The organism is Aestuariivirga litoralis (genome assembly GCF_003234965.1).
Lineage (GTDB): Bacteria > Pseudomonadota > Alphaproteobacteria > Rhizobiales > Aestuariivirgaceae > Aestuariivirga > Aestuariivirga litoralis.
In genome coordinates this window covers 1-55,581 of the sequence record NZ_QKVK01000003.1, presented here as the reverse complement: position 1 = coordinate 55,581, position 55,581 = coordinate 1, and the positions used below count along the sequence as shown (strand labels likewise).

Below are 55,581 nucleotides of genomic sequence, written 5' to 3'. Positions count from 1 at the left end.
CCGAGCCGAGGAAGCTCGCCGGCACGCTCGACAGCGAACCATTGAAGGACCCTACGGGCGTACGCGCCGCAGAGACGATGACAATCCCATTTCCAGACCCGGCCATGATGCCTCCTGTTGCTGATTTTGGCTTGAGCTTATGCGTTCTTTATCACCCTATGTGCAATGCGACATAGGTCTTGAATGTGGCGCTGCCGAAGTTTTTTTGCGCTTGCAATTGTGCAGTGCGGAGAGCAAGCTTTTGTGACGGGAGAGGCCCCAAAAGTCCGGTTCAATCGGCATGGGCCACGTCGAGTAGGAGGACGCCGGTGAGTGAAGAGAAGGCAGCGCCGCAGAGCGCCGTGGTCATCAAGAAATACGCCAACCGGCGGCTCTACAACACGTCCACAAGCACCTATGTGACCCTCGACGACCTGTCGGCCATGGTCAAGTCGGGCACCGATTTCCTGGTCTATGACGCCAAGACGGGCGAGGACATCACCCGCTCGGTGCTGACCCAGATCATCTTCGAGGAAGAGAACAAGGGCACCAACCTGCTGCCCATCAACTTCCTGCGCCAGCTCATTCGATTCTATGGCGATTCGATGCAGGCCTTCGTGCCGGGCTATCTCGAGTTCTCGCTCGAGAATCTCGGCAAGGAGCAGGAAAAGTTCCGCTCGCAGCTGCTGGAAGCCTGGGGCGGCGACGCCCTGAAGGCGATGCAGGACACCGCCCAGCGCAACATGGCCATGTTCGGCGACGCGATGAAGGTGTTCAACCCCTTCGCCGCCGCCATGGGCGGAGCCGTTCCGGGCGCCCCGGCACCGGGCAAGCCGGCCCAGCAGGGTTCTGCCAGCGGGTCGAGGGACGACCTGCAGGCGCTGAAGGACCAGCTTGCTGCGATGCAGCAGAAGCTCGACACCCTCACCAACAAGTAGTTGCGGCTCAGCGCGCCCTGCGCTGTGCCGCGGTATCGCTGACGAGGTCGGCGAAGCTCGGTTCCGCCGGGCGCAGCGGCTCCTCACGGCCGGGGAAGGCGCGGTCGAGCAGCGAGATGGCGCGTCTGAGCTTGGCGAGCTCGCCCTCGAGGTCCTTTTCGAAGCCGGCGATGGTGAGGCGGGCGGGGGGCACGTCCTCGTTCCAGGGCGGGCTCAGCTCCGCCATGCCGAAGAGCCGGCCCTGCATCAGGTCCACGCCCCACTGGCGCAGCAGCATCGCATCCGCCTCGGTTTCCACCCATTCCGCCACCGTCCTGATGCCGAAGGTGCGGGCGAGGTCGATGAGGGCGCGCACATAATACTGGTTCTCGTCATTGAGCGAGAGTTCGCGGCAGAAGGAGCCGTCGAGCTTGAGGTATTCGACGGGCAGGGCGCGCAGGCTGCGGAAGCTGGTGAAGCCCGCGCCGAAATCATCGATCGCCACGCTGCAGCCGAGGAAGCGCAGCTCCTCGACGAAGCGGATGACATGGGTCAGGTCGCCCAGCGCCACCGTCTCGGTGATCTCGATGATCATGCGGCCGGCGAGCTCGCGGTTCTTCGCGATGATGGAGAGGATCTCGGGGTACCAGCGCGGGTCGGTCGCGGTGGTGCCGGACATGTTGAGCGAGATCACCGCCGCCGGGTGGCGGGCGAGCACGTCCACCGCCATCTCCGCCACGGCCTTGTCGATCAGGCGGACGATGCCCAGCGTCTCGGCCACGGGGATCAGGTGGCCAGCAGGCACAATGCGGCCGTCGTCGCTGGTCATGCGCAGCAGCGCCTCGTGGAAGGCGGGCTCGCCGCTGGCGGCATCGACCACCGGCTGGAAGGCGAGCTGGAAGCGGTTCTCCTTCAGGCAGCGCACGATCTCGGCGGCATGCCTTGCATTGTCGCTGCGCTCGCAGCGGCGCTGTTCCGAGGGCTCGTAGATCACCACGTCGCCGGCCGGCTGCTTGCGCGCCTGGGTCAGGGCCTCCTCGGCGCGCGCGATCGCCATGGCGGGGTCGGCGGCATGCTGGGGCGTGACGACGGCGCCGATGGAGAGCAGTGCCCAGATGGGGCCGCGTTCGGTCTCGATCACGCTCTCGCGCGCGGTGCCGAGGAAGCGCTCGGCAGCGAAGGCCAGGTCCTCGCGGCTGCAGTTGTTGAGGACGATGCCGAACTTGGAGCCGGAATAGCGCGCCACCGCGTCGCCCGCACGGGCCACGCGGGCGAGCCTGTTGCCCACCGCGAGGATCACCTCGTCCGCCACCTCGAAGCCATAGGCCTCGTTGACGGTGGCGAGATTGGTGACGGCGATGATGAGGAAGGAACAGGCGGAACTCTCGCGCTCGGCCGCCGCCATGGCGCCGCCGAGGGATTCCATCATGCGGCCGCGGTTCATCAGGCCGGTCAGGGCATCGCAATGGCCGAGATAGCTCAGCTGCTGGTCCTGCCGGTGGCGCTCGTCGATGCGGCGGAGCGTGCCGAACACATGCGCGGGGCGGCCATCGAGGCCCGCATGCCAGCGGCCCTGGTCCTCGAGCCACTGGCTGGCCCGTCCGGTGCGCCCCTGCGGCATGAAGCGGTACTCGATGCGGAAGGGAACGCCGCCGCCCACGTCATGTTCGCCGCCGCGCATCACCGTGTCATAGCGGCTGGTGAGGTTGTCGGGGTCGAGGAGTGCGGCGAACTGGCGGCCGGTCGCCACCGTCTCGGGATCGCAGCCCAATACCTTCGAGGCCCAGGGCGACCAGGAGATCACGTCCTGCGCCACGTCCCAGTGATAGGCCGCCAGCCCCGAATCTGCCGCCGCACGGTCCGTCAACCCGGATAGTTCGCCCACGATGGTCTTCCTTCAGAGAATCGAGCCTCGGAGTCTAAAGCGAGAGGCTGAAAGCAATTCTTAACGACGACGATGAATTGCCGCGCCGCACCCCGCACCCCCTCTTCGCCGTCATGCCAGCGAAAGCTGGCACCCAGCTTTCTCACCGCATTTGCTGACGCAAAGCTGGGGCCCAGCTTCCGCTGGGGTGGCGGAGCATTGGGTGGGTTGCAGCACAGATTTCCCTCCCCACAAGGGGGAGGGGAAACCCTTCTGCCTTTAACTCTAATACCCCAGCGCGAAGCCGTCCTTGCGCGGGTCGGACCCGCCGACGAGCACGCCGTTCTCGCGGTCGATGGCGATGGCCTGGCCGCCGCCAAGGGGCCAGGGCGGGGCGACCAGGGCATGGCCCTTGGCCATCAGGCCGTCCTTCACGTGCTCCGGCACGGTGCTCTCGACCTGCACCTTGCCCGCCTTCGGGAAATAGCGCGCCCAGTCGATCGCCTCCTGCGGGTCCATGCCGTAGACATAGCGGTTCACGGCCACCGTCAGGTGGCCCATGGGCTGGTAGTCGCCGCCCATCACGCCATAGCTCATGTCGACGAGGCCATCCTTCTTCACCATGGCGGGGATGATGGTGTGGAGCGGGCGCTTGCGCGGCCCGATGCAGTTGGGGTGACCGGGGTCGGTCACGAAGCAGGCGCCGCGGTTCTGCAGCGCGATCCCCGTCTTCGGCGTGACGACGCAGGAGCCGAAGCCGTCATAGACCGAGTTGATGAAGGAGACGGCGAGGCGCTTCTCGTCGACGACCGAGAGATAGATGGTGTCGGAGTTGCGCATCGCCGTGTCGATGTCGAGCGCGCGGTTCATGTCGATCATCGCGGCGAGCCTCTGGGCGGTCTTGGCCGACAGCAGTTCGTCCACCGGCACCTCGTGGAAGTCCGGGTCGGCGATGTGGCGGTTCCTGAGTTCCCAGGCGATCTTCATCGCCTCGATCTCGATGTGGTGGCGCTCGACCGAGTCGGGCGCATGGCGGCGGAGCCCGATCTGCGAAACGATGTTCATGGCAATGAGCGCGGTGAGGCCCTGGCCCGATGGCGGAATTTCCAGCACCTCGTGGCCCATGAACTCCGTCGAGATCGGCTTCACCCAGGTCGATTGATGGGCGGCGAAATCATCCATGGTGAGGAGCGAGCCCTTGGCGCGCACCGTCGCCACGATGTCCTCGGCAATCGCCCCCTTGTAGAAGGCATCCCGGCCTTCCTTCCCGATCAGGCGCATGCTCCGGGCCAATGCAGGATAGTGCATGATCTCGCCGACCTTGGGCGTGCGGCCGTCCTTCAGGCAATGCACGCGGCCGCCCGCGTCCGCTTCGAGGAAGGGCGTGTCCTCCGGCCAGTCCCAGGCGACGCGCGGCGTGACGGGCACTCCTTCCTCGGCCATGCGGATCGCGGGCTTCAGCGCCTCGGCGAGGTCCATGGTGCCGAATTTCCTCAGGAGTTCCGCCCAGCCGTCGATGGCGCCCGGCACGGTGATGGCATGGATCGAACGGATGGCGATCTCGGCGAGGCCCGAGGCCTTGAGCCATTCGGAATCTGCCGCCAGGCCCGACCGGCCGGAGGCATTCAGCCCCGAAACCTTGCCGTCCGGCGTGCCGACGAGCGCGAAGCAGTCACCGCCCACCCCGGTCATGGCAGGCTCCACCACGCAGAGCACGGCGGAGGCGACCACTGCCGCGTCCGCCGCATTGCCGCCCGCGCGAAGGGTGTCGATGGCGGCGAGCGTGGCCAGCGGGGCCGATGTGGCGGCCATGCCGCGGGTGCCGTAGGCGGCCGAGCGGCCGGGGCGTTCAAAGTTGCGCATGCGTCATCATCCTGAAAACAAAGGGCGCTGGAAGAAAACTCCGAGAAGCGTCGCAAAAGGCATCGCATGCGGGAAAGCCCTGTAGCAAGACACACCCCGTCATGACTGCCGCGCCTTCGGATCAGGGTTCCGCGCCGGACCCTGCCCGCTTCGCGGGGCCGCCAAAAAGGTAATCGACATTTCCCACCAGTAATGTAATTTTACTGCTGGGAAATCTCATCCACACAAGGGAAACGGACGAATGGCCACGGTGAAGAGCGATATCGAAATTGCCCGCGAGGCGAAAATGAAGCCGATCATGGAGATCGGCAAGGGCCTCGGCATCCCCGAGAAGGACCTGATCCCCTATGGCCACACCAAGGCCAAGGTGGCGCTCTCCTACATCGACAGCCTGAAGTCGAAGAAGAACGGCAAGCTCATCCTCGTCACCGCCATCAACCCGACCCCTGCCGGCGAAGGCAAGACCACCACCACCGTGGGTCTCGGCGACGGCCTCAACCGCATCGGCAAGAAGGCCATGGTGGCGCTGCGCGAGCCTTCGCTCGGCCCCTGCTTCGGCATGAAGGGCGGTGCGGCCGGCGGCGGCTATGCCCAGATCGTGCCGATGGAAGACATCAACCTGCACTTCACCGGTGACTTCCACGCCATCACCTCGGCGCACAACCTGCTCAGCGCCATGATCGACAACCACATCTACTGGGGCAACGAGCTCGGCATCGACACCCGCCGCGTCGCCTGGCGCCGCGTCATGGACATGAATGACCGCGCGCTGCGCGAGATCGTCTGCTCGCTCGGCGGTGTTGCCAACGGCTATCCGCGCGAAGCGGGCTTCGACATCACGGTCGCTTCCGAGATCATGGCCATCCTCTGCCTCTCGACCTCGATCGAGGATCTCGAGCGCCGCATCGGCCAGATCGTCATCGGCTACAAGAAGGACAAGTCGCCGGTGCTGGCCAAGGACATCAAGGCGCCCGGCGCCATGGTGGTGCTCCTCAAGGACGCACTGCAGCCGAACCTCGTGCAGACGCTCGAGAACAACCCGGCCTTCGTGCATGGCGGCCCCTTCGCCAACATCGCGCATGGCTGCAACTCGGTGATGGCCACCCAGTCGGCGCTGAAGCTCGCCGACTACGTCGTCACCGAAGCGGGCTTCGGCGCTGACCTCGGTGCCGAGAAGTTCTTCGACATCAAGTGCCGCAAGGCCGGCCTCTCGCCCTCGGCCACCGTCATCGTCGCCACCGTCCGCGCGCTGAAGATGCATGGCGGTGCGGCCAAGGACGAGCTCAAGACCGAGAACGTCGAAGTGCTCAAGAAGGGCCTCGCCAACCTCGGCCGCCACATTGAGAACGTGAAGAAGTTCGGCGTGCCGATCGCGGTCGCCATCAACCACTTCATCTCGGACACCGATGCCGAAGTGCAGGCCGTGATCGACTACTGCAAGACGCATGGCGTCGAGGCCTTCCGCTGCACCCACTGGGCCGAAGGCGGCAAGGGCACCGAGGCGCTGGCCAAGCATGTCGCCGAACTCGCCGACAAGGGCTCGGCCCAGTTCAAGCCGATCTACGACGAGAATGTCTCGCTCTTCGACAAGGTCAAGACCATCGCCCGCGAGATCTACCGTGCGGACGACGTGGTGGCCGACAAGTCGGTGCGCGACCAGCTCAAGGCCTGGGAAGCGGCGGGCTACGGCAAGTTCCCGATCTGCATGGCCAAGACCCAGTACTCGTTCTCGACCGACCCGAACCTCAAGGGCGCGCCGACCAACCACGTGCTGCCGGTGCGCGAAGTCCGCCTGTCGGCGGGTGCCGAATTCATCGTGGTCATCTGCGGTGACATCATGACAATGCCCGGCCTGCCCAAGGTGCCGTCAGCGGAAGTCATCGGGCTCGACGACAAGGGCCAGATCGTCGGCTTGTTCTAAGCCGGAGCGTTCGTTCGATTGCCGAAGGCCCGGGGATTTCCCCGGGCCTTTTGCTTTGTTGACTCGGCAAACGATTTAAGTTTGTTTCTTCACCGGGATCCGAGCGTGCTTTTCCACTCACACCATGTGAAGGAGGCAACCAACATGGCTGACGTCGTTTTCCGCTTTCCCGCCCCTGGCCCCGAGCCCATCACCGGCGATCTCGACGGCTGGAAGAAGGTCGAGGGCAACCCAACCATGAAGACCTGGGTGCAGCACACCTCGGCCGACGGCAGCGTGATCAGCGGCACCTGGGAGGCAACGCCGGGCACCTGGCACGCCACCTATGGCGCCTATGAATTCGTGCACCTGATCGACGGCCAGATCACCATCACGCCGGACGGCGGCCAGCCGGTGACCATGCAGCCGGGCGACGCCTTCACGGTGGAGCCGGGCTTCGCCGGCACCTGGAAGATCGAGAAGCCGGTCAGGAAGCACTTCTGCATCAAGCTGAAGTGACCTTCAGCGGGTTGTCCGCCGGCGGCTGGTTGCGCAGCGCCGTCGCCACCCGCGTGAAGGTCTGCATGAGCACGCGGCGGGTGTCCTCATCCGCCGTGGTCTCAAGGGCTTTCTCCATGCACTGAAGCCAGGACTGCGCCTCCACCTCGCCGATGGCCAGGTGGTTGTGCATCTGGCGCACGTTGGAATGCCGATACTGCTCGACATAGAGCTGCGGGCCGCCGAGGAAGCCCGACAGGAACATGAACTGGGCCTCCCGCGCATGCGCCAGGCCATTGCCCTGGTTGTGCATGACGCGCAGCGGCGCGCCCTCGGGTTCGGTCTCGACCAGGTCGTAAAACACCTTCACCAGGCGCCGCACGCCCTCCTCGCCACCGATCCGGTCATAGGGGGTCTGGTAGGGGGCTGCGGTCATGACGGGTCCTCCGGGCTGCACGGTATCGCGGCAGCATAAACCCGCCGCGGGGGTGCGCGGTTTGTCCAATCGCAAGGATCTGCATGATTATTCGGCATGATTGCCGGTTGCCTGAGCGGCGGCAGGCTCATTTTTGCGGCAATGCAGCAGGAATGTGGCAATGTGAACGTGTGATTAAGATGCTGTTTTAGCTATTGTAAAGCGAGGCATGCAGAATTTGCAATTCTCATTTTGTTGCACCGCACCTAAATTTCCTCTCGTTGAAAGCAACCAAAGGCCCATCATCTCAAGGGGGATGACACATGTTCGAAGTTCTCAAGTCCCGCTACTCCACCTGGAAGCGCTATTCCCGCACCGTCCAGGAGCTCGAGCAGCTCACGTCGCGTGAGCTCGCCGATCTCGGCATCTCGCGCTCCGACATTCCGCGGCTTGCCCGGGAAGCGGCCCGCCAATGACATTCTTCCCGGCCTCCCTGCTCGAACGCCTGGGCCGCAGCCGGAAACTGAAGGCCTACCGCAAGGCCCGCGCCGAAGCCGAAGCGCTGTCGGACGAGGACCTGGCCGACATGGGCCTGAAACGATACCAGCTGGGCCACGTGGCCCGCGTCAGGGCCTTCAGGACCTGACCCACGAAGAACCCGCCGGTCCTCCCCCGGCGGGTTTTTTGTTTGGCTCACACCACCCTCACAAGCCGTCACCCCAGCGAAAGCTGGGGCCTAGCTTTTTTTGGATGCAGGGTTCGGTGTATGACGTAACGTCATGCAGGTCGAGAAACACCCCGCGGTCTACATGCTTCCAACCGTTACCGCGGCACCATCTACATCGGCGTGACCAGCGATCTGTGGACCCGTGTCTGCGCCCACAAGAATGGGACCACGCCGGGGTTCACCTCCACCTATGGCACCAACCGGCTGGTCTGGTACGAGCATCGCCTGCTGATGGAAGTGGCTATCCGCCGAGAAAAGCAGCTCAAGGCGTGGAAGCGGGACTGGAAGATCGAGATCATAGAGAAAATGAACCCCGATTGGCGCGATCTGCACGATGAGATTGATGTGCTGGCGACGCTGGTTTCCGAGTGAAATTCCCCGCCCGCGGCCGCCAAAGCTGGGCCCCAGCTTTCGCTGGGGTGACGAGCTGAGGGAGTAGTGCTTGGTGACAACACGCCGCCCGGATTGCACCCACCAAAGTCGCGGCAATCCGTCGCGTGAACGTGGTTGCGAGTCCATTCCCCATGTGATAGCCAACGCGCGCGGCGGGGCGGGGGCCTCGGACCGTGGGTGTGCAGCCTTGCATGCCGGCCTCCCAGACATTCCAGCGGCACGGCGCCAAGTCATTGATGCGCAGGCCCAAAAGCGAGTGAAAGACGGATCGTGGCGACCACAGATCAGACAGTTTCCGGGGTTCCGGGCCGCTATGCCAGCGCGCTCTTCGAACTCGCATCCGAGGAGAAGGCCACCGAAGAGGTGAGCCGCCAGCTCCACGCCTTCCAGTCCGCCATCGACCAGTCGGAAGACCTGGCCCGCCTGGTGCGCTCGCCGGTGTTTTCCTCCGAGGACCAGATCGCGGCGCTCGGCGCCGTCGCCGGCCAGCTCGGCATCACCGGTGCGACCCTCAATTTCCTGAAGCTGGCGGCCAAGAACCGCCGCCTCAGCGCCGTTCCCGACATGATCAAGGCCTATGCCACGCTGCTCGCCTCCTCCAAGGGCGAGATCGCGGGCGAGGTCACCTCGGCCGAGCCGCTCTCGGGCCAGCAACTCGAAGACCTCAAGGCCGCGCTCAAGTCATCGCTCGGCCGTGACGTCGCCCTCTCAACCCGCGTCGACAGCTCGATCCTCGGCGGCCTCATCGTGAAGGTGGGCTCCCGCATGATGGACAACTCGCTGAAGACCAAGCTCCAGACACTCAAGATCGCCATGAAGGGAACCGCCTGATGGACATTCGCGCCGCCGAAATTTCCGCCATTCTCAAGAAGCAGATCAAGGACTTCGGCAAGGAAGCCCAGGTCTCCGAAATCGGCCAGGTGCTGTCCGTCGGTGACGGCATCGCCCGCGTCTACGGCCTCGACAACGTGCAGGCCGGCGAAATGGTCGAGTTCGCCAATGGCATGAAGGGCATGGCCCTCAACCTCGAAACCGACAACGTCGGCATCGTGATCTTCGGTTCGGACCGCGAGATCCGCGAAGGCGACACGGTGAAGCGCACCGGCGCCATCGTCGAAGTCCCCGTCGGCAAGGAGCTCCTCGGCCGCGTCGTCGACGCGCTGGGCAACCCGATCGACGGCAAGGGCCCGATCAACGCCAAGCAGTTCAAGCGCGTCGACGTGAAGGCGCCCGGCATCATCCCGAGGAAGTCGGTGCATGAGCCGATGTCCACCGGCCTCAAGGCCGTCGACGCCCTGATCCCGATCGGCCGCGGCCAGCGCGAGCTGGTCATCGGCGACCGCCAGACCGGCAAGACCGCCATCATCCTCGACACCATCCTGAACCAGAAGCCGATCCACATCGCAGGCCCGGAGAAGGACAAGCTCTACTGCGTCTATGTCGCCTGCGGCCAGAAGCGCTCGACGGTGGCGCAGTTCGTGAAGGTGCTGGAAGACAACGGCGCGCTCGAATATTCGATCGTCATCGCCGCCACGGCGTCGGACCCGGCTCCGCTGCAGTATCTCGCCCCCTTCACCGGCTGCACCATGGGCGAGTTCTTCCGCGACAACGGCATGCATGCGCTGATCGCCTATGACGATCTCTCCAAGCAGGCCGTCGCCTATCGCCAGATGTCGCTGCTGCTGCGCCGCCCGCCGGGCCGCGAAGCCTATCCGGGCGACGTGTTCTATCTCCACTCCCGCCTGCTCGAGCGTGCGGCCAAGCTCAACGACTCGATGGGTGCCGGTTCGCTCACCGCACTCCCGGTCATCGAGACCCAGGCCAACGACGTGTCGGCCTACATTCCCACCAACGTGATCTCGATCACCGACGGCCAGATCTTCCTCGAGACCGACCTGTTCTACCAGGGCATCCGCCCGGCGGTGAACGTCGGCCTCTCGGTGTCGCGCGTCGGCTCCGCCGCCCAGACCAAGGCGATGAAGCAGGTGGCCGGCAAGATCAAGGGCGAGCTGGCGCAGTACCGCGAAATGGCGGCCTTCGCGCAGTTCGGTTCTGACCTCGACGCCTCCACCCAGAAGCTCCTCAACCGCGGCGCGCGCCTGACCGAGCTCCTGAAGCAGTCGCAGTTCGCGCCGATGAAGACGGAAGAGCAGGTCGTGGTGATCTATGCCGGCGTCAACGGCTATCTCGATCCGCTGCCGGTCAACAAGGTCAAGGCCTTCGAGGACGGCCTGCTGCGCTTCGTGCGCGACAAGCATGCCGACATCCTCGATGCGATCCGCACCGAGAAGGCGATTTCGGATGCGACCATGCCGAAGCTCAAGGCCGCCGTCGAAGCCTTCGCCAAGTCCTTCGCCTAAGGGTCCCCGATGGCAAGTCTCAAGGACTTACGCAATCGCATCGCCTCGGTGAAGGCGACGCGCAAGATCACCAAGGCCATGCAGATGGTGGCCGCGGCGAAACTGCGCCGCGCCCAGGAAGCAGCCGTCGCCGCGCGCCCCTATTCGGAGCGCATGTCGGCGGTGATCGGCAACCTCGCCTCCGCCATGAGCGGCAAGGCGGGCGCGCCCACACTTCTCACCGGCACGGGTTTCGATGAAACGCACCTGCTGATCGTGGCGACCGCCGAGCGCGGCCTCTGCGGCGGCTTCAATTCATCGATCGCAAAGCTTGCCCGCGAGCATGCCGATCGCCTCATCGCCCAGGGCAAGACGGTGAAGATCTTCACCGTCGGCAAGAAGGGCAATGACGCGCTGAAGCGTGTCTATGGCAAGTACATCGTCGAGCACGTCGACTTCCGCTCCGTGAAGCAGATGTCGTTCGCCGAGGCCCAGGCCGTTGCGCACAAGGTGCTCAACATGTTCCACAACGGCGAGTTCGATGTGGCAACCCTGTTCTTCTCCGAGTTCAAGTCGGTCATTTCGCAGAAGCCCACGGCCCTGCGTCTGATCCCGGCCGATGTCTCGGGTGCGAAGCCCGCCGATCTTGGCGGCGCTGTCTACGAAGCCGAGCCCGAAGAGGGCGAAATCCTGGCCGATCTCCTGCCGCGCAACATCGCGGTGCAGATTTTCCGTGGCCTTCTCGAAAATGCGGCCTCCGAGCAGGGTGCCCGCATGAGCGCCATGGACAACGCCACCCGCAACGCCGGTGACATGATCAACAAGCTGTCGATCAAGTACAACCGCCAGCGCCAGGCGCAGATCACCAAGGAACTCATCGAAATCATTTCGGGCGCCGAAGCGCTCTAAGAGAACGGAAGGACGAGACACATGGCAAACAGCGAGGCCGCAGTCGGCCGCATCACCCAGGTCACCGGCGCCGTCGTCGACGTCGCCTTCGATGGTGGTCTTCCCGAGATCCTCAACGCGCTCGAGACCGAGAATGGCGGCAACCGCCTCGTCCTCGAAGTGGCCCAGCACCTCGGTGAGAACACCGTGCGCTGCATCGCCATGGACTCGACCGAAGGTCTGGTCCGCGGCCAGAAGGTCACCAACACCGGCGCCCCCATCACCGTTCCGGTCGGCAACGAGACGCTGGGCCGCATCATGAACGTCATCGGCGAGCCCGTCGACGAGGCCGGCCCCATCGGCGCCACCGCCCGCCGCGCCATCCACCAGGCAGCGCCTGAATTCGTCGAGCAGTCGACCGCCGCCGAAATCCTCGTCACCGGCATCAAGGTCGTCGACCTCCTCGCTCCCTATGCGAAGGGCGGCAAGATCGGCCTGTTCGGCGGCGCCGGCGTGGGCAAGACCGTGCTGATCATGGAGCTCATCAACAACATCGCCAAGACGCACGGCGGCTACTCGGTGTTCGCCGGCGTGGGCGAGCGTACGCGTGAAGGCAACGACCTCTATCACGAGATGATGGAGTCGGGCGTGAACAAGAACCCGAAGGAAGGCTCCGTCGCCGGTTCCAAGGCCGCGCTGGTCTATGGCCAGATGAACGAGCCGCCGGGTGCCCGCGCCCGCGTCGCGCTGACCGGCCTCACCGTCGCCGAGCACTTCCGCGACCAGGGCCAGGACGTGCTGTTCTTCGTCGACAACATCTTCCGCTTCACCCAGGCCGGTTCCGAAGTGTCCGCTCTCCTTGGCCGTATTCCTTCGGCCGTGGGCTATCAGCCGACGCTGGCCACCGACATGGGCGCCATGCAGGAGCGCATCACCACGACGACCAAGGGTTCGATCACCTCGGTGCAGGCCATTTACGTGCCGGCCGACGACTTGACCGACCCCGCACCCGCCACCTCCTTCGCCCACTTGGACGCCACCACCGTGCTGTCGCGTTCGATCGCCGAAAAGGGCATCTACCCGGCGGTGGATCCGCTCGACTCGACCTCGCGCATGCTCGACCCGCGCGTCATCGGCGAGGAGCACTACCATGTGGCCCGCCAGGTGCAGCAGATCCTCCAGCGCTACAAGGCGCTGCAGGACATCATCGCCATTCTCGGCATGGACGAGCTCTCGGAAGAAGACAAGCTGACGGTGGCCCGCGCCCGCAAGATCGAGCGCTTCCTGTCGCAGCCCTTCGACGTCGCGGCCGTCTTCACCGGCTCCTCGGGCGTGCAGGTCAAGCTCGAAGACACCATCAAGGGCTTCAAGGGCCTCTGCGAAGGCGCCTATGACCACCTGCCTGAACCGGCCTTCTACATGGTCGGCACCATCGATGAAGCCATCGAGAAGGCCAAGCGTCTCGCCGCCGAGGCAGCGTAATCCAGATGGCTGGTCTTCATTTCGAACTCGTGAGCCCCGCGCGGCTTCTGTTCTCGGGCGACGTGGCCTCGGTCACGCTCCCGGGCACCGAGGGCGAGATGGGCATCTATCCGGGCCACTCGCCCGTCCTCACCACGCTGCGCCCCGGCGTCGTCACCGTCACCCGTGACGGCGGCGCGGCCGAGCGCATCTTCGTCAAGGGCGGCATGGCGGAAGTGAACCCTCAGGGCCTCACGCTCCTGGCCGAGGTCGCGATCCCGGTGGCCGAAGTCACGGCGGATGTGATGGCCCGCCAGATCAAGGACGCCGAACAGGACCTCGCCGACGCCAAGCCCGGCGAAGCCCAGCGCAAGGCAACGGAAGTGCTGAACCAGCTGAAGGCGCTGCAGTCGGCGCTGTGATCTGCAGGTCAGGGCAGGATTTGAAATCGCCGGGGCAATGCTCCGGCGATTTTGTTTTGTGGGAGATGCATCCGCGCGTCCTCACGCTCGCTAACTCTTTCTCAGCTCATCATCGCCGGGCTCGTCCCGGCGATCCTTATCCCGGCGCCCGAAAAGGATGCGCGGGTCGAGCCCGCGCATGATGAGAAGGAGAGGGAGACCGTGAAAAACAAAAAGCCCGCCATCGCTGGCGGGCTCTTCATCGGTATTGGTCCCGAGACGGTGCTTAACCCTGGCGCTTGCCGAGTTCGGTCATCCAGCTGCCGCCGCCGGTGCGCTTGGGGGCCTGCTGGCCGCCGCCATTGTTGCCGCCATCGCGCTTCGGCGCGTGGGCCTTCTGGCCCTGCGGCTTCTGGCCCTGCGGTTTGCCCTGGCGGGGCTGGCCGTTGGCGTTGCCGCCACCGTGGTTGCGGTTGGGCTTCTGGCCGCGGTGGTGGGGCTTGCCGGTCTGCGGCTTGTCCTTCACCGGCTGCCAGCCGAAGGTCGGGGCGAGCTGCTGCACACCCTTCAGCCCAAGCTCATGCTCGACCACCGGCACCTGGGCGCGGATGGTCTTCTCGATGTCACGCAGCAGGCCTCGGTCTTCCGGCGTGCAGAAGGCGATGGCCGAACCATCGGCCCCGGCGCGCGCCGTGCGGCCGATGCGGTGGACGTAAGACTCCGGCACATGCGGCAGGTCGTAGTTGACGACGTGGCTCACGCCATCGACGTCGATGCCGCGGGCCGCGATGTCGGTCGCGACGAGGACGAGGATCTTGCCCGCCTTGAAGCCGGCGAGTGCGCGCTCGCGGTTGTTCTGGCTCTTGTTGCCGTGGATCGCCGCGGCGGTGAAGCCCGCGTTGGAGAGGTGCTTCATCACCTTGTCGGCGCCGTGCTTGGTGCGGGTGAAGACCAGCGTGCGCGTCATGTTGTTGTCGGCCAGCAATGCTGCGAGCAGCTTTGCCTTGTTGGCCGGGTCGACATGGATCACGGACTGGTTCACGCGCTCCGCGGTGGTGGCGACCGGGGTCACTTCCACGCGCACCGGATCGGTGAGGAGGTTGTTGGCGAGGCCCGAGATCTCCTTCGGCATGGTGGCCGAGAAGAACAGGTTCTGGCGCTGGGCCGGCAGCATCCCTGTGATCTTGCGGATCGCGTGGATGAAGCCCAGGTCGAGCATCTGGTCGACTTCGTCGAGGACGAAGATCTCGACCTTCGACAGGGTCAGCGCCTTGCGCTCGATCAGGTCCACGAGGCGGCCGGGGGTGGCCACCACGACGTCGACGCCGCCGCGCAGGATGTCGACCTGCTTGTTCAGCGACACGCCGCCGAAGACGACGGCGCGCGTCACCTTCAGGAACTTGCCATAGACGCGGAAGCTCTCGCCGATCTGGGCGGCAAGCTCACGCGTGGGCGACAGGATCAGCGCACGGCAGGTGCCGCGTTGGGCGCGCTCGGGGTGGGCGGCCAGCTTCTGCAGGATGGGCAGCGCGAAGGCGGCCGTCTTGCCGGTGCCGGTCTGGGCGATGCCCAGCAGGTCACGGCCGGCGAGCAGGCTGGGGATCGACTGCGCCTGGATGGGGGTGGGCTTCTCGTAGCCCTCGGCGGTCAACGCACGGAGCAGGGGTTCGGAGAGGTTGAGGTCGGTAAAATTGGTCACGTCTAATCTTCTTTCGGTCTTCGGAGCATGAGTGGGCAGCGCAAGCCATGTCCGAAGCGCCGGAATCAGGGAATCTGATCCAGGCCGGGCGGGCGCTGAAACCTACCCACGTGAAAGGTATGTTCGGGAGTGTCGCGTCTCTTGGTGGCCGGAACGGCTGCAGCCTGGCTGCGCCTCACGTATTCCTGTCGGCCTCGTGCGACAGGCCCCATATGGGCGTGTTGCAGTGCAATGTCAAAGTATTCTTTCGGACAGGATTTCCGGCAGGTCGCTCATCCTCGCGAAAGTGATGCGGGCACCCGCCGCGACGAGCTTCGGCGCCTGCTCCTCGGGGTGCGGGTGGGTGCCGGTGAAGCCCAGCACCCTGCAGCCCGCGCGGTGCGCCGCCGTGACGCCGGTAACCGAATCCTCGACCACGATGCAGTCTTCCGGCTTGTAGCCTGCCCGGCGGGCCGCCTCGATGAACACGTCGGGCTCTGGCTTGCCGCGCGCCACATGCTCGAAGGTGGTGATGCGGTTGCCGAAGAAGCGGGTAAGGCCCGTGATGCGCAGCGCGGTTTCGACCCGCTCATAGGGAGAGTTCGAGGCGACACTGAAATGCTGCGGGCCCAGCGCCTCGAGTGCCGACTCGACACCATCGACCGCGCGCAGGTCCGTTTCGTAAAGCTTCAGCAGGCGCAGGTCCTTTTGCGCCGAGGCATCGGCCGGGAAGGTCACGCCGAATTCCTGCTGCATCTCATCCAGCATGGCAGCGAAGGTGCGGCCGACGAAGCGCCGGTGTGCGTCTTCCTCGCTCATGACGACGCCGTTCTCGGCGAGGATGGCGACGTCCACCCGCATCGACAGCGGCTCGGAATCGACCAGCACGCCGTCGCAGTCGAAGATGAAGTGCGGCACGTCCTCAGCCCTTCTTCGCCAGCCGGGCATAGGCGATCGCCGCCGCCATGCCCGCCAGCACGAAGATCACGAAGGCGATGATCCCGTTCACCAGCATGTCATAGGGCCCGAACAGGAAGACGATCACCGCAAGCGCGATGCCGAACAGGGTGATGAGGATCTGGACGATCTGGGCTCTGGACATGGCATGCGATTTAGATGGCTTTGCCGCGCGGGGCAACCTCACGCCCCGAGGTGCCGGAACTCCGCCAGCACCTGCGCATAGACCTGGCGCTTGAAGGGCACGATCAGGTCCATCAGCTCGTCCATGCGGGCCCAGCGCCACTGGTCGAATTCCTGCTTGTGGCCGGGCGGGGCAAGATCGATTTCGGAATCGTCGCCGGTAAAGCGGAGCGCGAGCCATTTCTGGGTCTGGCCGCGATACTTGCCGTTCCACGACTTGCCGATCAGGTGTTCGGGCAGGTCATAATTGTACCAGCGGCTGGACTCCGCGATGATCTCGGCCGAGGTGACGGCAGTTTCCTCGGCCAGTTCACGCAGCGCTGCAGCGCGCACGTCCTCGCCCTTGTCGATGCCGCCCTGCGGCATCTGCCACCAGTGGCCCTTGCCCTCGTCATTCTGCTTGTCGAAGCGCCGGCCGATCCATACGAGGCCCGCCTTGTTGATCAGCATCACGCCGACGCAGGGGCGATAGGCGGTGATCTCGTCATGCTTGCTCATCAGGTGGCTCTTCCCTTGTAGGCGGCGCTCACGGGCACCAGCAGAATGCCCTTCTCCTGCAGGGTTTTGGCCCATTCCGCAACGGTTTCGATGGTGATGTCGAGGCCCGAACCGGTGGCGATGGCAGAGCCGTGCTTCCGGGCTTCCTTCTCCAGCTGCGCGAGGGCGGCGGAGATGGCCGCGGCGCTGGGGTCGGCATCGATCACCATGGTGGCGTGCTGCACCGGCAGGCGCAGTTCCCGCGCCAGCCGGGAGGTCCGCGTTTTTTTCACGCTGGCATCCTCGAGATAGGCGAGGCCGCGGGACTTGAGCTCCGCCAGCACCGGCCGCAGCGCCTCCTCGCTCGTCAGCAGGCGTCCACCCATGTAGTTGGTGATGCCGGAATAGCCGGCGAAGCGGCTCATCAGCCATTTCAGGGCGGAAAGGTTCTGCTCCGGTGTCGCATCGCTCAGCAGGGTGCGGGGCCCGGGGTTGGTGGCGGGGTAGCCCACAGGTTCCATCGGCACCTGCAGCAGGATCTCGTGGCCATCGCCGCGCGCCTGGTTCACCTGGGCCTGCAGATTGTCGCCATAGGGGGCGAAGCCCAGCGTCACGTCACCCGGCAGCAGGTCAAGCGCCTTCTTGGTCAGCCGCTCGTTGAGGCCCATGCCGCCCAGCACCAGCGTGATCTTCGGCCGGCCGGACTGGACAATCGCCATGGGCGTCACCTGGGAATAGGTGTCGAAGGGCTTCTGCCCGCCATCGCCGATGCGCGGCAGCGGGCCGTCTGCCGACTTTTCCGTCACCTCCACGATGGGCGCCGCCCGCATCGCCCTGTGCGGCGCGACGATGATCATCGCCTCCTCGTGCTTTTCGGGGGCCATGGCATCCTCGGGCGCAAGGTCCTGCACCGCGCCGCTGCCGTCCATCTCCTCGCCGCCGCTGATCTCGATGGCGTTCGGGTCGATCATGCCGTCCGCAGTGTCGTCCGCCACGTCCTCCGTGGGGGCGCCGTCCTCGGCAGGCGTGGTGGAGGAGGTGATGATTTCCGCCTGTTCCGGAATGGCGGCGACGACCACCGGCTGCCCGGCCAGGGGGGCGGGCTGGCGCATCAGCCACGCGGTCCCGGCCGTGAAGGCAAGCACGAGGGACAGGGCAGCCACCGGCAGCGCGCCGGGGCGGCGGCGCCACAGGCGTTGCGCCAGGCTCATCCGCTTCAGTGGTCGGAGCATTTCGTCACGGGGCATGGATCGGGCCGTCGGGCATGATTCGGATGCCCCGAGTTTCGGGCGGCGACCGTTAACGGCCTGTTAATCCTCACGGAAAGGTTGATGATTCTTCCGGGAGGGGAAATGAAAATGCCCGGCACGGGGCCGGGCATTTCGGGTCTTGCTATGGCGCGGAAGATCAGTTGGCCGTGGTGTCCGGCGCGGCGCCTTCCTTCGGCTTCTCTTCCTTGGGCTTGACGTTGGAGACGACCTTGACGCCGTTCAGGAAGTCGATCGCCGCCTTGAGCTGCAGGTCCTTGGTCTTGTCTTCCGGCACATAGGCCGAGGAGCCGCCACCCTCGTCGCCGCCGCCCTCATTGGTGAGGTGGCCCTTGAGGCCGGCCTCGCCCTCGGTCGAGACGTTCTTGCCCTTGAGTTCCGGCGGCAGTTCTTCCTCGATCACGATGTCGGCGTCGATGCCCTTGGCCTGGATGGAGCGGCCGGCCGGCGTGTAGTAGCGCGCGGTGGTCAGGCGCAGCGCACCCTCGCCGCCGAGCGGGATGATGGTCTGCACCGAGCCCTTGCCGAAGCTGCGCGTGCCGATGAGTGTCGCGCGCTTGTGGTCCTGCAGCGCGCCCGACACGATTTCGGAGGCAGACGCCGAGCCGCCGTTGATCAGCACCACGATGGGCTTGCCATTGGCAAGGTCGCCTTTCGTCGCGTTGAAGCGCTGGGTTTCATCCGCATGGCGGCCGCGGGTCGACACGATCTCGCCCTTGTCGAGGAAGGTGTCTGAGACCGAGATCGCCATGTCGAGCAGGCCGCCCGGGTCGTTGCGCAGGTCGATGATGTAGCCCTTCACCTTGTCGCCCAAGGTGGTGCGGAAGTGCTCCATCGCCTTCTCGAGGCCTTCCTGCGTCTGCTCCGTGAAGGAGGAGATGCGGATATAGCCGATGTCGTTGTTCTCGATCGAGTACTTCACCGACTGCACGCGGATCTTGTCACGCGTCAGCTTCTGCTCGAAGGGCTCCTTCTTGTCGCGCACCACGGTGAGGGTGATGTCGGTGCCGATCTTGCCGCGCATCTTGTCGACCGCGTCGTTGAGCGTCATGCCCTGCACGTCGGTGCCGTCGATCTTGATGATCAGGTCATTGGCCATCAGGCCGGCGCGCGAGGCGGGCGTGTCATCGATGGGGGACACCACCTTGATGACGCCGTTCTCCATCGTCACCTCGATGCCGAGGCCGCCGAACTCGCCGCGCGTCTGCACGCTCATGTCGGCGAACTGCTTCTTGTTCATGTAGCTCGAATGCGGGTCGAGCGAGGCGAGCATGCCGTTGATGGCGGCCTCGATCATCTGCTGCTCGTCGGGCTCCTCGACATAGTCGGCGCGCACCCGGTCGAACACGTCGCCGAACAGGTTCAACTGCTTGTAGGTGTCGGCATTGGAGGCAGCACCGGCCACGCCGAAGGCGTGCCACAGGAGCGAGGCGGAGACCGCACCCGCCAGCACCAGGCCGAAATTCTGCAACCGCGTATTCTTCTTCATCCACTCGCCTCTTTCAAACCGCCGATCCACCAGGGACCTGAGTCAATGGCCTCCGTGCCATCCCGGAATTCGATATATAGCACCGGCCTTCCGTCTGGCACCACATCACCGAAAAGTGTGACGGAAGCAGGGCCGGAACCCATCTCGCCGACGGGTTCCCCCGCGCGCAGGAACTCTCCCACGCCTGCCGTAACCTTGTCCATGCCCGCCAGCAGCACCCGGTAGCCGCCGCCGGGGTTCAGGATGACAACTTGTCCATAGGACCGGAAGGGGCCGGCGAATTCCACCTTGCCGTCGGCCGGCGTCGTCACCTGGGCGTTGGCCCGGGTGGCGATCATCAGCCCCTGCGTGTCGCGGCCCAGCCCGTCCGGCTCGCCGAAGCGGCGCACGATCTGGCCCTGAGCCGGGAAGGGCAGCTTGCCGCGGGCGTCGGGGAAGGGAAGCTTGGGCTGTCGCAGCAGGGCCTCGCGCTGTTCGCGCTGGCGCTGCTCCTCGGCCTTGGCGGCCTCCTGCTGCTGGCGCTGGGTCTCGAGGTTGGACAGGAGCTGCTTCAGTGACTTGGCCTTTTCCGCCAGCTCGGCGGTGCGCTGGCGCTCGGCCTCCAGGTCGGCCGTGCCGCGGCTCACCAGCGCCTGCTTCTGCGTCACCAGGTCCTTCAGCGCGGTGCGCTCGTCGTTGAGGCGGGTGATCTCGCGGGCCACGTCGTCCTTGCGCGCGGTGATGGTGGCCTCGAGGTGCTTCAGCTGGTCGAGCTTGGCGGCCAGGGCCCGGGCCTCCTCCTGCAGCTCCGGCGCAATGGTGCCGAGCAGCATGGCGCCGCGCAGCGCGGCCAGGATGTCTCCCGGCTCGACCACCAGGGCGGGGGGCGGGTTCTGTTCCAGCCGCTGCAGCCCGGCGAGCAGTTCGGACAGCACGTCCTGCTTCTCGCCCAGCGCGGCCAGCAGTTCGGCCCGGTCGCGGCGCAGCTTGCCCAGCTCCTTCTCGCTCTGGGCGACCACCGCCTCCTGCGACTGGATCGACTGGGCGATGGCGGCCAGCTTCGCGGCAATGGCATCCTGTGCTGCCACGGCGGCGGCGATTTCGCCCGCCAGCCTCGCTTCGTTGGTCTTGCCGCTTTCGATCTGCTGTTTCAGGGTCTCGAGTTGCTGCTGCTGCTCCTGGGCATGGGCGGGCATGCCGGGCAGCAAGAGCGCCAGCGCCGCGAAGGCCGTCGAAACTGCAAGGTGCCGCATGGGTCCGGGTTGCTATCAGGAGATCAGCTCTGCTTCCCACAGCATTGCGCGGCGGTCGATTTACAATCCGTTAATCATGCCGCTGCGGCGGATCTGCAATTTCTGATTTGACTCGATTGTGCCCTGCCGGGCACTAACGGCGCATGTCCAGTCCGCCATATCCGGCCCTGCAGCGCGTCGGCCCGCTTGCCCTGCTTCCGGGCCTGCTCGCCAGCCACGGCGTCAGCGTGGACCAGGTGCTGGACGGGCTTTCGATCTCTGCCGCAGAGCTGCGGCCGGATACGCAGCTGCCGATCTCCACCATCTCCACCATGCTCGACCGCGCGTCCGGCCACCCGGGGCTGGAGCACATCGGCCTCATGCTCGCCGAGGCGCAGAACCACACGGCGCTGGGCCCCGTCGGCCAGCTGATGATGAGCTGCGAGACGCTGGGCAGCGCGCTGGGCACCTTCGTGGCGCTGCAGATGGCCAATTCCACCGCGGCGGCCGCCTACCTCCTTCCGGTGGGAGAGGATTATGCGCTGGGCTTCGGCATCTATGCCCCGGACCTTCCCTCGAGCCACATCTACGATGCATCGGCGGGGGTGGGTTGCAACATGGTGCGCGACCTGACGGGCGGCGCCGTCCGCCCCGCCGAGGTGCTGCTCAGCCGCCCCGCGCCCCGCAACCCGGAGCCCTACCGCCGGTTCTTCGGCTGCCCCGTGCGCTTCAACGAGGGCCAGAACTGCCTGATCCTGCCGGGCCACAGCCTCGGCTTCAGGCTGCCCAGCGCGGATGCCCAGCTGCGCGAGCGCCTGTTCACCGCGCTGCAGCAGCAGATCGCCCAGACGCAGGGCTTCGCGGCCCGGGTGCGGCATGCCATCCGGCCACTGCTGCTCGCCGGCGATGCCTCGCACCGCCGCGTGGCGGCGCACCTGAACCTCCACCCCCGCACCATGGGGCGCAGGCTGGAGGAGGAGGGCGTCACCTTCGAGCAGCTGAAGGACGAGGTGCGGCTCGCCGTCTCGCGCGAGTTGCTGGCGCGCACCGAACTGCCGGTTTCGGATGTGGCCGCCGCCCTCGGCTACGCCACGCCCAGTGCCTTCGTCAGGGCATTCCGGCGTTGGACGGGCAGGTCGCCCACCGTCTGGCGGCGCGAGGAGCGCAAGCAGGACGCCTAGGATCCCACAACGGGGTGCAACCTGTCCGGAAAAGGCAAACATCCGGGCGCCGTCTGTCGTATCTTCGTCGTCCGGTTGCATTAAGGGGAATGGCATGAAGCCTCGTTTCGTTACGCTCGCGGTCATCGGTCTCGCAGCTTTCCTGTGCGCGGGTGCATCGGCGCAGCAGGTCACCGGCACGCCGGGTTCGCCCAGCGCCACCACCACCATCAGCGGCGAGCAGCTTCCGGCCCCGGCCCCGCCCTTCGGCGGCGTGATCAAGGACAATGCGCTGCAGTCCACGCCATGGTGGGCGCCGCGCATCGTGCCGCCAAAGGAAGCGCCCAACGTGCTCCTCATCATGACCGATGATTCCGGCTATGGCGTGCCCTCCACCTTCGGCGGCGTCATTCCCACCCCGGCATTGGACCGGGTGGCGGCGGCGGGCCTGCGCTATACCCAGATGCACTCGACAGCCCTTTGCTCGCCCACCCGCGCGGCCCTCATCACCGGCCGCAACCATCACTCGGCGGGCTTCGGCGTGATCTCGGAACAGTCGACGGGCTTCCCCGGCTACAACTCGATCATCGGCAAGAACATGGCCACCATCGGCCGCATCCTGAAGGACAATGGCTATGCCACCTCGTGGTTCGGCAAGGACCATAACGTGCCGGCCTTCCAGGCCAGCCAGGCCGGCCCCTTCGACCAGTGGCCGATCGGCATGGGCTTTGAATACTTCTATGGCTTCGTGGGCGGCGACACCAACCAGTGGCAGCCCAACCTGTTCCGCAACACCACCCAGATCTACCCCTTCGAGGGCAAGCCCGGCTGGAACCTGACGACCGGCATGGCGGATGACGCCATCGACTATCTCAACCGCATGAACCAGACGGCGCCGTCCAAGCCCTTCTTCCTTTACTATGTGCCGGGCGGCACCCATGCGCCGCATCACCCCACACAGGAGTGGGTGGACAAGATCCACGCCATGCACCTGTTCGACGACGGCTATGAAAAGCTCCGTGAACGGATCTTCGCCAACCAGAAGAAGCTGGGCGTCATCCCGCAGGATGCGCAGCTCTCGCCATGGCCCACCGACATCCTGAAGCCGTGGGACCAGACCACGGATGACGAGAAGAAGCTGTTCATCCGCCAGGTCGAGGTCTTCGCCGCCTATGCGGCCTATACCGACCATGAGATCGGCCGCGTCATCCAGGCGGTGGACGACATGGGCAAGCTCGACAACACGCTGGTCATCTACATCAACGGCGACAACGGCACCTCGGCCGAGGGCGGCCCGCTGGGCACGCCCAACGAGGTGGCCTTCTTCAACGGCCTCAACATGCTGCCGGTCGACGTGCAGATGCAGTTCTATGACGTGTGGGGCACCGACAAGACCTACAATCACATGTCCGCCGCCTGGTCCTGGGCCTTCGACACGCCCTTCAGCTGGTTCAAGCAGATTGCCTCGCATCTGGGCGGCGTGCGCCAGGGCATGGCCGTTTCTTGGCCCGGCCACATCGATGACGTGGGCGGCATCCGCCCGCAATTCGCGCATGTGATCGACGTGGTGCCGACCATCCTCGAGGCGGCGGGCATCGCCGCACCCAAAGTGGTCGACGGCATCGAACAGGCCCCCATCGAGGGCACCTCCTTCGCCTATACGTTCAAGAAGGAGAACGCCACCGTCCCGTCGCGCCATTCGGTGCAGTATTTCGAGATGTTCGGAGACCACGCCATCTACAAGGATGGCTGGATCCTCTCGACCAAGGTGAAGCGCGCGCCGTGGGAGGCCTTCGGGCCCGCCAATCCGGACCCGCTCAACAATGTCGAGTGGGAGCTCTACGACCTCACCAAGGATTACTCGCAGGTGACGGACATCGCCGCGCAGAATCCGGACAAGGTCGCGGAGCTGAAGCAGGTCTTCTACGAGGAAGCGAAGAAGTACAACGTGCTGCCGCTCGATGCCTCGGTCGCGGCGCGCATCGTGGCGCCGCGCCCCAACATCACCGCGGGGCGCACGGAATTCGTCTACACCACGCCGATGGTGGGCCTGCCGCAGGGCGACTCGCCGGTGCTGCTCAACACCTCCTACACCGTGACGGCCGAGATCGAGGTGCCGGAAGGTGGTGCCGAGGGCGTGATCCTCACTTCCGGCGGGCGCTTCGGCGGCTATGGCTTCTATCTCCTCGAGGGCAAGCCGGTGTGGACCTGGAACATGGTGGACCTGAAGCGCATCAAGTGGCAGGGCCCCGACGTGCTCGCGCCCGGCAAGCACACGCTGGTCTTCGACTTCAAGTATGATGGCCTGGGCGCGGGCACGCTTGCCTTCAACGACTTCAGCGGCGTCGGCCGCCCCGGCACCGGCACGCTGTCGGTCGACGGCAAGGTGGTCGACACCCAGACCATGGAGCGCACGCTGCCGATGATCCTGCAGTGGGACGAGAGCTTCGACATCGGCTCCGACACGCTCACCAGCATCGATGACGCCGACTACCAGTCGCCCTTCCCGCTCACGGCGAAGCTCGACAAGCTGACGGTGAAGCTCGACCGGCCGGTGTTGAGTGCGGCCGACGAGGAGGCGCTCCGCAACAAGATGATGCAGAAGGATTGAGCGAATGGACAGTGAAGCAAACATGCCGGGCAAGAAGCTCGGCCGCCGTGATGTGATGGGGCTGTCGGTTGCCGCTGCCGCAGCAGCCCTGGCAGCGGCACGGCCCGCGCAGGCGGAAGACGCCAAGCCGATGCTGATGTTCGTCCAGCTGGCGAGCAGCGTGAAGGTGGACGAGGCGGCCAAGACCGTGCGGCTCATCAATGTCACGCCGCACACCCTCTATTTTGCCGACCGGCCGGAGCGGCTTGCGGGCCATATCAAGATGGCGGCCTATCTCGAGGAGTGGACGTCGAAGGCCGGCAAGGACAATTTCGCCGCCGACCCACCTAATGCAGCCCTGTCGGTCTATGAGGCTGGGCAGAGCAACAATACCCTTGCCATCATCGAAATTCTCGATCCGCGGATGGACGGCCAGGATCTCGTCTACAGCTACAAGCTGGTCAATGGAAAGCCGCCCGCCACGGGCGGTGAAACCGCCCTGTTCATCGACTGGATCGGCGTCGGCGGCGGCGTGGGCGTCGGCTTCCACGGCGTGGGCGTGGGTGTCAGGGGGCCTGGCTACTATTGATTGTGCAACCGGCACCGGGGGTCCCGCCCCACTTGCGCCCGTCAACGGGCGGGCTCGACGGCCCCGCCCGGCAATTGTAAAGACCAACACGCAATCCGGGCGCGCAGCTGCTGCTTGCCCCCAAGGGAGAAGAAAAGAATGATTACTCGCAGGACCTTCATCACCGGGCTGGCGCTTGGCGCCGCCGCCATCGCGCTCACCGGCTGCCAGATCGACACGCGCACGCCGATCAAGGTGTCGCAGATCCTCGAAGTGGCGCGTTCGGGCGTGCCCTCGCCGGTTCCGGCCACCGTCACCGGCCAGTTCATCACCCCGGCCTGGTGTCAGGACGAGGCGGTCATGGCGGCCCAGACCGTCGCAACGCCGGCCGTTCCGGTGCAGGTCCAGTCCTGCGCGCCGGGTGGCCCCACGGGCGCCATCGGCACCTTCCAGATGGGCACCAGCCTGGTGAAGACCGATGGTGGCCAGACCGACGCCGTGATCCTTGCCAACGTGCTCGGCACCGACAATGCGCGCTTCGCCGTGTTCCCGCATGGCAAGCATGACGGGCTCCTCTCCGTCGGCCTGTTCCTCAACATCCCGCAGCTCCAGGCGGCGCAGCAGAAGCTGATGGCCATGCCGGTCTACAAGCGCGGCAAGTATGACGGCAACGTGACCTTCTCCTTCACCATCGACATCATCAACGACACCGACAAGCCGGCGAAGTTCTACCTCGCCGACGTCAGCGCCGGCGGTGACCTGCCCTCCGACGAGGCCATCCTGACCATTCCGCCCGCCGGCATGGACACGGTGACGCTCGACGCCCAGACCCAGGCCAAGCTGGGCGCCCAGGGCTGGGTGAACTTCATGTCGATGATGACGAAGTAAACAGATCGCACGCCACAGGTCCTCTCCCGCCCCGGCGGGAGGGGACGCAAGGGGCTCACACCCGGTGATACGGATGCCCCGCAATGATGGTCACCGCGCGGTAGAGCTGTTCGAACAGCATCACCCGCACCAGCCGGTGCGGCCAGGTCATGGGGCCGAAGCTCATCAGCAGCCCCGCATTGTCACGCTGTTCCGGTGAGTGGCCGTCGGGGCCGCCGATCAGGAAGGCCATGTCAGCGGTGCCGCCATCGAGGTGGCGGCGCAGCAGCGCGGCGAAGGCCTCGCTCGCCAGCGCCTTGCCGCGCTCGTCCAGCACCACGGTGAAGCATTTGGGCGGCAGTGCGCCCGCGATGATGCGCCCTTCCTCCGCCATGCGGGCAGCGGCTGAAGAGGCCTGCGATTCATTGAACTCGGAAACGGCGACTTTCGCGATGCCGCATTTGCGGCCAAGCCCCTGCGCGCGGGCCAGATAATCCTCGGCGAGTGATTTCTCGGGGCCGGGCTTCAGGCGCCCGGCCGCGATCACCTGTAGCTTCACATCACCGCCCGGTCATCCGGCGCGCTGGCGGAGAGCAACTTCTCCAGATTGTAGAAGCTCCTGACTTCCGGCCGGAAGATGTGCACCACCACGTCCCCGGCATCCACCAGCACCCAGTCGCATTGCGGCATGCCCTCGATGCGGAGGTCGCGGTAGCCCTTCTCCTTCAGCTTCATCACCAGCTGGTCGGCAATGGCGCCGACGTGGCGGTTGGAGCGGCCCGACGCCACCACCACGGCATCCGCCACGGCGCGCCGGTCATCGAGGGGGATCGACACGATCTGCTCCGCCTTGGCATCGTCCAGCTGCGCGAGGATCAGGTCCAGCGCATTGACGGGCCTTGGCGCCTCGGCCTTGCGGCCGCGCGGCTTCCTGGGCTTCTTGGCGCGGGGCGCGTCGTCCAGCAGCTCGGCCGGAATCTCCGGCAAGGGCTCCTTGGCCGGAAGATCATCCTTGGGGCGCGGCGCGGGCCGGAAGCGCTTGACCTTGTCCGGCTTGGCGCGGGCCGCGGGCTTTGCCCTGGTGCCCGGCTTCGGCTTGGCCGGGGGCGATGCCTTTGTGGCGGCTGCTGCCTTGGCACCTGGCTTCGCCCTGCTCGTGGGCTTTGCCTTGGCGAGGGGCCTGGCCTTGCCGATCTCGGGCTTGGCCCTCGGGCTTGCGGCCTTCTTGGGGGCGGGGCGGCTGCCCTTGGCAGCGGATTTCTTCGCCGTGGCTTTCCTGGCCGCGGACTTCTTGGCGGGCGCTTTCAGTGGTCTGGTCCTTGGTTCCGGTTACGTCTCTGCATGGGTTCCAAGTGAATGGGCTGCAAACGACATGGCTTCGGGGTGGAACAACGAATCCGACGCTAAAGGGTTCGGCGGCACCGTTCAAGGGCCTGTCTCAGGTGGCCTCTGCCCTGGCGCGTCGCCGGATCGCCGTCGAACTCTCGGGGCGCAGCGGCATGGGGATGAAGCACCAGGCAGGGGGCTTCGCCGTCACCAGCATGGGCGCCTGGTTGGTGGGGACCTGCGCCTCGGCAAACCGCGTCGCCGCCGGGCCGCCCAGGGCGCGCAGCGAGAAGCCGGGGCGGGCGAGCACCGCGAGCGGCAGCGTCTGGGGGATTTCCAGCCAGTCATGCCAGCGGTGCAGGCTGGCGAAGCTGTCCGCCCCCATGATCCACACGAAATGGGCGCGGGGGAGCAGCGGCCTCAGCCCGCGCAGCGTTTGCGCCGTGGTGCGCGAACCCATCTGCTTCTCGATGTCGGTGACGACGAAGCGCGGGTGCTTCGCCACCGCGCGCGTCGAGGCGAGGCGCGCGGCATATTCACCCGTCTCGGAGGGGTCCTTCAGTGGGTTCTGCGGCGAAACGAGCCACCACACCCAGTCGAGCTCCAGCCGCTTCAGCGCGAAGAGCGCCACCATGTAGTGCCCGTAATGGGCGGGGTTGAAGGAGCCGCCGAAGAGCCCGATCCTCTGGCCTTCGCCGAATGCGGGCGGTTTCAGTATCATGGGCGGGTCTGGCCCTTGCCCCGCACCTGGTACTTGAAGGTCGTCAGCTGCTCGACGCCCACGGGCCCCCGCGCGTGGAGCTTGCCGGTGGCGATGCCGATCTCCGCGCCGAAGCCGAACTCGCCGCCATCGGCGAACTGCGTCGAGGCATTGTGCAGCACGATGGCGCTGTCGACTTCGTTCAGGAAGCGCTCGGCGGTCGCGGCATCCTCGGTAATGATCGAGTCCGTGTGCTGCGAGCCATGGCGCGCGATATGCGCCATGGCGTCCCCCACGCCGTCGACCAGCTTCAGCGAGACGATGGCATCGAGATATTCGGTGGACCAGTCCTCTTCCGTCGCGGGCTTCACCCGCGCGTCGGCCGCCTGCGCGGCGTCATCGCCGCGTACTTCGCAGCCTGCATCGAGCAGCGTCGTGATGATCGGCTTCAGGTTCGTCTCCGCCGCCGCCCGGTCGATCAGGATGGTCTCGGCCGAGCCGCAGATGCCGGTGCGCCGCATTTTGGCATTGAGGCAAACGGCGCGCGCCATCTCGGGGTCCGCGGCCCTGTCGACATAGACATGGCAGATGCCTTCGAGGTGGCTGAACACCGGCACGCGCGCATCGGCCTGCACGCGCGCCACGAGGCTTTTCCCGCCGCGCGGCACGATCAGGTCCAGCGTGCCGCTGAGGCCCTCGAGCATCAGCCCCACGCAGTCGCGGTCGGCATTGGGCACCATCTGGATCGCGGTGCGCGGCAGGCCTGCGATGTCGAGCCCCCGCTGCAGGCAGGCGATGATGGCGCCGGAGGAATGGAAGGAGTCGGACCCGCCGCGCAGGATCGCGGCATTGCCGGACTTGAGGCACAGGCCGCCCGCATCCGCCGTCACGTTGGGGCGTGATTCATAGATGATGCCGATCACGCCGATGGGCACGCGCACCCGGCTGATCTCGAGGCCGTTGGGCCTGGTCCATCTTGACATCACCTGGCCGACGGGATCGGGCAGGGCGGCGATCTCTTCCAGACCCTTCGCCATGGCTTCGAGCCGCGCCTCGTTCAGCGTCAGGCGGTCGACGAAACTGCCCTTCAGCTCCTTCGCCCTGGCCGTCTCGAGGTCGCGCAGATTCTCGGACAGGATGTCGGCGGCGGAGCGGCGGATCTTCGCCGCCATCGCCATCAGCGCGTCGTTCTTCTGCTGCGTGGGCGCGAGCGCCAGGGCCTTGGCGGCATGGCGCGCGGCGCGGCCCAGCGTCAGCATCATCTCTCGGTTCGTCGTCATCTGGTTCATGTGCGCTCTCCGCCCATCAGCACCATGTCGTCGCGGTGGATCAGCACGTCACGCCCGCGGAAGCCCAGCACCTTCTCGATCTCGGAGGACTTGAGGCCGAGGATCTTCGCCGTGTCGTCGGCGCCATAGGCGACGAGTCCGCGGGCGATCTCTCGGCCCTTTGCCGTGACGATCGACACCGTGTCTCCGCGAGCGAAACTGCCTTCCACCTTCTTCACGCCGGCCGGCAGCAGGCTCTTGCCCTTGGCGAGCGCGGCCGCAGCGCCCTCGTCGACGACGAGATGCCCGATGGGCTGCAGCGTGCCGGCAATCCAGCGCTTGCGCGATTGCAGGGCCGAGGCATTTGCGACGAACCAGGTGCAGCGCCCGCCATCGCGGATGCGTTTCAGCGGGTGCATTTCGTGGCCGGAGGCAATCACCATGTTGCAGCCCGCACCGAGCGCGATCTTGCCGGCCTCGATCTTGGTGATCATGCCGCCGGAGCCCACACCCGACACGGGCTTTCCCGCCATGGCCTCGATCTCCGGCGTGATCTCCTCGACGACGGGGAGGAAGGTTGCACCCTTCTGGTCTGGCGGTGCGGTGTAGAGCCCGTCGATGTCGGAGAGCAGCACCAGGCAATCGGCCGACATCATCGAGGCAACGCGTGCAGCGAGGCGATCATTGTCGCCATAGCGGATTTCGCTGGTCGCCACCGTGTCGTTCTCGTTGATGACGGGCACCGCACCCTGTTCGAGCAGCGTCGAGAGTGTGGCGCGTGCATTGAGGTAGCGGCGGCGTTCCTCGGTGTCGGTGAGTGTCACCAGAACCTGCGCCGCCACCATGTTCCGTGTGCGGAGCGCCTCGGTCCAGGCCTGGGCCAGCGCGATCTGGCCCACGGCCGCCGCGGCCTGCTTCTGCTCGAGGCGCAACGTGCCCTTGGGCAGCCCCAGCGTGCGGCGGCCGAGCGCAATGGCGCCGGAGGAGACGATGATGATCTCCGCCCCCTTGACGCGCTGGTCGGCCAGATCATCGATCAGCGAAGACAGCCACGAGGCCTTGATCGTGCCCGTCTTGGCATCGACCAGCAGGGCAGAGCCGATCTTGACGACGATGCGCCGCGCCTGTGTCAGGCGGGACTTCACGGCCGCCACTCCTCCGTCGTCACCCCCGGCTCATCCTTGCGGCCGGCGCGGCGCGCGGTGTCGATCACCTCGAGAAGCTTCTTCATTGCTTCCGGCACGTTCTTCGTGGTGGCGCCGGAGATCAGCATCGGTGTCTTTCTAACCCGGCGCTTGAAGTCCTTGAGCTTCGCCTCGATCTCGTCCTCGGGCAGAAGGTCGGTCTTGTTGAAGGCGATCACCTCGGGCTTTTCGGCCAGTTCGGGCGAATAGGCCTTCAGCTCCTTGCGGATGACGCGATAGGCGGCAACCGGGTCATCGCCCGTCACGTCGATCAGGTGGAGGAGCACCGCGCAGCGCTCGACATGGCCGAGAAAGCGCGTGCCCAGCCCGTGGCCTTCCGACGCGCCCTCGATGAGGCCCGGAATGTCGGCCAGCACGAAGCTCTGTGCGCCGACACGCACCACGCCCAGCTGCGGGTGCAGCGTGGTGAAGGGATAATCCGCGATCTTGGGCTTCGCGGCCGAGACGGCGGCGAGCAGGGTGGACTTGCCGGCATTGGGAAGGCCCAGGAGGCCCGCATCGGCAATCAGCTTCAGGCGCAGCCAGATCCAGCGCTCCTCGCCCGGCTGGCCGGGGTTGGCATGGCGGGGTGCACGGTTGGTGGAGGACTTGAAATAGGCATTGCCGAAGCCGCCATTGCCGCCCTTGGCGATGCGGAAGCGGTCGCCCAGCCTGGCGAGGTCCGCCACCATGGTCTCGTTGTCGTCTTCGAACACCTGCGTGCCCACCGGCACCTTCAGCACGATGTCGTCGGAATTGGCGCCGGCCCGCAGCCGGCCCATGCCGTGGCCGCCTGTCGCGGCCTTGAAATGCTGCTGGTAGCGATAGTCGATCAGCGTGTTGAGGCCGTCCACGGCCTCGATCCACACGTCGCCGCCCTTGCCGCCGTCGCCGCCGTCGGGGCCGCCCATCTCGATGAACTTTTCCCTGCGGAAAGACACCGAACCCGCACCGCCGTCGCCGGAGCGCACATAAACCTTTGCCTGGTCGAGGAATTTCATGATGAAGCCTTGTAACGCGGGTTGCCAGTCGAGCCTAGTCCCCTGTGGCGCATCGGCCACGGTTCCATCTCGATGCTGCATTGCAATATTTTGGCCCCCTTGAGGACACATTTGGCAGTTTTACCAGCCCTCGCCCCAGAACGGGCGGCACTCGGGGGAAGATGATCACAACCAAGCCCAAGATCATCCCGGCGTTGTTTGTGTAGAACGAAAGGCAAGAAATGAAGAATAGACTGATCGCAGGTTTGCTGTCTGCCGCTGTACTGGCCGGCATCTCCGCTATACCTGCCGAGGCAGCCTGCAAGGGTGCCACTCACTGCTATGGCACCACCACCTCCACCAGCTTCAGCTCGAAACCGAAGGCGGCCAAATCGGCCCAGCTGCGCAAGAAGACACCGGCCAAGGTCACCAAGGCCACCACGCACCGCAGCACCACCCGCCAGGCTTCGGCCCGCAAGCGCGCGCATGTCGTCTATGGCAAGTCGCGTGTTCACACGGCGTCCAGCAAGCGCATCCAGGCCGTGCGCCGGTCTGAGACCCAGGTGGCGGCACTTGCCGTGCCGGCGGGTGCCAGTGCCTCGCAGGGGCAGGTCATTTCGCTGATCAAGGCCATGGCGCCGGCGCAGGGGGTTCCCACCTGGTTCGCACTGCGCATCGCCCATGTCGAATCCAACTACAATGCCCACATGCGCGGCAGTGCCGGCGAATATGGCGTGTTCCAGATGAAGTGCGCCACCGCCAAGGACATCGGCTTCCGTGGCAATTGCGGTGCGCTGCTCGATGCGCGCACCAACATCCAGTGGGGTCTTCGCCATCTTGCCATCGCCATCGGCAAGTCGGGCGGCAACCTGCGCCTTGCGGCTTCGAAGCACAATGGCGGCCTCGGCCGCCGCACCGTGGTCGCGAGCTACGTCGCCAAGGTGTTCTGACGATGTGAGGGAGCGGTGGCTCATCGCCGCCGCTCCTTCGCTTCTCTCCAGGCGTCTCGCGCGAGCCTGAGCTTGATGTGCCGGACCTCCGCCTGCCGGGCCCTCGAGAAGGCCGAACCCTCTCCCGTTTCCACGAAGCCCAGCCCCAGCAGGATGCGCCGCGAGGCGGCATTGCCGATGTGGTAGCTGGCGACCAGTTCCTCACGCTCCAGCACCTCGAAGGCATGATCCGTGAGGGCGCGCGCGGCTTCCGTGCCATAGCCCTGGCCCCAGTGCGGTTCCGCCAGCCAGTAGCCCAGCTCCCCGGAACCAACCCCGATGCCGCCGATCACCGTGCCCGCGCGGGTGATCATCAGCATCAGTTCGTCCGGCGTCGGCCGCAGATGGTGCGCCAGGAACGCCGCCGCATCATCCGGCCCATAGGGAAAGGGAATCCGCCCGGTCCAGCGCGAGACGTTGAAATTGTTCAGCGCAGGCACCAGCGCCTCCGCGTCCGTCGCGAGCGGCGGGCGAAGCGTCAGGCGGTCTGTCGTGAGCGTGGTCATGCAAAGTCCCAAACGAAAAGCGGAGAGGTGGTGGCCACCTCTCCGCTTCGAAATCTGACAAGCGTGCCGGATCGGTGGATCCGGCGGCCTGATATGTCCTGAGCCCGCCGGTTACTCAGCCGCGACGGCTGGGATCACGGACACGGTCTGCTTGTCGCCCTTGGTGCGGCGGAAGCTGACGACGCCGTTCACCACCGCGAAGATGGTGTGGTCGCGGCCGATGCCCACGCCGGTGCCCGGGTGAACCTTGGTGCCGCGCTGGCGGATGATGATGTTGCCGGCGATGACGGTCTCGCCGCCGAAGGCCTTGACGCCGAGACGGCGGCCCGCGGTGTCGCGACCGTTGCGGGACGAACCGCCTGCCTTTTTATGAGCCATGGGATGTTCTCCTAATCTCTGGCGCGCTTAAGCGCGGATCTCGCGGATGGTCACCGAGGTCAGGTCCTGGCGGTGGCCGTTGCGGCGGCGATAGTGCTTGCGGCGCCGCTTCTTGAAGATGATGACGCGGGGGCCGCGGTCCTGGGAGGCGATCTCGCCCACCACGGTGGCGCCGGCCACATGCGGCGCGCCGATGCTGACGGCCTCGCCATTGGCGATCATCAGCACTTCCGCGAAGTTGACGGTGTCGCCCGGGTTGCCCTCGAGCTTCTCGATCTGGATCTTGTCGCCGGCAGCAACGCGGTACTGCTTTCCGCCGGTCTTGATGACTGCGTACATGTTGTTTCGTCCTTGTTGTCCCGCGCCCTTTGGCGGCACCGGAGAACCCGTGGTCCGGTGCGCTTCAAGTGCCTGATTGCTCAAGCGAAATTGGGTTGCCTGGGGCAGCGCAAAACGCGCCTTGGGGCAGCACCCCTCCGCGCGGATGGCCGGAAATAGGGGAAACGGCGGAAAGAGTCAAGGAACTGGCGGCCGCCGTCGCCGGGTGGCAAAACTCGCGGAATAGCAAATTTGAAACAAATTCGTGCTGTGATTGTGCATGCCCATCACGCGATATGTGCCGTCCGGTCTCGTCCTCTGCCTCGCCCTCCTGGTTTCCGCCGGCGCTCCCGCCGCGGCGCATGACGGCGTGGCCGTGCCCTCCGTGGCCAGTTCAACGCCCGCAGCCAGCCCGGCCCGGCCCATGGCGGTCCGCCGCATGCAGGGAACGGGGCCGTGCGGCAGCCGCTGTCCGGAATGGATCATGGCCGAGGGCACCATCACCCCCAACACGCCCAGCCACCTGCGCGAGCTTCTGGGGCAGGCGGAGGCGGAGAAGCTGCCGGTGGTGTTCGAGTCCAAGGGCGGTGACCTCGATGCGGCGCTCGAGATCGGCCGCATGATCCGGGCGGCGGGGCTCACCACCGTCATCGGCCACAATGTGGTGGAGGGGTGCGGACCGCGCGAGGCCTGCAGCAAGGACGAGACGGCGGGGACGGCCTACAGGGGCTATGTCGCGGCCCCGGCCGAGTGTTCCGGCACTTGCCTGTTCGCCTTCGCGGGTGGCGTGCGGCGGATCGGCTACTGGGCCACCGGCGCCAGCCTTCCCGCGCTCGACGGCTTCAAGTCCCGCAGCCGCGGCGCCAGGGCCGGCAAGCTGATCGGAGACTATCTTGCCGACATGGGGATTTCCGCCGGCCTCGTCGTGCGCCTGCGCCAGGCAGGCCTCACGCTCGGCAGGTCCGACATGCTGCATTTCGGCCTCAGCACCGGCCGCGAGCGGGTGGAGGACGTCACGGGCACCAGCATCTGCCATGGGCGGAAGCCGGCCGCGAACTGCCTGCTGAAGGCGGCGCCCGCCCCGGCGCAGGTCAGCATGGCGGCGTCGCCCCGCAAGCAGGCGGCGCCGCGGCCCGGTCAGGTCATCATCTGGGGCGCGCTCGAATAGGCGTGCCTGAAACGGCTAGGCCGCCTTCTCGTCGGCCCGCTTCTCGATCAGCGTCACGAGGTCCGACATGATGCGGTTCATGTCGAAGTCCTTCGGCGTATAGACGGCGGCAACACCCAGCTGCTTCAGCACGTTCACGTCGTCCTGGGGGATGATGCCGCCGGCGACGACGGGAACGCTGGAAAGCCCGGCAGCGCGCAGGCGCTGCATCACCTCGCGGATCAGCGGCACGTGGCTGCCGGACAGGATGGAGAGGCCGAGGATGTGGACGTCCTTCTCCTGCACCGTCTTCACCAGCTGTTCCGGCGTCACGCGGATGCCGTCATAGATGACCTCGAGCCCGGTATCGGCGGCGCGCACCGCGATCTGCTCCGCACCGTTCGAGTGCCCGTCGAGGCCGGGCTTGCCGACGAGGAAGCGCGGTGTCTCTCCCATGCGCTCCGCCAGCCGCCGCACGCGGCTGCGCAGGTCGAGAAGCTGTTCACCACCCTCCGCCCGCATGGTGAGGGCCACGCCGGTTGGGGCGCGGTACTCGCCGAAGATGTCGCGCAGCGTGCCGCCCCATTCGCCGGTGGTGACACCGGCCTTCGCGCAGGCGATCGAGGGCTCCATGATGTTGCGCCCGTCGCGCGCCGCGGCGCGCAACTCTGCCAGCGCCGCAGCCACGGCCTTGGCGTCGCGGGCGGTGCGCCAGGCCTTCAGACGCTCGATCTGCTCGAACTCCACATCGTCCTTCACCGTCATGATGGCGTCGGTGCCGGCGGAGAGCGGCGAGGGCTCGGTCGTGGTGAAGGCATTGACGCCGACGATCTTCGTTTCGCCTGACTCGATCGCATGAAGCCTGGCGGTGTTGGAGGTGACGAGCCGGCGCTTCATGTAGGCGATCACCTCCTCCGAGGTGCCGCCGCCCATGGCCAGCACGCGCGCGAGCTCGCCGCGCGCCTCCTCCTTCAGCGCCTCCACCTTGCCTGTGATCTCGGTCGAGCCGTCGAAGATGTCGCCGTAGTCGAGAAGATCGGTCTCATAGGCCACGATCTGCTGCATGCGCAGCGACCATTGCTGGTCCCAGGGGCGGGGAAGCCCCAGCGCCTCGTTCCAGGCGGGAAGCTGCACGGCCCGGGCGCGTGCGTTCTTGGACAGCACCACCGCCAGCATCTCGAGCAGGATGCGGTAGACGTTGTTCTCCGGCTGCTGCTCCGTGAGGCCCAGCGAGTTCACCTGCACGCCATAGCGGAAGCGGCGGTGCTTTTCTTCCGCGATGCCATAGCGCTCACGCCCGATCTCGTCCCACAATTCGGTGAAGGCCCGCATCTTGCAAAGCTCGGTGACGAAGCGGATGCCGGCATTGACGAAGAAGGAGATGCGGCCGAACACTTCGGGAAAGTCCTTTTCCGGCACCGCCCCGCTGGCCTTCACGCCGTCGAGCACTGCAATTGCGGTCGCCAGCGCATAGGAGAGCTCCTGCACCGGCGTCGCACCCGCCTCCTGCAAATGATAGGAACAGACATTCATCGGGTTCCACTTCGGCAGTTCCCGCGTGGAGAAGGCGATGGTGTCGGTGATCAGCCGCAGCGACGGTCCCGGCGGGAACACATAGGTGCCGCGCGAGAGATATTCCTTGATGATGTCGTTCTGCGTGGTGCCGGACAGGCTTGCCCGCGGCGCCCCCTGTTCCTCGGCCACCGCCACGTAAAGCGCCAGCAGCCAGGCTGCGGTGGCATTGATGGTCATCGAGGTGTTCATGGTGGCAAGCGGGATCTGGTCGAACAGGGTCCGCATGTCGCCGATATGCGAGACCGGCACACCCACCTTGCCCACCTCGCCGCGCGACAGCACGTGATCGGAATCATAGCCCGTCTGGGTCGGCAGGTCGAAGGCCACCGACAGGCCGGTCTGCCCCTTGGACAGGTTGGTCCGGAACAGCTTGTTGGAATCAGCGGCCGTGGAATGGCCGGCATAGGTGCGGAAGAGCCAGGGTTTGTCACGCATGATGCGCCATGCTGGCATGGCCCATATTGCACCGCAACCTCGACCTTTGGGCAGCCTCCTACTCGGTGTTGCCGCTGCGCACGAACCACATCAGAACGACAACCGAGATCAGCGACATGCCGGCGAAGGAGACCACCACCGGCCGGACGTAATAGCGGTCGAGCGGCAGATAGAGGTCGAGGGCCAGGAGATTGGCCGCCATCGCGCCGATGAACAGCGCCACGCCATTGAACAGCAGGGTCCCGAGCCCATACCACCGGGTATAGAGCGACAGCACGCCGGATCCGGCCAGGGCACAGATCACGGCGATGGGGATCACGGATGGGGGAAGTTCCGTGCCCGACCACCAGTCCATGAAACTCATTGCAGAGTCACTTTCTGTTCCACAACCTGCACTTTTGTTTTTCCGCCGTTTCTTGTCAAGATCAAGAGCTGCCCCGGGGGAGCTTTGTGCCCCCTCCTTTTGTTGCGGTGCGAGATGGTCTAGCCTCGGCTAATCTGTGCCCCAACTGTTTCAGGGAGACGACGACATGAGTTCCGCCGCCGCCAAATCCGCCCCCGCACCCGCCAATGGCAATGCCCCGGTGAAGGACCTCTACGAGGTGGGGGAGGTGCCGCCGCTGGGCCATGTGCCGGCCAGGATGTATGCCTGGTGCATCCGCCAGGAGCGCCATGGTGCCCCGGACAGCGCCATGCAGGTCGAGGTCGTGCCCACCTGGGAGATCGGCGAGGACGAATGCCTGGTCTTCGTGCTGGCGGCGGGCGTCAACTACAATGGCGTCTGGGCGGCCCTGGGCAAGCCCATCTCGCCGATCGACGGTCACAAGAACCCCTTCCACATTGCGGGCTCGGATGCCTCGGGCATCGTCTGGGCCGTCGGCTCCAAGGTGAAGCGCTGGAAGGTGGGCGATGAAGTCGTCATCCACTGTAACCAGGACGATGGCGACGACGAGGAGTGCAACGGCGGCGACCCGATGTTCTCCAATTCGCAAAGGATCTGGGGCTACGAGACGCCGGATGGCTCCTTCGCCCAGTTCACCCGCGTGCAGGCCCGCCAGCTGCTGCCGAAGCCCGCTCATCTGAGCTGGGAAGAGGCCGCCTGTTACACCCTCACGCTGGCCACCGCCTATCGCATGCTGTTCGGCCACCGCCCGCATGTGCTGAGTGCCGGCCAGAACGTGCTGGTGTGGGGCGCTTCCGGCGGCCTTGGCTCCATGGCGATCCAGCTTGCCGCCACCACCGGCGCCAATGCCATCGGCGTCATCTCGGAGGATGACAAGGCGGACTTCGTCATGCAACTCGGCGCCAAGGGCGTCATCAACCGCAAGAAGTTCAACTGCTGGGGCCAGATGCCCACCGTCGGCACGCCCGAGTATAACGACTGGATGAAGGGAGCCCGCGAGTTCGGCAAGGCCATCTGGCATTTCACCGGCAAGGGCAACAACGTCGACATGGTGTTCGAGCATCCGGGCGAATCGACCTTCCCGGTCTCGGTGCTGATGACCAAGCGCGGCGGCATGATCGTGATCTGTGCCGGCACCACGGGCTTCAACCTCACCATGGACGCGCGCTACCTGTGGATGCACCAGAAGCGCGTGCAGGGCTCGCACTTCGCCAACCTCATGCAGGCTTCCGCCGCCAACAAGCTGGTCATGGCGCGGCGCATCGACCCCTGCATGTCGGAAGTCTATTCCTGGGCCGATATCCCCAAGGCCCACATGAAGATGTGGAAGAACGAGCACCGCCCCGGCAACATGGCCGTGCTGGTGTCGGCCCCGACCACGGGCCTCAAGACGCTGGATGACGCGATCGAGGCTTCGGGGAAGTAGGCGCTTCCTGCAGTCATCGACCAACTCATCGTCGCCGGGCTTGTCCCGGCGATTCTTTTTGCTGGCCGCAAAGAGATGGCCGGGACAAGCCCGGCCATGATGAAGAATGAGCGTTACGAGAAGGGCAAGCGGCAAGTGCCGCACCTAGACGTCCGCGTCCTCGCCCTTGAAGCGCTGCATCCGCATGATGCGGCGCACCTCCAGCACGCGGTTCACCTCGCCGCCGAGGATCAGCACCAGGGCGGCGAGGTAGACGAAGAACATCGCCGCGAAGACGCCCGACAGCGAGGCATAGGTCGAGGCGAAGGTGTTGAAGTTGACGAGATAGATCGAGAAGGCCGAGGACATCACCACCCAGGCAACGACGGTGATCACCACCCCCGGCAGCACCTCCAGAACATTGAGCGATTTCGCCGGCAGCACGCGGTGGCAGAACAGCACGCCCAACGTCAGCAGCGTGATGCCGATCGGGTAGCGCAGCTGCTCGATGGTCACGAAGTGCCCCTTGAGCGCCGGGGCATAGGTCTCCGCCAGCTGGATCATGATCGGTGCGAAGACGATCAGCAGCGCGAAGACGAGGAGGAAGATGGCCGAGCCGATGACGAACAGCACGTTCTGGAAGTAAAGCCACCAGACGCTCCGCGTCTCGCGGATGTCATAGGCGCGGTTCAGCCCCACGCGCACGCTGTCAACCCCGCCCATGGCGCTCCAGATGGTGATGAGCGCGGAGATGGACAGAAGCCCGGAGCGCGGCACCGTGAGGATCGAGCGGATTTCCGGCACCAGCGGCTCGACGAGGCGGGCAGGGGCGACACTCAGCAGGAATGTGACGACACCTTCGGCGAGATTGTCATTGCCGAAGAAGCCCGCAAGCGCCGTGAGGAAGATGAGGAAGGGAAACACCGAGAACACGGTGCGGAAGGCGATGTTGCCGGCGAGCGGAATCGCCTCGTCGGCGAACAGCCTGTAGAAGCTTTCGCGCACCAGCTGGGCGATGGTCGGTCCCTGGTCCTCGGGCTTGGCCGTCATGGCCGCTCAATAGCGCATGGGGGCCGGTCAGGCCACCGTCTTCGCGGTTTCCTTCTCGATCGCCATCCGCAAGCCCGGTTCAAGCTTGAGCCGCGAGGCCAGCATGGCGAGATAGGCCTGTTCCGCCGGATCGTCCGGGTCGATGGCGAGGACCGAGGCCGCATAGATCTCGACCGCCAGTTCCGGAGTTATAGCGGCTTTCACGACCGCATCGATGTCGAGGGGCTTGCGCAACTCGTCGATGACGAAGGCCTTCTCCTCCGTGTCGAGGTCAAGCTCGTCGAGCCTGGCGAAGATGCGCTGGTGCTCCTCGGCGTCGATGTGGCCATCGGCCTTGGCCGCTGCGATCATGGCGCGCAGGATGGCGAGGCTCATGCCGTCACGTTCGGCGCTGGCCGCCGGCAGGAAGCGCGTGCCCTCCGGCTTCGGCGTCACGTCCTTCATCGGCGGCGGGGCTTCTGCGGCAGGAGCCTGCTGCGCGGCGCGCCAGGATTCATATGCCTTGTAGGCAAGCCCGGCGAGGGCCGCCGTGCCGCCCAGCTTCACCGCACCCTTGGCCAGTTTCTTGGAGGTCTTGCCGCCCAGCAGGATGCCGGCGAGGCCACCGGCGACGCCGCCCGTGGCCAGGCCCTTCATGAAATCGGGTGACATGCCGCCCGCGGGCTTTGCGTCCTTCGCCGGGCTGCCATGGCTGCCGCCCAGGAACTGTTCCAGAAGTTTCTGCGGATCGAACATGCCTGCTCCCTGAATTAACCGTCTCGCCTCGCCGCCCAAATCAGGGCAAATGGCGGCATGACGCAGCAAACGCCAGCCACCCGCGCCCTCATCGCCGCGGCTCCTGTCCTGTTCGTCCTCATGTGGGCAACGGGCTTCGTGGTTGCAAGGCTTTCGGCGCCGCATGCCGATCCGCTCACCTTCCTGTCGATCCGCTTTCCCATCGCGGGTGTGATCTTCGCGGCCATTGCGGTGGCCCTGCACGCGCCCTGGCCGGGCGCGCGGCAGGCCTTCCATGCCACGGTCGCAGGCGCCTTCCTGCATGGCGGCTATCTGGGGCCGGTCTACTGGGCGGTGGCGCATGGCATGCCGGCGGGCGTCTCGGCGCTGATCGTCGGCCTCCAGCCGCTGATGACGGCGATCCTCGCCGCCTGGATGGTGAAGGAGAAGATTGCGCTCCGCCACTGGCTGGGGCTCGGTGTCGGCATCCTCGGCGTGGCGCTGGTCGTTTCACCCAAATTGCAGGCCGGCTTTTCCGGCGGCATCACGCCGGTGACCACGGCCGTCAACGTCTTCGGTGCGCTGTCGATCTCCTTCGGCACGGTCTACCAGAAGCGTTTTGCCACGGCGCTCAACCTCGCGAGCGGCGGCGCCTGGCAATATGTTGGCGCCACACTCGCTGTGGCGGTTCCCGCCGTGCTGATGGAGGAGATGCGCTTCGACGGCAGTTTCGACGCGTGGTTCGCGCTCGGCTGGTCGGTGGTGGTGCTGTCGCTGGGTGCCATCACGCTGCTGATGCTGCTGATCCGGCTGGGCGACGTCGGCCGCGTCGCCAGCCTCATCTTCCTGGTGCCCGGCGTCTCGGCGCTGATGGCCTATTTTCTCTTCGGCGAAACGCTGACGCCGGTGCAGATCCTCGGCATGGCCGTCTGCGCCGGCGCCGTGCTCATCGTCACGCGGAAATGGGTGCGCGCTGCCTGAGGCGCGTGATGGTCTCGCGGGCGCGGCGGCGGTGATCCTCGGTCACATGCGTCCTGACCACGTTGAAGGCGGTGAGCAGCACGGCCATGTCGTCGGTGAAGCCGAGGCCCAGCACGAAATCCGGAATGGTGTCGACCGGCAGCACGAAATAGGCCAGCGCACCGATCAGGATGCCCTTGGCCTTCAGCGGCGTCGCGCGGTCGAAGGCGGCGTAATAGGCAGCCACCAGCTCATCCGCCAGCGGCACCCGTGCCAGGCTGCGGGCGAGCTTCGGAAAGAACGTTTCCTTCACCGTGAATTCGTCAGCCGTGACAGCCATCGCAATCCCTCCGCCAAACGGCCTGTCAGATGGGGCTCCGGAAGGTGGATTTCAAGCCTTACCGATGGGTGAAATAGAAGGCGGCCATGAGCACCACGATGGCGACGGCCTGCAACCCCACGCGCCAGCGCATCAGCTTCTGCGAGGTGTTGGCGGAGCCGCGCTTGAACATGTTGGCGAGGCCCAGCAGCAGAACGACCGCCACCGCCGCCGTCGCAATGTAGCTCAGATACTGGAAGAACAAGGCGGGCTCCGGAATTCTCGATGTGATGGCCAACCCATGGCGGCAGCACGGGTTCGCGTCAAGGCGCGAAAGCGCGCGGCGGCTGGCGCAGGCCTAAGCCCCCGCCTGCAGCGCCAGCCGCTCCTTGGCGCGGAGCTTCTGGCTCTCGCTCTTCAGCTGCCCGCAGGCCGCCATGATGTCGCGGCCGCGCGGGGTGCGCACCGGCGAGGCATAGCCCGCCCGGTTCAGCACCTCGGCGAAGGCCTCGATGGTGTCCCAGTCGGAGCACTCATACTGGGTGCCGGGCCAGGGATTGAAGGGGATCAGGTTCACCTTGGCCGGAATGCCCTTCAACAGCTGCACCAGGCGCTTGGCATCCTGCAGGCTGTCGTTGACGCCCTTCAGCATCACGTATTCGAAGGTGATGCGCCGCGCGTTGGAGAGGCCGGGGTATTTGCGGCAGGCATCGAGCAAGTCCTTGATCGGGTATTTCTTGTTCAAGGGCACGAGCTTGTCGCGGATCTCGTCGGTCGTGCCATGGAGCGAAATCGCCAGCATCGTGCCGATTTCCTCGCCGGCGCGCGGGATTTCGGGGACGACGCCCGAGGTCGACAGCGTGATCCTCCGCTTCGACAGCGAAATGCCCTCGCCATCGGAAACGATGTCCATCGCATCCTTGACGTTGGCAAAATTATAGAGTGGCTCACCCATGCCCATGAGCACGACATTGGTGATGTAGCGCCCGCCCAGCGGCGGCGTCGGGTTGGCCTCGATGTCCTGCGGCCAGTCCTTCACCCGGTCACGCGCCGTCATCACCTGTGCCACGATCTCGCCCGCGGTGAGGTTCCTCACCAGCTTCTGCGTTCCGGTGTGGCAGAAGGTGCAGGTCAGCGTGCAGCCGACCTGCGAGGAAATGCACAGCGTGCCGCGGTCTTCCTCGGGAATATAGACCATCTCGACTTCGTGGCGGGCGCCGCGCTCGTCGGGGGCGAGCTTGAGGAGCCACTTCTTCGTGCCGTCGGTCGAGGTCTGCTCGGTGACGATCTCCGGCCGGCCGATGACGAACTCCTCGTCCAGGCGCTGGCGCAGCTCCTTGGCGATGTTGGTCATCTCGGCGAAGGACGTGACGCCGCGGTGATAGAGCCAGTGCCACACCTGGCCGGCGCGCATGCGGCGCTGCTTGTCGGGCACGCCGGCACGGCCCATGGCCTCGGCGAGGCCCTCCCGCGTCAGGCCGATGAGCGAGGGGCGCGGGTCGTTGGGAATGTAGCGCGGCGGCGCCTCAACAGTGGACAGGATCGTCGTCATGGACCGGGCCCATAGCATGAAATCGAGCGGAAATGCGAGCGAAGCCCTGAAATAGGGGCTTCAGGGGCCCTTGACCAGTGCCACGATGGGGCCGAGCGGTGCGAAACCGTCGCTCCTGCCCAGATCCGGGGCGTGCAGGCTGGAGATCGAGCCATCGAGGAACAGCGCATTTGGCGCCTTCAGATGGTCACGGAACAGCCGGGCGAAGGAATGGAAGTTCACCCAGCCGTCGCTGATGACGAAGACGAGGGTGTGGTCGTCGGGTGCCCCCACGCCATTCCGGCGCTGCAGCGACGTGCCGGTCTCGGAGAATTTCGGGTGGATGCTGCCGTCCACCACCAGCATCGGTCCCGACTGGCTGGCGAATTGCGGGCGAAGTCCGGAGCGGGCGAAGGCCTCCGTCTCCATCACCCCGCCGCGGCTGCCGTCAATGAAGAACACGCCATTGGGCTTGAGGTGGAAGTTGCCCGGTCCGCCGCGGCGGTTGAGCTTCTTCAGTGTCCGCCCCTCCTCGACATAGAGGCCGATGGGCCGCAGGTCCTCGCCATACATGCCGGCGTTCATGGCGAAGACCAGGCTCTCGCCCTTGTCCTGCAGGTCTGCCGAGAGGGCGGAGAACGAGCCATAGGGCTCGCCCTGCTCGTCGAGGCTGAACAGCCGCAGGTGATCCTGCCGCAGGTCGAAGCGGCAGACGGTGTAGCCGTTGCCCTCGTAGCTTTCCCGGGCGCAGCCCGCCTCGGCCTGCGCCGCACCCAGAAGCACTGCAAGCACGATGAGCCAGAGCCTGGAGGCTCCGCCCATGCTACTTGCAGGCCTTGTCGATGGCGGCGAGCGCGGCGGAGATGCCCTGCAGCGAATAGGTGTCTTCCGTGGTCTTGCCGCGCCACGAGGTGCCCTTCACCTTGAGCGACTTGCCGCCCTTCATCGCGGCGACGATCTTCTTGTCGCTGCCGGTGTCCACCCAGGCGGTGTCGCCCTTGGAGAACATCTCGTAGGCCTGGTCGTCGATCGTCAGCTTGACGGGTTCACCTTCCTTGAAGGGATAGCCGATGATGGTCGAGACCTCGCCCTTCACCGGCGGCTTGCGCCCCGGCATGTTGGTGACGAGGAAGAAGGCCGGATCGCGCTTCACGCCCTTCGGCTCCGTCGCCTTGGGGGCGGAGGAGACATAGCAGACCTTGGAGTCGGCCGCGTCATAGCTGTAGGCCGTCCAGTCCTCGAAGGCCCCGATCTGCTTGGGTTCGTTCTCCGCCAGGCCAACGCCCGCCGTGAGGGTGAGAAGGGTGATCCCGAGGACACCCGTGCGCCGTAACTGATTCATGCGGAAACCTTAATCGTGGCCGAGGCGGAAATCCAATGATGGACGATTCCGGCCCAATTTTGGCGGATGCCGACCCAAGGGCGGGCTGGCCGGATGGATTATTGCAGTGCAATAGGCATTGGGCTAGCGTTTGCCATCATTTGTGAGGGATTTCGATCATGGCGGCAGTGGAAAGCGAAGTGTCTTCAACGGTTTGCGTGGCCCACCTGGTGAGCCATCTCGACCAGGCGGCGACCGTTGTCGAGACCCTTCTTGCCAAGGCCAAGGCACGTCTGGCGGCGCGCGTCATGCCGGGCGGCAAGATCAATTCGCGCCTTCTGGACGAGGAACAGCATGCCGCCCACGGCCTCGCCTGGCTTGCCACCTATGCCGCGACGCTGCGCGAACTGGCCAATCATGCCGGCCGCCTCGAGGCCGGGGGCAAGCTCCGCGAGACCGAGCAGCTGACCATCCAGATCGCGGCTGGCGAATACCTGAACCATGTCGCCGGCGGCATTCCCATGAACCAGGGCGAGTTCCTGCGCCTCACCGAGCTGGGCCTGACGCGCAGCGAGACGGCGGGCCTGCATGACCTCGTGCTCACCGAGCGTGGCAACACCGCAGCGGCGCGCCGCCGGCTGGTCGAACTCTTCGCCGACGGCAATTTCGGCTCCTCCGGCCTCGACGAGACGCTGTCGGAAATGCGCGAGACGATGCGCCGCTTCATCGAGACCAAGGTGGCGCCCAACGCCCACCAGTGGCACCTCGACAATGCCTATGTGCCGATGGAGATCGTCCAGGAGCTCGCCGAGCTCGGCGTCTTCGCGCTCACCCTGCCGGAGGAATATGGCGGCCTCGGCCTGTCGAAGGAATCGATGTGCGTCGTTTCCGAGGAACTCTCCCGCGGCTGGATCGCGGTGGGCTCGCTCGGCACGCGTGCGGAAATCGCCTGCGAGCTGATCCTGTGCGGCGGCACCAAGGAGCAGAAGGAGAAGTGGCTGCCGAAGATCGCGTCCGGCGAGATCCTCCCCACCGCCGTCTTTACCGAGCCGAACACCGGCTCCGACCTGGGCTCGTTGCGCACCCGCGCGGTGCGCGATGGCGATGTCTACAAGGTGACCGGCAACAAGACCTGGATCACCCACCCCGTGCGCGCCGACGTGATGACCCTGCTCGCACGCACCAACCCGGACGAGACGGGTTACAAGGGCCTCTCCATGTTCCTCGCCGAGAAGCCGCGCGGCTCGGACGACAACCCCTTCCCGGCGAAGGGCATGAGCGGTGGCGAGATCGAGGTGCTCGGCTATCGCGGCATGAAGGAATACGAGATCCGCTTCGAGGATTTCGAGGTTGATGCCTCGAACCTGCTGGGTGGCATCGAGGGCCAGGGCTTCAAGCAGCTGATGCAGACCTTCGAGGCGGCGCGCATCCAGACCGCGGCGCGGGCGGTTGGCGTGGCGCAGTCAGCCCTCGACATCGGACTGAAATATGCGAAGGACCGCTCGCAGTTCGGCAAGCCCATCGTGAATTTCCCGCGCATCGCCGACAAGCTGGCGTTGATGGCGGCGGAAGTGATGGCGGCCCGCCAGCTGACGCTGTTTGCGGCGCGCGAAAAGGATGCCGGCCGCCGCTGCGACCTCGAGGCCGGCATGGCCAAGCTCCTGGGCGCCCGCGTCGCCTGGGCAGCCGCCGACAATGCGCTGCAGATCCACGGCGGCAACGGCTTCGCGCTCGAATACCAGATCAGCCGCGTGCTGTGCGATGCCCGCATCCTGAACATCTTCGAAGGTGCGGCCGAAATCCAGGCCCAGGTGATCGCGAGAAGGCTGCTCGAAGGCGGGAATTGAAACGACATCCCTTCCCCTTCATCATGCCCGGGCTTGTCCCGGGCATCTTTTTCGGGATTGGCAAAGAGGATCGCCGGGACGAGCCCGGCGATGATGACTCAGAGAGAGTTTGCACGCATGACCCGCACCATCCTCATCACCGGCTGTTCCACCGGCATCGGCTGGACCTGCGCGCTGGGCATGAAGGCGCGGGGCTGGCGGGTCTTCGCCACCGCGCGCCGGCCTGAGGACCTGGCGCGGCTCGCAGCGGAAGGCGTCGAGGCAATCTGTCTCGACTATGCCGACCCTGCCTCGGTCACGGCCTGTGCGCATGAGGTGGCGGCGCGCACCGGCGGCAGGCTCGATGCGCTGTTCAACAACGGCGCCTTCGGCCAGCCAGGGGCGGTGGAGGATTTGCGCCGCGAGGTGCTGGAGCGGCAGTTCGCCTGCAACGTCTTCGGCTGGCACCAGCTGACGCGCGACTGCCTGCCGCTCATGCGCGCCAATGGCGGCGGCCGCATCGTGCAATGTTCTTCCGTGCTGGGCCTCGTGGCGCTCAAGTGGCGCGGCGCCTACAACGCTTCCAAATTCGCCATCGAGGCGCTGTCGGACACGCTGCGCCTCGAACTGCGTGGCTCCGGCATCTTCGTGTCGCTGATCGAGCCCGGCCCGATCACCAGCAAGTTCGTCGAAACCTCGCTGAAGAATTTCGAAGCGAACATCGACGAGGCGGCCTCGCATTACGGGCAAGCCTATGCCCGGCAGCGCGCCAGGCTCGGCCGCGGCGGCTCGGCGCGCTACAAGCTGGGCCCGGAGGCAGTGCTGGAAAAGCTCGTGCATGCCGTCGAAGCACCCCGCCCCCACGCACGCTACTATGTGACGCGGCCGACCCACTACATGGCGATCGCCCGCCGCATCCTGCCGCAGCGGGTGCTGGACTACGTGCTCGACAAGGCCTCCGACCAGTAGTCTTCGGCGAGCCACGCGGTTCCGCAAGCCCTGGCCGCCCCCTGCGGGGGCATGGCGTGGAAACCGGACGCGCCAGGCCCACCACCGCCTCCCATGGCGGCGGCAGAGTACCCGGCAGCCATGCGTGCCCACCCGTTGCGGGTTGAACCCCTCACGTGATAGGTGGCGGCTAGCGAATTCCAACGGGTGCCTCATGTCCAAGCAGAAAGTGAAGAAAGTCGTCCTCGCCTATTCGGGAGGCCTCGACACCTCGATCATCCTCAAGTGGCTGCAGACGGAATATGGCGCCGAAGTCGTCACCTTCACCGCCGATCTCGGCCAGGGCGGCGAACTCGAACCCGCCCGCAAGAAGGCCGAGATGCTGGGCATCAAGGACATCTACATCGAGGACCTGCGCGAGGAATTCGTGCGTGACTTCGTCTTCCCGATGTTCCGCGCCAATGCCGTCTATGAGGGCGTCTATCTGCTCGGTACCTCGATTGCCCGTCCGCTCATCGCCAAGCGCCTGATCGAGATCGCGGAAGAGACCGGCGCGGACGCCATCGCCCATGGCGCCACCGGCAAGGGCAATGACCAGGTGCGCTTCGAGCTCACGGCCTATGCGCTCAACCCGGACATCAAGGTCATCGCCCCCTGGCGCGAGTGGAATTTCAAGAGCCGCACCGACCTGATCGAATTCGCCGAGGCGCACCAGATTCCCGTCGCCAAGGACAAGCGCGGCGATGCGCCCTTCTCGGTCGACGCGAACCTCCTGCACTCGTCCTCGGAAGGCAAGGTGCTGGAAGACCCGTGGGTGGAGCCGCCGCCCTATGTCTACCAGCGCACCATCGCGCCGGAGGATGCGCCCGACAAGGCCACCACCATCGAGATCGAGTTCCTCAAGGGCGATCCCGTCGCCATCGACGGCGTGAAGATGTCTCCCGCCACCATCCTCACCGAGCTCAATCGCCTCGGCCACGACAATGGCATCGGCCGCCTCGACCTCGTGGAGAACCGCTTCGTCGGCATGAAGTCGCGCGGCGTCTACGAGACGCCCGGCGGCACCATCCTTCTCACCGCGCATCGTGCCATCGAGTCGATCACGCTCGACCGCGAGGCGGCGCACCTGAAGGACAGCTTCATCCCGAAATATGCCGAGCTCATCTATTACGGCTTCTGGTTCAGCCCGGAGCGGGAGATGCTGCAGGCGGCGATCGACAAGAGCCAGGAAAACGTCGAAGGCACGGTGCGCCTCAAGCTCTACAAGGGCAACGTCATCGTCGTCGGCCGCAAGTCGAAGAAATCGCTCTACAGCGACGCCCTCGTCACTTTCGAGGATGACCGCGGCGCCTATGACCAGAAGGACGCGGCCGGCTTCATCCGCCTCAACGCGCTCCGCCTGCGCACGCTGGCGGCAAGGAAGCGGAATACGTAGCGCAACCCTGTCCCCAGGATTTTCCCTCCCCCTTGTGGGGAGGGGCAGGGGTGGGGGTCGTGCCGCGGGCAGGCTTTCAATGCATTCGCTCCGGCATCACCCCCACCCCTCCCTCCCCACAAGGGGGAGGGGGGTTCTTTGCAAGGTTCTGACGTCACACCGCATTCAAACAGGAGGCCTCGCATGACCATCGCCGTCGTCGGCAGCATCAACATGGACGTGACGGCCTACATGTACCGGCTTCCGAAGCCGGGCGAGACGCTGCACGGCAAGGACTACATCGTGGGCCTCGGTGGCAAGGGCGCCAACCAGGCGGTGGCGGCGCGGAAGCTCGGCAGCGAGGTCGCCTTCATCGGCCGCATCGGGGCTGACGATTTCGGCAAGGGGGCGGAACGCGCGCTCGCCGCCCATGGTCTCGATCTCTCGCTGATCCACAAGGACCATGACGGCGCCACGGGCATCGCCATCATCAATGTCGGCGAGGGCGGCGAGAACTATATTTCCGTCATTGCCGGCAGTAATTTCCGCGTCGATGCGAGCGACGTCGAGAAGGGCCGCGCCGCGCTCGAACAGGCGAAGGTCCTGCTGCTCCAGCTCGAAGTGCCGCTTGAGGCCTCGCTCGCCGCCGCGGCCATCGTGCGCGAACGCGGCGGCACGGTCATTCTCGACCCGGCCCCGGCGAAGGATCTCGATGTTTCCGTTCTCAGGGCCGTCGACATCATCACGCCCAACGAATCCGAAGCGGGCCTCCTTCTCGGCTGGCAGCCGCAGACGCCGGCAGAGGGCCTCAGGGCCGCGAAGGAACTTCGCGCCCGTGGCGTGAAGACCGCCGTCGTCAAGCTCGGCGGCAAGGGCCTCGCGGTGGCGGGCGAGGGCATCGAGAAGATCCTGCCTGCCTTCAAGGTCACCCCCATCGACACGGTCGCGGCGGGAGACAGCTTCAACGGCGGCCTCGCCCATGCACTGGAACAGGGCCAGGGCATCGAGATGGCGCTGCGCTATGCCGCCGCCTGCGGCGCGCTCTCGACCACGAAGAAGGGCGCCGCCGAGGCCGCGCCGACGAGCACCGAGGTCGAAGCCTTCCTGTCGCGCGCCTGATTCCCGTCGTCTGCCGCGCACGATGGGGCAGACGGCAAGCACCGCGCGCCTAGTCCTCGGCGCGGTAGAGCTGCTGTGACAGCGCATACATGATGGACGTGCTCCAGGCGAAGGCGAAGAGGCCGGTCACCGCCATGGTCACCTCCAGCAGCTGCCAGCGCAGCGGCAGCGTGTCGCTGTCAAAGCCCACCGTCGTGTAGGTGCTGCCGGCCAGCAGCACGGCCTTGTGGATGTCCTGCATGATTCCGGGGAAATACAGGAACAGGGACCAGATGTAGATCTGCAGCAGGTGCGACATCAGCATCACGAGAATCGCGGCGAAGAAGAAGACATGCGCAGCGAGGTTCCGCTTCTCCGAAACCATGGCCCTGACCTTGCCCTTGAAGACGGTCATCACCATCGTCACGGTGCTGCCCTGGACGGAGAGACAAAGCAGCAGCGCGGCACAACCGATGACGACCGCTGGTCCGTTTATGATGTTGTGGGTTCCGTCCATTTTTGCCCCCTGCCACCCTTTGCCGGGTTGGTGGGCAATTGCCTTCGGCTTGTCAAGCGCCGTCGGGTGCCCTCACACCACCTTCACCGTCTTCGGGTCCCAGCCCTTCGGTTCGGGATATTTCGGGTTCATCTCCTCCAGCGTCTCGCGCACGATGCGCGAGATGGCGGCATTCCTCACCCAGTTGCGGTCGGCGGGGATCACGTACCACGGCGCATGGTGGGTGGAGCAGCGGGTGAGCGCCACCTCATAGGCCTTCATGTAGTCATTCCACAACGCCCGGTCTTCGAGGTCGGAGGGATTGAACTTCCAGCGCTTCTCGGGGATCTCGATGCGCTCGGTCAGGCGCTCGGCCTGCTCATCCTTCGAGATGTTGAGCATGAACTTGAGGATCTTCGTGCCATTGTCCGAAAGCATCTTCTCGAAGGCGTTGATCTCGTCATAGCGCTTCTCGATTGCCTCGGGCGGTGCGTAGCCCCTGACCTTCACCACCAGCACGTCCTCGTAGTGGGAGCGGTTGAAGATGCCGATGAAGCCCCTGGGCGGGCAGGCGTGGTGCACCCGCCAGAGATAGTCCTGGGCGAGCTCGTCTGCCGTGGGTGCCTTGAAGGGCTGCACCTTCACGCCGATCGGCCCGCAATGGTTGAACACCGCCCGCACCGTGCCGTCCTTGCCCGAACAGTCGATGCCCTGCAGGATCACCAGCAGTGCCCGCTTGCCCTCGGCATAGAGCTTGTCCTGCAGCGCGTCGATGGCGGCGGCATCGCGCACCGTGTCGGCCTTGGCGGCATCCTTGTCGCTGAAGCCGTTTGCGGCCCTGGGGTCGCAATCGGCCAGCCTGAAGCTCTTGCCCGGCTTCACCATGTAGCGCTCGCCGAAGGCCTTGGGTTTCTCCGCCATCTTCCCCTCCGTCACAAAGCGGTCATCCTGTCATGGGCGGGGCCGGATTTCCACCCTCGGGCACCGGCCCTTGAAGCAGGGCCCCGGCTGCCCTATCCCTGTGCAAACGACGCCCGCGCATCAGGATTTTCCGCAACGTGACTGATTCCAACAAGGCCCAGATGGCCGCCGCCGCCTACCGCCTTCCCGCCATGGACCAGGATTTCCTGCTGGGTGACACCACCCGCGGCCTGCGCTTCCAGCTCGAATACCAGAAGGCGGAGGAGCATCTGCGGAAGTGGGGCGTGGCCACCACCGTCATCGTCTTCGGCTCGGCCCGGGTGAAGCCGGGGGAGAAGAACGGCTGGTATGACGCGGCGCGCGAATTCGCCCGCATCTGCTCGGAGGAGGGCGGTGCCAAGCTCGAGCACAATGGCCCGCGCCAGAACGTGATCGCCACCGGCGGCGGGCCCGGCATCATGGAGGCGGCGAACCGCGGTGCCCATGATGCGGGTGCCCCCTCGATCGGCTTCAACATCACGCTCCCCATGGAGCAGGAGCCCAACCCCTATTCGACGCCGGACCTGACCTTCCGCTTCCATTACTTCGCCATGCGCAAGATGCACTTCGCCATCCGGGCGGCGGCGCTCGTCGTGTTTCCCGGCGGCTTCGGCACCATGGACGAACTGTTCGAGATCCTCACGCTGCGCCAGACCGGCAAGATGGACGACGAGCTTCCCGTCGTGCTCTATGACTCGTCCTTCTGGAAGAACCTCATCAACTTCCAGCATTTCGTCGACACCGGCATGGTGGGCAAGCGCGACCTCGATCTCTTCGCCTATGCCGATACGCCGCGTGAGGCGTGGGAACAGCTGATCAAGCGCGGCCTCAAGCGGCCGGGAGTGGAGTGAGCATGCCGATCCGTCTCAAGTTCCATGGCGCCGCGCGCACCGTCACCGGCTCCTGCTACCTGCTGGAAACCGATCGCGCCCGCGTGCTCATCGACTGCGGCATGTTCCAGGGCTCGAAGACCGAGCGCGAGCTGAACTACCGGCCATTTCCCTTCGATCCGGCCTCGCTCACCGCCGTCTTGCTGACGCATGCGCACATCGACCATTCGGGCCTGCTGCCGAAGCTCGTCAAGCACGGCTACCGGAACCGGATCCACTGCACCGAGGCCACCGTCGATCTCTGCGCCATCATGCTTCCCGACTCAGGCGGCATCCAGGAAATGGAAGTGCGGCAACTCAACCAGCGCCGCGCCAAGCGCGGCCAGGAAGAGGTGCAGCCGATCTATACGCTGGAGGATGCGCTGAAGGCGGTCGAGCATTTCGACGGCCACCCCTTCGAGACCTGGATCAGTCCCGCCCCCGGCATCCGCGCCCGCTTCTGGAACGCCGGGCATCTGCTGGGCTCCGCCTCGATCGAGGTGGAGGTGGAGCAGGAGGGCAGGAAGCCGCTGCGCCTGCTGTTCTCCGGCGATCTCGGCCCCGACAACAAGATGCTGGAACATGATCCCACGGCCCCTGCCAATTTCGATTTCGTCATCTGCGAGTCGACCTATGGCGGGCGTGACCGGTTCGAGCGCAGCGAGGAGGCCCGCCGCCTCATCCTCGCGGGCGAGGTGAAGGAAGCCGCGAAGAAGAAGGGCGCACTGCTGATCCCGTCCTTCGCGGTGGAGCGCACGCAGGAGCTCGTCACCGATCTCGTCAAGCTGATGGACGCGGGCGAGATTCCCAAGGCCAACATCTTCATCGACAGCCCGCTGGCCTCGCGCGCCACCGCCATCTTCGTCAAGCATGCCGGCGAGCTGCAGCATGGTGGCGACCTCACCCGCGCCTTCACCTCGCCCTATGTCCGCACCACCGAGAGTGTGGAGGATTCAAAGGCGCTCGCGCGCTTCACCGGCTTCCGCATCATCGTCTCGGCCTCCGGCATGTGCGAGGCGGGGCGCATCCGCCACCACCTGAAGAACCATCTCTGGCAACCGTCCACCACCGTGCTGCTGGCGGGGTTCCAGGCCGAGGGCTCGCTCGGGCGCATCCTGGAGGATGGCGCGAAGACCGTGACCATCATGGGCGAGACGGTGGCGGTGAAGGCGGCGATCCGCGGCATCGAGGATTATTCCGGCCATGCCGATGGCCCGGAACTGGTGCAGTGGGTGAAGGAGCGGCTGCCCATCGGCCGCTCGATCTTCCTCACCCATGGCGAGGAGCAGGGCCAGCGCGCCCTGGCGGAGGACCTGCGCGGGCTGGGCATGGCGCATGACTGCATCCTCATCCCGTCGCTCGACTCCGTCTATGATCTCTCGGGCGAGGCCTGTGCCTTCGTGGCGGAGGAAACCCATCCGCGCATCGACCCGACCATGGTGGCCCGCTTCGACAGCCACAACGACATGGCGGACCTGATCCTCGACATCAAGGAGGCGGTCGACAAGGCAGGCGACGAGAAGTCGCGCGCCGTCATCCTGCGCCGATTGCGCCGTGCGCTGTCCGGCGGCGATGGCCCCGCTGCCGACGCCATGCGCCGCCGCCCGCCGGTCTCGGGCCCGTCGCGGCGCAGCCGCGGCTGGGACGAGGGCTGATCGCGGCCCATTGGAACGATCGCGGTTTCATGGAATATTCGTTCCATGACCGAGACCCTCTCGCCCCCGCGCGATTTCGCGGCGCTCAAGCTGCAGCTTGCGGCGCTGGCCGGCACGCTGCCCAAGCGGCTGCTGCAGATCGCGGGCTTCGCCATCGACCATCCGGACGAGATCGCCTTTGGCACGGTGTCGTCGATCGCCGAGCAGGCGGGGGTGCAGCCCTCGGCGCTGGTGCGCTTCGCCCAGGCGCTGGGCTACCAGGGCTTTTCCGACATGCAGGAGGTGTTCCGCTCGCGCCTGCGCGAGCGCATCCCGAATTATGACGAGCGCCTGCAGCAGCTGCGCCAGCACGCGCCGGACACCTCGCAGCCCAATGTCATCCTGCATGGCTTCTGCGAGGCCTCGGCGCGTTCGCTCGCGGGCCTGCAGGAAAAGCTCGACCCCGCCGCCCTCGACGGCGCGGTGGAGGATCTGGCCCGGGCCGAAACCATCTACCTGGTCGGCCTCCGGCGCTCCTTTCCCATCGCCTCCTACATGGCCTATGCGCTGGGCAAGCTGGGGGTGCGGGCCACACTGGTCGATGCGGTGGGCGGGCTTGCCGCCGAGCAGATCACCTTCGCCACGCGCCGGGACGCGGTGCTGGCCATTTCCTTCACGCCCTATGCGCCGGAGACCCTGAGCCTCGCCCGCGCCGCGGCGGAGAAGGGGGTGCCCGTCATCGCCCTCACCGACAGCCCGTTTTCGCCGCTGGCGCAGATCGGCGGGCGCTGGATCGAGATTTCCGAGGCCAATTTCGAGGGCTTCCGGTCGATGGCTGCAACCCTGGCGCTTGCCATGACGCTGACGGTGGCCATCGCCGGGCGGCGCGCCCCGCCGGGGTGAGGCCGGGGGCCCGAATTCCGCCGCGAAGTTGGGGGATGAGGCGCGAGCCGAGCGGCAAGGGGCAGTTCCACGTCGATGACCACCATTCCTGACCATTACGCAGCCCTGGGAATCGATCCCACGGCCGATCCGGAGGTGATCACCGCCGCCTATCGCGCGCTGGCCAAGAAGTTCCACCCGGACACGGGGTCTGCCGCCGGCACGGCGGATGCCGCCCGTTTCGACGCGGTCCAGCAGGCCTATGAGGTGCTGCGCAACCCCGACACCCGCCACGCCTATGACCTCGAGCTGCTCGCCGCCACCGAGGCGGAGCTCGAGGCGCACATCGCCTCCAAGCGCCGCGTCGTGCTGCGTGAGCGCACGGCGGAACAGGCAAGGGCCACCGCTTCGCCACCGCCGGACCTCGGCGACATCCGCCCCGAACCCGCTGCACCGCCCCGGGGCCGGCCCGCGCCGCGCCGCAGCGTGCTGCCCTTCGCCGTTCCGCTGCTGCTGGTGATGCTGCTGGGCGGGGGTGCGGCCTGGCTGTTCCTGCCGGAAGGGCCTGCCGCCCCGCCGCTGCCCGGCGCGGTGAGCCAGGAGGCCGCGGCCGTCACCGAACCCGCCGTCCGCACCGAACCCGCCGCCCCGCCGGAGGATGCACCCGCCACCCCGCCCCCCGCGCCGGAGCAGACGGGCGCCCAGCCCCCGGCACAAGACCAGGCCAGTGCCGAGCCCCCGGCAGGGGACCCCTCCGGCACCGAGCCCCCGGTCTTCGGCGCCAGCGCCACCGAGGGCGCGGCCCCCGCCGCGGCCCCCGCCCAGCCCACGCCCCCGCCGGAGCCCGCCTCC

General features: G+C 66.0%; 58 protein-coding genes (1 of these 58 only partly in view). 27 read left to right on the top strand and 31 right to left on the bottom strand.

The features are described 5' to 3' along the window. On the bottom strand, positions 1-106 hold the start of the coding sequence (locus tag DK847_RS07490) for an acetyl-CoA C-acetyltransferase (RefSeq protein WP_111197416.1). The gene continues 1,079 nt to the left of window position 1, outside the view; only the first 106 of its 1,185 coding nucleotides appear in the window; its start codon is at positions 104-106; its stop codon lies off the left edge, out of view. Positions 107-308: 202 nt separating this feature from the next. Here DK847_RS07490 and phaR point away from each other — a divergent pair, with 202 nt between their 5' ends. Then, entirely contained in the window at positions 309-917 is a 609-nt protein-coding gene (gene phaR, locus DK847_RS07485) for a polyhydroxyalkanoate synthesis repressor PhaR (protein ID WP_111197415.1), read from the top strand. Between the two features lie 7 nt (positions 918-924). Here the strand turns inward: phaR and DK847_RS07480 are convergent, their stop codons facing one another. Together DK847_RS07480 and DK847_RS07475 are read right to left on the bottom strand one after the other, a co-directional pair. Next, complete coding sequence (locus DK847_RS07480; RefSeq protein WP_146256070.1) at positions 925-2,781, bottom strand: bifunctional diguanylate cyclase/phosphodiesterase; 1,857 nt, start codon at positions 2,779-2,781, stop codon at positions 925-927. Between the two features lie 264 nt (positions 2,782-3,045). After that, on the bottom strand, positions 3,046-4,623 hold the full coding sequence (locus DK847_RS07475) for a gamma-glutamyltransferase family protein (protein ID WP_111197411.1): 1,578 nt from the start codon (positions 4,621-4,623) through the stop codon (positions 3,046-3,048). 241 nt (positions 4,624-4,864) lie between these two features. On the opposite strand from DK847_RS07475, the gene DK847_RS07470 reads away from it, so the two are divergent. Both DK847_RS07470 and DK847_RS07465 read left to right on the top strand, forming a co-directional pair. Further along, on the top strand, positions 4,865-6,544 hold the full coding sequence (locus DK847_RS07470) for a formate--tetrahydrofolate ligase (protein WP_111197409.1): 1,680 nt from the start codon (positions 4,865-4,867) through the stop codon (positions 6,542-6,544). Between the two features lie 144 nt (positions 6,545-6,688). Continuing rightward, a complete protein-coding gene (locus DK847_RS07465; protein WP_111198121.1) occupies positions 6,689-7,042 on the top strand; it encodes a cupin domain-containing protein in 354 nt (117 codons plus the stop codon). Here DK847_RS07465 and DK847_RS07460 read toward each other — a convergent pair. Then, on the bottom strand, positions 7,029-7,457 hold the full coding sequence (locus DK847_RS07460; protein ID WP_111197407.1) for a group II truncated hemoglobin: 429 nt from the start codon (positions 7,455-7,457) through the stop codon (positions 7,029-7,031). The genes DK847_RS07465 and DK847_RS07460 overlap by 14 nt on opposite strands. 302 nt (positions 7,458-7,759) lie before the next feature. Here DK847_RS07460 and DK847_RS07455 point away from each other — a divergent pair, with 302 nt between their 5' ends. From DK847_RS07455 to DK847_RS07420, 8 genes are all read left to right on the top strand, one after another. Further along, positions 7,760-7,912: a DUF1127 domain-containing protein gene (locus DK847_RS07455; RefSeq protein WP_111197406.1), complete on the top strand. Its 153-nt coding sequence runs from the start codon at positions 7,760-7,762 to the stop codon at positions 7,910-7,912. Further along, positions 7,909-8,082: a DUF1127 domain-containing protein gene (locus tag DK847_RS07450; RefSeq protein ID WP_111197405.1), complete on the top strand. Its 174-nt coding sequence runs from the start codon at positions 7,909-7,911 to the stop codon at positions 8,080-8,082. The genes DK847_RS07455 and DK847_RS07450 overlap by 4 nt, the downstream gene beginning before the upstream one ends. Positions 8,083-8,271: 189 nt before the next feature. After that, a complete protein-coding gene (locus DK847_RS07445; protein ID WP_111197403.1) occupies positions 8,272-8,535 on the top strand; it encodes a GIY-YIG nuclease family protein in 264 nt (87 codons plus the stop codon). 291 nt (positions 8,536-8,826) lie between these two features. Next, positions 8,827-9,387, top strand: coding sequence for a F0F1 ATP synthase subunit delta (locus tag DK847_RS07440; RefSeq protein ID WP_111197402.1), 561 nt, complete (start codon positions 8,827-8,829; stop codon positions 9,385-9,387). Further along, positions 9,387-10,916 carry a F0F1 ATP synthase subunit alpha gene (atpA, locus tag DK847_RS07435; RefSeq protein WP_111197400.1) on the top strand — a complete coding sequence of 510 codons (1,530 nt, stop codon included), beginning with the start codon at positions 9,387-9,389 and terminating at the stop codon, positions 10,914-10,916. Before DK847_RS07440 ends, atpA begins: the two co-directional genes overlap by 1 nt. A gap of 9 nt (positions 10,917-10,925) precedes the next feature. Continuing rightward, on the top strand, positions 10,926-11,804 hold the full coding sequence (locus tag DK847_RS07430; protein ID WP_111197398.1) for a F0F1 ATP synthase subunit gamma: 879 nt from the start codon (positions 10,926-10,928) through the stop codon (positions 11,802-11,804). 21 nt (positions 11,805-11,825) lie between these two features. After that, positions 11,826-13,265, top strand: a complete 1,440-nt coding sequence (gene atpD / locus DK847_RS07425; protein WP_111197397.1) for a F0F1 ATP synthase subunit beta — start codon at positions 11,826-11,828, stop codon at positions 13,263-13,265. 5 nt (positions 13,266-13,270) lie between these two features. Further along, entirely contained in the window at positions 13,271-13,666 is a 396-nt protein-coding gene (locus DK847_RS07420) for a F0F1 ATP synthase subunit epsilon (RefSeq protein ID WP_111197395.1), read from the top strand. Positions 13,667-13,931: 265 nt separating this feature from the next. Here DK847_RS07420 and DK847_RS07415 read toward each other — a convergent pair whose 3' ends face one another. From DK847_RS07415 to DK847_RS07385, 7 genes are all read right to left on the bottom strand, one after another. After that, the gene (locus DK847_RS07415) at positions 13,932-15,344 is read right to left on the bottom strand and encodes a DEAD/DEAH box helicase (RefSeq protein WP_111197393.1); all 1,413 of its coding nucleotides are present in this window, start codon (positions 15,342-15,344) and stop codon (positions 13,932-13,934) included. Positions 15,345-15,578: 234 nt separating this feature from the next. Further along, the gene (locus DK847_RS07410) at positions 15,579-16,241 is read right to left on the bottom strand and encodes an HAD family hydrolase (RefSeq protein WP_161957185.1); all 663 of its coding nucleotides are present in this window, start codon (positions 16,239-16,241) and stop codon (positions 15,579-15,581) included. Between the two features lie 4 nt (positions 16,242-16,245). Next, positions 16,246-16,425, bottom strand: a complete 180-nt coding sequence (locus DK847_RS07405; RefSeq protein WP_111197390.1) for a hypothetical protein — start codon at positions 16,423-16,425, stop codon at positions 16,246-16,248. Between the two features lie 38 nt (positions 16,426-16,463). Then, complete coding sequence (locus tag DK847_RS07400; protein ID WP_111197388.1) at positions 16,464-16,961, bottom strand: RNA pyrophosphohydrolase; 498 nt, start codon at positions 16,959-16,961, stop codon at positions 16,464-16,466. Further along, a complete protein-coding gene (locus DK847_RS07395) occupies positions 16,961-18,151 on the bottom strand; it encodes a divergent polysaccharide deacetylase family protein (protein ID WP_161957184.1) in 1,191 nt (396 codons plus the stop codon). The genes DK847_RS07400 and DK847_RS07395 overlap by 1 nt, the downstream gene beginning before the upstream one ends. A gap of 196 nt (positions 18,152-18,347) precedes the next feature. Next, the gene (locus tag DK847_RS07390; protein WP_111197385.1) at positions 18,348-19,697 is read right to left on the bottom strand and encodes a S41 family peptidase; all 1,350 of its coding nucleotides are present in this window, start codon (positions 19,695-19,697) and stop codon (positions 18,348-18,350) included. Then, the gene (locus tag DK847_RS07385) at positions 19,694-20,929 is read right to left on the bottom strand and encodes a murein hydrolase activator EnvC family protein (RefSeq protein ID WP_111197383.1); all 1,236 of its coding nucleotides are present in this window, start codon (positions 20,927-20,929) and stop codon (positions 19,694-19,696) included. Before DK847_RS07385 ends, DK847_RS07390 begins: the two co-directional genes overlap by 4 nt. 143 nt (positions 20,930-21,072) lie before the next feature. Between DK847_RS07385 and DK847_RS07380 the strand changes: the two genes are divergently transcribed. The 4 genes from DK847_RS07380 to DK847_RS07365 all read left to right on the top strand — a co-directional run bounded on the left by DK847_RS07380 (position 21,073) and on the right by DK847_RS07365 (position 26,114). After that, a complete protein-coding gene (locus DK847_RS07380; protein ID WP_111197382.1) occupies positions 21,073-22,089 on the top strand; it encodes an AraC family transcriptional regulator in 1,017 nt (338 codons plus the stop codon). Between the two features lie 94 nt (positions 22,090-22,183). After that, complete coding sequence (locus DK847_RS07375; protein WP_111197380.1) at positions 22,184-24,679, top strand: arylsulfatase; 2,496 nt, start codon at positions 22,184-22,186, stop codon at positions 24,677-24,679. 4 nt (positions 24,680-24,683) lie between these two features. After that, positions 24,684-25,247, top strand: a complete 564-nt coding sequence (locus DK847_RS07370; RefSeq protein ID WP_193548182.1) for a hypothetical protein — start codon at positions 24,684-24,686, stop codon at positions 25,245-25,247. Positions 25,248-25,385: 138 nt separating this feature from the next. After that, positions 25,386-26,114, top strand: a complete 729-nt coding sequence (locus DK847_RS07365; protein ID WP_111197379.1) for a twin-arginine translocation signal domain-containing protein — start codon at positions 25,386-25,388, stop codon at positions 26,112-26,114. A 55-nt stretch (positions 26,115-26,169) separates the two neighbouring features. On the opposite strand, the gene rlmH is transcribed toward DK847_RS07365, so the two are convergent. The 6 genes from rlmH to obgE all read right to left on the bottom strand — a co-directional run bounded on the left by rlmH (position 26,170) and on the right by obgE (position 31,572). Continuing rightward, positions 26,170-26,652 carry a 23S rRNA (pseudouridine(1915)-N(3))-methyltransferase RlmH gene (gene rlmH / locus DK847_RS07360; protein WP_111197377.1) on the bottom strand — a complete coding sequence of 161 codons (483 nt, stop codon included), beginning with the start codon at positions 26,650-26,652 and terminating at the stop codon, positions 26,170-26,172. Further along, a complete protein-coding gene (gene rsfS / locus DK847_RS07355) occupies positions 26,649-27,080 on the bottom strand; it encodes a ribosome silencing factor (protein WP_245414548.1) in 432 nt (143 codons plus the stop codon). The genes rlmH and rsfS overlap by 4 nt, the downstream gene beginning before the upstream one ends. A gap of 451 nt (positions 27,081-27,531) precedes the next feature. Next, the gene (locus DK847_RS07350) at positions 27,532-28,140 is read right to left on the bottom strand and encodes a nicotinate-nucleotide adenylyltransferase (protein ID WP_111197375.1); all 609 of its coding nucleotides are present in this window, start codon (positions 28,138-28,140) and stop codon (positions 27,532-27,534) included. Continuing rightward, positions 28,137-29,408 (bottom strand): glutamate-5-semialdehyde dehydrogenase, encoded by a 1,272-nt coding sequence (locus DK847_RS07345; protein ID WP_111197374.1) that lies wholly within the window; start codon positions 29,406-29,408, stop codon positions 28,137-28,139. Before DK847_RS07345 ends, DK847_RS07350 begins: the two co-directional genes overlap by 4 nt. Beyond that, positions 29,405-30,541 carry a glutamate 5-kinase gene (gene proB, locus DK847_RS07340; protein ID WP_111197372.1) on the bottom strand — a complete coding sequence of 379 codons (1,137 nt, stop codon included), beginning with the start codon at positions 30,539-30,541 and terminating at the stop codon, positions 29,405-29,407. Before proB ends, DK847_RS07345 begins: the two co-directional genes overlap by 4 nt. Then, the gene (gene obgE, locus DK847_RS07335) at positions 30,529-31,572 is read right to left on the bottom strand and encodes a GTPase ObgE (RefSeq protein WP_111197370.1); all 1,044 of its coding nucleotides are present in this window, start codon (positions 31,570-31,572) and stop codon (positions 30,529-30,531) included. Before obgE ends, proB begins: the two co-directional genes overlap by 13 nt. Positions 31,573-31,793: 221 nt before the next feature. Between obgE and DK847_RS20840 the strand changes: the two genes are divergently transcribed. Beyond that, positions 31,794-32,501 (top strand): lytic transglycosylase domain-containing protein, encoded by a 708-nt coding sequence (locus DK847_RS20840; RefSeq protein ID WP_204508275.1) that lies wholly within the window; start codon positions 31,794-31,796, stop codon positions 32,499-32,501. 20 nt (positions 32,502-32,521) lie between these two features. On the opposite strand, the gene DK847_RS07325 is transcribed toward DK847_RS20840, so the two are convergent. From DK847_RS07325 to rplU, 3 genes are all read right to left on the bottom strand, one after another. Then, positions 32,522-33,046, bottom strand: coding sequence for a GNAT family N-acetyltransferase (locus DK847_RS07325; RefSeq protein ID WP_111197369.1), 525 nt, complete (start codon positions 33,044-33,046; stop codon positions 32,522-32,524). A gap of 111 nt (positions 33,047-33,157) precedes the next feature. Then, positions 33,158-33,424: a 50S ribosomal protein L27 gene (gene rpmA, locus DK847_RS07320; protein ID WP_111197367.1), complete on the bottom strand. Its 267-nt coding sequence runs from the start codon at positions 33,422-33,424 to the stop codon at positions 33,158-33,160. A 27-nt stretch (positions 33,425-33,451) separates the two neighbouring features. Next, a complete protein-coding gene (rplU, locus tag DK847_RS07315; RefSeq protein WP_111197365.1) occupies positions 33,452-33,763 on the bottom strand; it encodes a 50S ribosomal protein L21 in 312 nt (103 codons plus the stop codon). A gap of 259 nt (positions 33,764-34,022) precedes the next feature. Between rplU and DK847_RS07310 the strand changes: the two genes are divergently transcribed. Then, on the top strand, positions 34,023-34,910 hold the full coding sequence (locus DK847_RS07310) for a hypothetical protein (RefSeq protein WP_111197364.1): 888 nt from the start codon (positions 34,023-34,025) through the stop codon (positions 34,908-34,910). A 15-nt stretch (positions 34,911-34,925) separates the two neighbouring features. Here DK847_RS07310 and DK847_RS07305 read toward each other — a convergent pair whose 3' ends face one another. Beyond that, positions 34,926-36,899, bottom strand: coding sequence for a protein meaA (locus DK847_RS07305; RefSeq protein WP_245414547.1), 1,974 nt, complete (start codon positions 36,897-36,899; stop codon positions 34,926-34,928). A gap of 58 nt (positions 36,900-36,957) precedes the next feature. Continuing rightward, positions 36,958-37,263 carry a hypothetical protein gene (locus DK847_RS07300; protein ID WP_111197360.1) on the bottom strand — a complete coding sequence of 102 codons (306 nt, stop codon included), beginning with the start codon at positions 37,261-37,263 and terminating at the stop codon, positions 36,958-36,960. Between the two features lie 166 nt (positions 37,264-37,429). Between DK847_RS07300 and ccrA the strand changes: the two genes are divergently transcribed. Continuing rightward, positions 37,430-38,728 carry a crotonyl-CoA carboxylase/reductase gene (gene ccrA / locus DK847_RS07295; RefSeq protein ID WP_111197358.1) on the top strand — a complete coding sequence of 433 codons (1,299 nt, stop codon included), beginning with the start codon at positions 37,430-37,432 and terminating at the stop codon, positions 38,726-38,728. A gap of 144 nt (positions 38,729-38,872) precedes the next feature. Here the strand turns inward: ccrA and DK847_RS07290 are convergent, their stop codons facing one another. Beyond that, positions 38,873-39,757 carry a YihY/virulence factor BrkB family protein gene (locus DK847_RS07290; protein WP_111197357.1) on the bottom strand — a complete coding sequence of 295 codons (885 nt, stop codon included), beginning with the start codon at positions 39,755-39,757 and terminating at the stop codon, positions 38,873-38,875. A gap of 27 nt (positions 39,758-39,784) precedes the next feature. Next, a complete protein-coding gene (locus DK847_RS07285) occupies positions 39,785-40,492 on the bottom strand; it encodes a tellurite resistance TerB family protein (protein WP_111197355.1) in 708 nt (235 codons plus the stop codon). A 57-nt stretch (positions 40,493-40,549) separates the two neighbouring features. On the opposite strand from DK847_RS07285, the gene DK847_RS07280 reads away from it, so the two are divergent. Continuing rightward, on the top strand, positions 40,550-41,452 hold the full coding sequence (locus DK847_RS07280; RefSeq protein ID WP_111197353.1) for a DMT family transporter: 903 nt from the start codon (positions 40,550-40,552) through the stop codon (positions 41,450-41,452). On the opposite strand, the gene DK847_RS07275 is transcribed toward DK847_RS07280, so the two are convergent. The 5 genes from DK847_RS07275 to DK847_RS07255 all read right to left on the bottom strand — a co-directional run bounded on the left by DK847_RS07275 (position 41,424) and on the right by DK847_RS07255 (position 44,623). Further along, positions 41,424-41,771, bottom strand: a complete 348-nt coding sequence (locus DK847_RS07275) for a YkvA family protein (RefSeq protein ID WP_111197352.1) — start codon at positions 41,769-41,771, stop codon at positions 41,424-41,426. The two genes, DK847_RS07280 and DK847_RS07275, sit on opposite strands and share 29 nt — an antisense overlap. Before the next feature lie 58 nt (positions 41,772-41,829). Next, entirely contained in the window at positions 41,830-42,015 is a 186-nt protein-coding gene (locus DK847_RS07270; RefSeq protein WP_111197350.1) for a twin transmembrane helix small protein, read from the bottom strand. A gap of 93 nt (positions 42,016-42,108) precedes the next feature. Next, complete coding sequence (gene rlmN, locus DK847_RS07265; protein WP_111197348.1) at positions 42,109-43,302, bottom strand: dual-specificity RNA methyltransferase RlmN; 1,194 nt, start codon at positions 43,300-43,302, stop codon at positions 42,109-42,111. A gap of 60 nt (positions 43,303-43,362) precedes the next feature. Further along, entirely contained in the window at positions 43,363-44,103 is a 741-nt protein-coding gene (locus DK847_RS07260; protein WP_111197347.1) for a phosphodiester glycosidase family protein, read from the bottom strand. Position 44,104: 1 nt separating this feature from the next. Continuing rightward, positions 44,105-44,623 carry an invasion associated locus B family protein gene (locus tag DK847_RS07255; protein ID WP_111197345.1) on the bottom strand — a complete coding sequence of 173 codons (519 nt, stop codon included), beginning with the start codon at positions 44,621-44,623 and terminating at the stop codon, positions 44,105-44,107. A gap of 158 nt (positions 44,624-44,781) precedes the next feature. Between DK847_RS07255 and DK847_RS07250 the strand changes: the two genes are divergently transcribed. From DK847_RS07250 to rbsK, 4 genes are all read left to right on the top strand, one after another. Then, positions 44,782-46,449, top strand: coding sequence for an acyl-CoA dehydrogenase family protein (locus DK847_RS07250; protein WP_111197343.1), 1,668 nt, complete (start codon positions 44,782-44,784; stop codon positions 46,447-46,449). Between the two features lie 117 nt (positions 46,450-46,566). Further along, positions 46,567-47,397 carry an SDR family oxidoreductase gene (locus tag DK847_RS07245; protein ID WP_111197341.1) on the top strand — a complete coding sequence of 277 codons (831 nt, stop codon included), beginning with the start codon at positions 46,567-46,569 and terminating at the stop codon, positions 47,395-47,397. A gap of 193 nt (positions 47,398-47,590) precedes the next feature. After that, on the top strand, positions 47,591-48,811 hold the full coding sequence (locus DK847_RS07240) for an argininosuccinate synthase (RefSeq protein ID WP_111197339.1): 1,221 nt from the start codon (positions 47,591-47,593) through the stop codon (positions 48,809-48,811). 183 nt (positions 48,812-48,994) lie between these two features. Further along, positions 48,995-49,909 carry a ribokinase gene (gene rbsK, locus DK847_RS07235; protein ID WP_111197338.1) on the top strand — a complete coding sequence of 305 codons (915 nt, stop codon included), beginning with the start codon at positions 48,995-48,997 and terminating at the stop codon, positions 49,907-49,909. A 49-nt stretch (positions 49,910-49,958) separates the two neighbouring features. Here rbsK and DK847_RS07230 read toward each other — a convergent pair whose 3' ends face one another. Further along, on the bottom strand, positions 49,959-50,405 hold the full coding sequence (locus DK847_RS07230) for a hypothetical protein (RefSeq protein ID WP_111197336.1): 447 nt from the start codon (positions 50,403-50,405) through the stop codon (positions 49,959-49,961). A gap of 72 nt (positions 50,406-50,477) precedes the next feature. Beyond that, positions 50,478-51,305 carry a polyphosphate kinase 2 family protein gene (locus DK847_RS07225; protein WP_111197334.1) on the bottom strand — a complete coding sequence of 276 codons (828 nt, stop codon included), beginning with the start codon at positions 51,303-51,305 and terminating at the stop codon, positions 50,478-50,480. A 161-nt stretch (positions 51,306-51,466) separates the two neighbouring features. Here DK847_RS07225 and DK847_RS07220 point away from each other — a divergent pair, with 161 nt between their 5' ends. The 4 genes from DK847_RS07220 to DK847_RS07205 all read left to right on the top strand — a co-directional run. Further along, positions 51,467-52,195 carry an LOG family protein gene (locus DK847_RS07220; protein WP_111197333.1) on the top strand — a complete coding sequence of 243 codons (729 nt, stop codon included), beginning with the start codon at positions 51,467-51,469 and terminating at the stop codon, positions 52,193-52,195. 2 nt (positions 52,196-52,197) lie between these two features. After that, positions 52,198-53,868 carry an MBL fold metallo-hydrolase gene (locus DK847_RS07215; protein WP_111197331.1) on the top strand — a complete coding sequence of 557 codons (1,671 nt, stop codon included), beginning with the start codon at positions 52,198-52,200 and terminating at the stop codon, positions 53,866-53,868. Positions 53,869-53,913: 45 nt separating this feature from the next. After that, a complete protein-coding gene (locus DK847_RS07210) occupies positions 53,914-54,750 on the top strand; it encodes a MurR/RpiR family transcriptional regulator (RefSeq protein WP_111197329.1) in 837 nt (278 codons plus the stop codon). Between the two features lie 75 nt (positions 54,751-54,825). Continuing rightward, a partial coding sequence (locus DK847_RS07205) for a J domain-containing protein (protein ID WP_146256069.1) occupies positions 54,826-55,581 on the top strand: 756 nt, incomplete at its 3' end.

Bases quoted from the DNA above. Each gene is read 5' to 3' on its own strand.
- DK847_RS07310 (WP_111197364.1), top strand. From the start codon at position 34,023: ATGCCCATCACGCGATATGTGCCGTCCGGTCTCGTCCTCTGCCTCGCC.
- DK847_RS07325 (WP_111197369.1), bottom strand. From the start codon at position 33,046: ATGACCACGCTCACGACAGACCGCCTGACGCTTCGCCCGCCGCTCGCG.
- DK847_RS07225 (WP_111197334.1), bottom strand. From the start codon at position 51,305: ATGGCGGAGAAACCCAAGGCCTTCGGCGAGCGCTACATGGTGAAGCCG.
- DK847_RS07275 (WP_111197352.1), bottom strand. From the start codon at position 41,771: ATGGCTGTCACGGCTGACGAATTCACGGTGAAGGAAACGTTCTTTCCG.
- DK847_RS07395 (WP_161957184.1), bottom strand. From the start codon at position 18,151: ATGAGCCTGGCGCAACGCCTGTGGCGCCGCCGCCCCGGCGCGCTGCCG.
- DK847_RS07375 (WP_111197380.1), top strand. From the start codon at position 22,184: ATGAAGCCTCGTTTCGTTACGCTCGCGGTCATCGGTCTCGCAGCTTTC.
- DK847_RS07450 (WP_111197405.1), top strand. From the start codon at position 7,909: ATGACATTCTTCCCGGCCTCCCTGCTCGAACGCCTGGGCCGCAGCCGG.
- DK847_RS07280 (WP_111197353.1), top strand. From the start codon at position 40,550: ATGACGCAGCAAACGCCAGCCACCCGCGCCCTCATCGCCGCGGCTCCT.
- DK847_RS07245 (WP_111197341.1), top strand. From the start codon at position 46,567: ATGACCCGCACCATCCTCATCACCGGCTGTTCCACCGGCATCGGCTGG.
- DK847_RS07300 (WP_111197360.1), bottom strand. From the start codon at position 37,263: ATGAGTTTCATGGACTGGTGGTCGGGCACGGAACTTCCCCCATCCGTG.
- DK847_RS07460 (WP_111197407.1), bottom strand. From the start codon at position 7,457: ATGACCGCAGCCCCCTACCAGACCCCCTATGACCGGATCGGTGGCGAG.
- DK847_RS07350 (WP_111197375.1), bottom strand. From the start codon at position 28,140: ATGATACTGAAACCGCCCGCATTCGGCGAAGGCCAGAGGATCGGGCTC.
- DK847_RS07390 (WP_111197385.1), bottom strand. From the start codon at position 19,697: ATGAAGAAGAATACGCGGTTGCAGAATTTCGGCCTGGTGCTGGCGGGT.
- DK847_RS20840 (WP_204508275.1), top strand. From the start codon at position 31,794: ATGAAGAATAGACTGATCGCAGGTTTGCTGTCTGCCGCTGTACTGGCC.
- DK847_RS07400 (WP_111197388.1), bottom strand. From the start codon at position 16,961: ATGAGCAAGCATGACGAGATCACCGCCTATCGCCCCTGCGTCGGCGTG.
- obgE (WP_111197370.1), bottom strand. From the start codon at position 31,572: ATGAAATTCCTCGACCAGGCAAAGGTTTATGTGCGCTCCGGCGACGGC.
- rlmN (WP_111197348.1), bottom strand. From the start codon at position 43,302: ATGACGACGATCCTGTCCACTGTTGAGGCGCCGCCGCGCTACATTCCC.
- DK847_RS07220 (WP_111197333.1), top strand. From the start codon at position 51,467: ATGGCCGCCGCCGCCTACCGCCTTCCCGCCATGGACCAGGATTTCCTG.
- DK847_RS07215 (WP_111197331.1), top strand. From the start codon at position 52,198: ATGCCGATCCGTCTCAAGTTCCATGGCGCCGCGCGCACCGTCACCGGC.
- DK847_RS07290 (WP_111197357.1), bottom strand. From the start codon at position 39,757: ATGACGGCCAAGCCCGAGGACCAGGGACCGACCATCGCCCAGCTGGTG.
- DK847_RS07255 (WP_111197345.1), bottom strand. From the start codon at position 44,623: ATGAATCAGTTACGGCGCACGGGTGTCCTCGGGATCACCCTTCTCACC.
- DK847_RS07475 (WP_111197411.1), bottom strand. From the start codon at position 4,623: ATGCGCAACTTTGAACGCCCCGGCCGCTCGGCCGCCTACGGCACCCGC.
- rbsK (WP_111197338.1), top strand. From the start codon at position 48,995: ATGACCATCGCCGTCGTCGGCAGCATCAACATGGACGTGACGGCCTAC.
- DK847_RS07285 (WP_111197355.1), bottom strand. From the start codon at position 40,492: ATGTTCGATCCGCAGAAACTTCTGGAACAGTTCCTGGGCGGCAGCCAT.
- rpmA (WP_111197367.1), bottom strand. From the start codon at position 33,424: ATGGCTCATAAAAAGGCAGGCGGTTCGTCCCGCAACGGTCGCGACACC.
- DK847_RS07240 (WP_111197339.1), top strand. From the start codon at position 47,591: ATGTCCAAGCAGAAAGTGAAGAAAGTCGTCCTCGCCTATTCGGGAGGC.
- DK847_RS07455 (WP_111197406.1), top strand. From the start codon at position 7,760: ATGTTCGAAGTTCTCAAGTCCCGCTACTCCACCTGGAAGCGCTATTCC.
- DK847_RS07430 (WP_111197398.1), top strand. From the start codon at position 10,926: ATGGCAAGTCTCAAGGACTTACGCAATCGCATCGCCTCGGTGAAGGCG.
- DK847_RS07305 (WP_245414547.1), bottom strand. From the start codon at position 36,899: ATGCGTGACAAACCCTGGCTCTTCCGCACCTATGCCGGCCATTCCACG.
- DK847_RS07470 (WP_111197409.1), top strand. From the start codon at position 4,865: ATGGCCACGGTGAAGAGCGATATCGAAATTGCCCGCGAGGCGAAAATG.
- DK847_RS07345 (WP_111197374.1), bottom strand. From the start codon at position 29,408: ATGAACCAGATGACGACGAACCGAGAGATGATGCTGACGCTGGGCCGC.
- DK847_RS07365 (WP_111197379.1), top strand. From the start codon at position 25,386: ATGATTACTCGCAGGACCTTCATCACCGGGCTGGCGCTTGGCGCCGCC.
- DK847_RS07210 (WP_111197329.1), top strand. From the start codon at position 53,914: ATGACCGAGACCCTCTCGCCCCCGCGCGATTTCGCGGCGCTCAAGCTG.
- DK847_RS07405 (WP_111197390.1), bottom strand. From the start codon at position 16,425: ATGTCCAGAGCCCAGATCGTCCAGATCCTCATCACCCTGTTCGGCATC.
- DK847_RS07260 (WP_111197347.1), bottom strand. From the start codon at position 44,103: ATGGGCGGAGCCTCCAGGCTCTGGCTCATCGTGCTTGCAGTGCTTCTG.
- DK847_RS07230 (WP_111197336.1), bottom strand. From the start codon at position 50,405: ATGGACGGAACCCACAACATCATAAACGGACCAGCGGTCGTCATCGGT.
- ccrA (WP_111197358.1), top strand. From the start codon at position 37,430: ATGAGTTCCGCCGCCGCCAAATCCGCCCCCGCACCCGCCAATGGCAAT.
- atpD (WP_111197397.1), top strand. From the start codon at position 11,826: ATGGCAAACAGCGAGGCCGCAGTCGGCCGCATCACCCAGGTCACCGGC.
- DK847_RS07250 (WP_111197343.1), top strand. From the start codon at position 44,782: ATGGCGGCAGTGGAAAGCGAAGTGTCTTCAACGGTTTGCGTGGCCCAC.
- DK847_RS07420 (WP_111197395.1), top strand. From the start codon at position 13,271: ATGGCTGGTCTTCATTTCGAACTCGTGAGCCCCGCGCGGCTTCTGTTC.
- DK847_RS07380 (WP_111197382.1), top strand. From the start codon at position 21,073: ATGTCCAGTCCGCCATATCCGGCCCTGCAGCGCGTCGGCCCGCTTGCC.
- rplU (WP_111197365.1), bottom strand. From the start codon at position 33,763: ATGTACGCAGTCATCAAGACCGGCGGAAAGCAGTACCGCGTTGCTGCC.
- DK847_RS07370 (WP_193548182.1), top strand. From the start codon at position 24,684: ATGGACAGTGAAGCAAACATGCCGGGCAAGAAGCTCGGCCGCCGTGAT.
- atpA (WP_111197400.1), top strand. From the start codon at position 9,387: ATGGACATTCGCGCCGCCGAAATTTCCGCCATTCTCAAGAAGCAGATC.
- DK847_RS07385 (WP_111197383.1), bottom strand. From the start codon at position 20,929: ATGCGGCACCTTGCAGTTTCGACGGCCTTCGCGGCGCTGGCGCTCTTG.
- DK847_RS07465 (WP_111198121.1), top strand. From the start codon at position 6,689: ATGGCTGACGTCGTTTTCCGCTTTCCCGCCCCTGGCCCCGAGCCCATC.